Origin of the sequence: Neobacillus sp. 19 (assembly GCF_049463095.1) — a bacterium.
Classification (GTDB): Bacteria; Bacillota; Bacilli; order Bacillales; family Cytobacillaceae; genus Neobacillus.
The window spans coordinates 1-45,223 of record NZ_JBMPZU010000069.1 but is presented as its reverse complement, the minus strand read 5'-3'; the positions used below and the strand labels follow the sequence as shown (position 1 = coordinate 45,223).

General features: G+C 40.6%; 47 protein-coding genes. 14 read left to right on the top strand and 33 right to left on the bottom strand.

Annotated elements, in window-relative coordinates; translation table 11 throughout:
* Positions 1 to 118 precede the first annotated feature (118 nt).
* From ACO1D1_RS22095 to ACO1D1_RS22075, 5 genes are all read right to left on the bottom strand, one after another.
* Positions 119 to 268, bottom strand: a complete 150-nt coding sequence (locus tag ACO1D1_RS22095) for a hypothetical protein (RefSeq protein WP_423337126.1) — start codon at positions 266 to 268, stop codon at positions 119 to 121.
* 94 nt (positions 269 to 362) lie between these two features.
* Positions 363 to 1,520 carry a thiolase family protein gene (locus ACO1D1_RS22090; RefSeq protein ID WP_149868975.1) on the bottom strand — a complete coding sequence of 386 codons (1,158 nt, stop codon included), beginning with the start codon at positions 1,518 to 1,520 and terminating at the stop codon, positions 363 to 365.
* 14 nt (positions 1,521 to 1,534) lie between these two features.
* Positions 1,535 to 2,680, bottom strand: coding sequence for an acyl-CoA dehydrogenase family protein (locus ACO1D1_RS22085; protein WP_149868974.1), 1,146 nt, complete (start codon positions 2,678 to 2,680; stop codon positions 1,535 to 1,537).
* Positions 2,680 to 4,248 (bottom strand): acyl-CoA synthetase, encoded by a 1,569-nt coding sequence (locus tag ACO1D1_RS22080; protein ID WP_149868973.1) that lies wholly within the window; start codon positions 4,246 to 4,248, stop codon positions 2,680 to 2,682. The genes ACO1D1_RS22085 and ACO1D1_RS22080 overlap by 1 nt, the downstream gene beginning before the upstream one ends.
* 178 nt (positions 4,249 to 4,426) lie before the next feature.
* On the bottom strand, positions 4,427 to 6,172 hold the full coding sequence (locus ACO1D1_RS22075) for a sigma 54-interacting transcriptional regulator (RefSeq protein ID WP_149868972.1): 1,746 nt from the start codon (positions 6,170 to 6,172) through the stop codon (positions 4,427 to 4,429).
* 137 nt (positions 6,173 to 6,309) lie between these two features.
* Between ACO1D1_RS22075 and ACO1D1_RS22070 the strand changes: the two genes are divergently transcribed.
* Positions 6,310 to 6,516, top strand: a complete 207-nt coding sequence (locus ACO1D1_RS22070) for a zinc ribbon domain-containing protein (protein ID WP_149868971.1) — start codon at positions 6,310 to 6,312, stop codon at positions 6,514 to 6,516.
* Positions 6,517 to 6,602: 86 nt separating this feature from the next.
* Here the strand turns inward: ACO1D1_RS22070 and ACO1D1_RS22065 are convergent, their stop codons facing one another.
* A complete protein-coding gene (locus tag ACO1D1_RS22065; RefSeq protein WP_149868970.1) occupies positions 6,603 to 7,370 on the bottom strand; it encodes a 3-hydroxyacyl-CoA dehydrogenase in 768 nt (255 codons plus the stop codon).
* A gap of 268 nt (positions 7,371 to 7,638) precedes the next feature.
* Between ACO1D1_RS22065 and ACO1D1_RS22060 the strand changes: the two genes are divergently transcribed.
* Positions 7,639 to 8,601 (top strand): D-2-hydroxyacid dehydrogenase, encoded by a 963-nt coding sequence (locus ACO1D1_RS22060; protein ID WP_423337124.1) that lies wholly within the window; start codon positions 7,639 to 7,641, stop codon positions 8,599 to 8,601.
* A gap of 53 nt (positions 8,602 to 8,654) precedes the next feature.
* On the opposite strand, the gene ACO1D1_RS22055 is transcribed toward ACO1D1_RS22060, so the two are convergent.
* The 16 genes from ACO1D1_RS22055 to ACO1D1_RS21980 form a co-directional block, all read right to left on the bottom strand.
* Positions 8,655 to 8,873 (bottom strand): hypothetical protein, encoded by a 219-nt coding sequence (locus ACO1D1_RS22055; RefSeq protein ID WP_149868968.1) that lies wholly within the window; start codon positions 8,871 to 8,873, stop codon positions 8,655 to 8,657.
* A gap of 84 nt (positions 8,874 to 8,957) precedes the next feature.
* Positions 8,958 to 9,650, bottom strand: a complete 693-nt coding sequence (locus ACO1D1_RS22050) for an ABC transporter permease (RefSeq protein ID WP_423337123.1) — start codon at positions 9,648 to 9,650, stop codon at positions 8,958 to 8,960.
* Positions 9,643 to 10,566, bottom strand: coding sequence for an ABC transporter ATP-binding protein (locus ACO1D1_RS22045; RefSeq protein WP_423337122.1), 924 nt, complete (start codon positions 10,564 to 10,566; stop codon positions 9,643 to 9,645). The genes ACO1D1_RS22050 and ACO1D1_RS22045 overlap by 8 nt, the downstream gene beginning before the upstream one ends.
* A 133-nt stretch (positions 10,567 to 10,699) precedes the next feature.
* A complete protein-coding gene (locus ACO1D1_RS22040) occupies positions 10,700 to 11,635 on the bottom strand; it encodes a sensor histidine kinase (protein WP_423337121.1) in 936 nt (311 codons plus the stop codon).
* 2 nt (positions 11,636 to 11,637) lie between these two features.
* A complete protein-coding gene (locus ACO1D1_RS22035) occupies positions 11,638 to 12,336 on the bottom strand; it encodes a response regulator transcription factor (RefSeq protein WP_423337120.1) in 699 nt (232 codons plus the stop codon).
* Positions 12,337 to 12,492: 156 nt separating this feature from the next.
* A complete protein-coding gene (locus ACO1D1_RS22030) occupies positions 12,493 to 13,263 on the bottom strand; it encodes a class I SAM-dependent methyltransferase (RefSeq protein WP_423337119.1) in 771 nt (256 codons plus the stop codon).
* An 85-nt stretch (positions 13,264 to 13,348) separates the two neighbouring features.
* Positions 13,349 to 14,578, bottom strand: a complete 1,230-nt coding sequence (locus tag ACO1D1_RS22025) for an RtcB family protein (RefSeq protein WP_423337118.1) — start codon at positions 14,576 to 14,578, stop codon at positions 13,349 to 13,351.
* Between the two features lie 84 nt (positions 14,579 to 14,662).
* Entirely contained in the window at positions 14,663 to 14,950 is a 288-nt protein-coding gene (locus ACO1D1_RS22020; RefSeq protein ID WP_423337117.1) for a hypothetical protein, read from the bottom strand.
* Positions 14,951 to 14,983: 33 nt separating this feature from the next.
* Positions 14,984 to 15,544 carry a hypothetical protein gene (locus ACO1D1_RS22015; protein ID WP_423337116.1) on the bottom strand — a complete coding sequence of 187 codons (561 nt, stop codon included), beginning with the start codon at positions 15,542 to 15,544 and terminating at the stop codon, positions 14,984 to 14,986.
* 147 nt (positions 15,545 to 15,691) lie between these two features.
* Positions 15,692 to 15,988, bottom strand: a complete 297-nt coding sequence (locus ACO1D1_RS22010; protein WP_423337115.1) for an antibiotic biosynthesis monooxygenase family protein — start codon at positions 15,986 to 15,988, stop codon at positions 15,692 to 15,694.
* A 17-nt stretch (positions 15,989 to 16,005) separates the two neighbouring features.
* Positions 16,006 to 16,500, bottom strand: coding sequence for a DUF456 domain-containing protein (locus ACO1D1_RS22005; protein WP_423337114.1), 495 nt, complete (start codon positions 16,498 to 16,500; stop codon positions 16,006 to 16,008).
* Between the two features lie 232 nt (positions 16,501 to 16,732).
* Positions 16,733 to 17,191 carry an NUDIX hydrolase gene (locus ACO1D1_RS22000; protein WP_423337113.1) on the bottom strand — a complete coding sequence of 153 codons (459 nt, stop codon included), beginning with the start codon at positions 17,189 to 17,191 and terminating at the stop codon, positions 16,733 to 16,735.
* 39 nt (positions 17,192 to 17,230) lie between these two features.
* Entirely contained in the window at positions 17,231 to 17,668 is a 438-nt protein-coding gene (locus ACO1D1_RS21995; protein WP_423337112.1) for an SRPBCC family protein, read from the bottom strand.
* A gap of 23 nt (positions 17,669 to 17,691) precedes the next feature.
* Positions 17,692 to 18,057 (bottom strand): VOC family protein, encoded by a 366-nt coding sequence (locus ACO1D1_RS21990; protein ID WP_423337111.1) that lies wholly within the window; start codon positions 18,055 to 18,057, stop codon positions 17,692 to 17,694.
* Positions 18,058 to 18,214: 157 nt separating this feature from the next.
* Positions 18,215 to 18,910 (bottom strand): GNAT family N-acetyltransferase, encoded by a 696-nt coding sequence (locus ACO1D1_RS21985; protein WP_423337110.1) that lies wholly within the window; start codon positions 18,908 to 18,910, stop codon positions 18,215 to 18,217.
* Positions 18,911 to 18,922: 12 nt separating this feature from the next.
* On the bottom strand, positions 18,923 to 20,032 hold the full coding sequence (locus ACO1D1_RS21980; protein WP_423337109.1) for a mandelate racemase/muconate lactonizing enzyme family protein: 1,110 nt from the start codon (positions 20,030 to 20,032) through the stop codon (positions 18,923 to 18,925).
* 90 nt (positions 20,033 to 20,122) lie between these two features.
* Between ACO1D1_RS21980 and ACO1D1_RS21975 the strand changes: the two genes are divergently transcribed.
* A complete protein-coding gene (locus ACO1D1_RS21975; protein WP_423337125.1) occupies positions 20,123 to 21,379 on the top strand; it encodes a transcriptional regulator in 1,257 nt (418 codons plus the stop codon).
* Between the two features lie 44 nt (positions 21,380 to 21,423).
* Here ACO1D1_RS21975 and nhaC read toward each other — a convergent pair whose 3' ends face one another.
* The 6 genes from nhaC to ACO1D1_RS21945 all read right to left on the bottom strand — a co-directional run bounded on the left by nhaC (position 21,424) and on the right by ACO1D1_RS21945 (position 30,640).
* Positions 21,424 to 22,845, bottom strand: coding sequence for a Na+/H+ antiporter NhaC (gene nhaC / locus ACO1D1_RS21970; RefSeq protein WP_423337108.1), 1,422 nt, complete (start codon positions 22,843 to 22,845; stop codon positions 21,424 to 21,426).
* 168 nt (positions 22,846 to 23,013) lie between these two features.
* Positions 23,014 to 24,111, bottom strand: a complete 1,098-nt coding sequence (locus ACO1D1_RS21965) for an amidohydrolase (protein ID WP_423337107.1) — start codon at positions 24,109 to 24,111, stop codon at positions 23,014 to 23,016.
* 159 nt (positions 24,112 to 24,270) lie between these two features.
* Positions 24,271 to 24,789 (bottom strand): RNA polymerase sigma factor, encoded by a 519-nt coding sequence (locus ACO1D1_RS21960; protein ID WP_423337106.1) that lies wholly within the window; start codon positions 24,787 to 24,789, stop codon positions 24,271 to 24,273.
* 33 nt (positions 24,790 to 24,822) lie between these two features.
* The gene (locus tag ACO1D1_RS21955; protein ID WP_423337105.1) at positions 24,823 to 27,066 is read right to left on the bottom strand and encodes a histidine kinase dimerization/phospho-acceptor domain-containing protein; all 2,244 of its coding nucleotides are present in this window, start codon (positions 27,064 to 27,066) and stop codon (positions 24,823 to 24,825) included.
* Positions 27,044 to 27,736, bottom strand: a complete 693-nt coding sequence (locus ACO1D1_RS21950) for a response regulator transcription factor (protein WP_423337104.1) — start codon at positions 27,734 to 27,736, stop codon at positions 27,044 to 27,046. Before ACO1D1_RS21950 ends, ACO1D1_RS21955 begins: the two co-directional genes overlap by 23 nt.
* A gap of 147 nt (positions 27,737 to 27,883) precedes the next feature.
* On the bottom strand, positions 27,884 to 30,640 hold the full coding sequence (locus ACO1D1_RS21945; protein ID WP_423337103.1) for a dynamin family protein: 2,757 nt from the start codon (positions 30,638 to 30,640) through the stop codon (positions 27,884 to 27,886).
* A 284-nt stretch (positions 30,641 to 30,924) separates the two neighbouring features.
* On the opposite strand from ACO1D1_RS21945, the gene ACO1D1_RS21940 reads away from it, so the two are divergent.
* A complete protein-coding gene (locus ACO1D1_RS21940) occupies positions 30,925 to 31,437 on the top strand; it encodes a hypothetical protein (protein ID WP_423337102.1) in 513 nt (170 codons plus the stop codon).
* A gap of 75 nt (positions 31,438 to 31,512) precedes the next feature.
* Here ACO1D1_RS21940 and ACO1D1_RS21935 read toward each other — a convergent pair whose 3' ends face one another.
* From ACO1D1_RS21935 to ACO1D1_RS21920, 4 genes are all read right to left on the bottom strand, one after another.
* Positions 31,513 to 32,139, bottom strand: a complete 627-nt coding sequence (locus tag ACO1D1_RS21935; RefSeq protein ID WP_423337101.1) for a DUF3267 domain-containing protein — start codon at positions 32,137 to 32,139, stop codon at positions 31,513 to 31,515.
* 74 nt (positions 32,140 to 32,213) lie between these two features.
* Positions 32,214 to 32,936, bottom strand: coding sequence for an amino acid ABC transporter ATP-binding protein (locus ACO1D1_RS21930; protein WP_423337100.1), 723 nt, complete (start codon positions 32,934 to 32,936; stop codon positions 32,214 to 32,216).
* Complete coding sequence (locus ACO1D1_RS21925; protein WP_423337099.1) at positions 32,933 to 33,589, bottom strand: amino acid ABC transporter permease; 657 nt, start codon at positions 33,587 to 33,589, stop codon at positions 32,933 to 32,935. Before ACO1D1_RS21925 ends, ACO1D1_RS21930 begins: the two co-directional genes overlap by 4 nt.
* 96 nt (positions 33,590 to 33,685) lie before the next feature.
* Positions 33,686 to 34,483, bottom strand: coding sequence for a basic amino acid ABC transporter substrate-binding protein (locus ACO1D1_RS21920; RefSeq protein WP_149868945.1), 798 nt, complete (start codon positions 34,481 to 34,483; stop codon positions 33,686 to 33,688).
* A 91-nt stretch (positions 34,484 to 34,574) separates the two neighbouring features.
* Between ACO1D1_RS21920 and ACO1D1_RS21915 the strand changes: the two genes are divergently transcribed.
* The 4 genes from ACO1D1_RS21915 to ACO1D1_RS21900 all read left to right on the top strand — a co-directional run bounded on the left by ACO1D1_RS21915 (position 34,575) and on the right by ACO1D1_RS21900 (position 37,294).
* Positions 34,575 to 34,841 carry a hypothetical protein gene (locus ACO1D1_RS21915; protein WP_411675487.1) on the top strand — a complete coding sequence of 89 codons (267 nt, stop codon included), beginning with the start codon at positions 34,575 to 34,577 and terminating at the stop codon, positions 34,839 to 34,841.
* Between the two features lie 207 nt (positions 34,842 to 35,048).
* Positions 35,049 to 35,405, top strand: coding sequence for a hypothetical protein (locus ACO1D1_RS21910; RefSeq protein WP_149868944.1), 357 nt, complete (start codon positions 35,049 to 35,051; stop codon positions 35,403 to 35,405).
* A gap of 140 nt (positions 35,406 to 35,545) precedes the next feature.
* The gene (locus ACO1D1_RS21905) at positions 35,546 to 35,872 is read left to right on the top strand and encodes a MerR family transcriptional regulator (protein WP_190284829.1); all 327 of its coding nucleotides are present in this window, start codon (positions 35,546 to 35,548) and stop codon (positions 35,870 to 35,872) included.
* A 159-nt stretch (positions 35,873 to 36,031) separates the two neighbouring features.
* A complete protein-coding gene (locus tag ACO1D1_RS21900; protein ID WP_423337098.1) occupies positions 36,032 to 37,294 on the top strand; it encodes an ammonium transporter in 1,263 nt (420 codons plus the stop codon).
* A gap of 331 nt (positions 37,295 to 37,625) precedes the next feature.
* On the opposite strand, the gene ACO1D1_RS21895 is transcribed toward ACO1D1_RS21900, so the two are convergent.
* Complete coding sequence (locus ACO1D1_RS21895) at positions 37,626 to 37,757, bottom strand: hypothetical protein (protein WP_423337097.1); 132 nt, start codon at positions 37,755 to 37,757, stop codon at positions 37,626 to 37,628.
* Positions 37,758 to 37,775: 18 nt separating this feature from the next.
* Between ACO1D1_RS21895 and ilvE the strand changes: the two genes are divergently transcribed.
* From ilvE to ACO1D1_RS21865, 6 genes are all read left to right on the top strand, one after another.
* A complete protein-coding gene (gene ilvE, locus ACO1D1_RS21890; protein WP_423337096.1) occupies positions 37,776 to 38,684 on the top strand; it encodes a branched-chain-amino-acid transaminase in 909 nt (302 codons plus the stop codon).
* Positions 38,685 to 38,695: 11 nt separating this feature from the next.
* The gene (gene ilvD, locus ACO1D1_RS21885) at positions 38,696 to 40,363 is read left to right on the top strand and encodes a dihydroxy-acid dehydratase (RefSeq protein WP_423337095.1); all 1,668 of its coding nucleotides are present in this window, start codon (positions 38,696 to 38,698) and stop codon (positions 40,361 to 40,363) included.
* 634 nt (positions 40,364 to 40,997) lie between these two features.
* Positions 40,998 to 42,725, top strand: a complete 1,728-nt coding sequence (gene ilvB / locus ACO1D1_RS21880; protein ID WP_423337094.1) for a biosynthetic-type acetolactate synthase large subunit — start codon at positions 40,998 to 41,000, stop codon at positions 42,723 to 42,725.
* On the top strand, positions 42,722 to 43,243 hold the full coding sequence (ilvN, locus tag ACO1D1_RS21875) for an acetolactate synthase small subunit (protein ID WP_149868939.1): 522 nt from the start codon (positions 42,722 to 42,724) through the stop codon (positions 43,241 to 43,243). The genes ilvB and ilvN overlap by 4 nt, the downstream gene beginning before the upstream one ends.
* Before the next feature lie 26 nt (positions 43,244 to 43,269).
* Positions 43,270 to 44,301: a ketol-acid reductoisomerase gene (ilvC, locus tag ACO1D1_RS21870; protein WP_149868938.1), complete on the top strand. Its 1,032-nt coding sequence runs from the start codon at positions 43,270 to 43,272 to the stop codon at positions 44,299 to 44,301.
* On the top strand, positions 44,288 to 45,223 hold a 936-nt coding region (locus tag ACO1D1_RS21865), incomplete at its 3' end, for a 2-isopropylmalate synthase (RefSeq protein WP_423337093.1). The genes ilvC and ACO1D1_RS21865, both read left to right, overlap by 14 nt.

Genomic DNA, 45,223 nt, shown 5'->3' with positions numbered 1-45,223 from the left:
TTATGTCGTACCTTTCGACATTTTATCGAACCGATATTAACCCCAAAACCCAACAACCTAGATAGGCGTTTTCGCATTTATCGTGAAACGCTTTCGCGTTTTTCGTGCGCCGCTTCATTCATTGATCAGTGCGTATCGGCTCCCGGTTTACCTGTTCGTTCCATTCCTTGTAGGTGTAGCGGACATTTTTTCGAACATCATACAAAGCCTCTTTGTTTGGAAACCTTTTTACCGTTAAATTAAAGATTTTTCCAATTGTCGTGGTCATTTAAACGCCTCCATTAAGTATATTGGCAAGTTTCCCCATTTAATTTACGCATCCGGATGCATTATTTGCGAATCCAATTTATAACGACTAAGAGTTAATCTAACCGTTCAATAATTGTCGCGTTTGCCATACCGTGGCCTTCGCACATTGTTTGCAATCCGTATCGTCCTCTGGTGCGCTCGAGCTCATACATCATCGTTACCATTAAACGCGCACCGCTGCCGCCAAGAGGATGACCTAGAGCAATCGCACCGCCGTTGGGATTAAGTTTTGCCGGGTCAGCACCCGTATCTTTCAGCCAAGCAAGCGGTACCGGGGCAAAGGCTTCATTTACTTCAAATATATCAATAGCATCAATGGAGAGCCCTGACTTTTCGAGTGCTTTCCGCGTTGCGGGAATCGGTCCTGTCAGCATCAAGGTTGGATCGGAGCCAACGACTACACGTGTATGAACACGGAACCGCGGCTTTAGGCCAAGCTCTTCTGCTTTCTCGCGGGACATGAGTAATAAGGCGGCTGCTCCGTCACTAATTTGACTAGAGTTTCCGGCATGAATGACACCATCCTCTTTGAAGGATGTCTTCAAACCTGCCAATGCTTCAAGTGAAGTCCCCTTTCTTGGACCGGAATCATCTTTGACGGTAACTGTGGCTCCGTCCGGAAGCGTTACTTCAAGCGGAAAAATTTCTCTAGCAAAATACCCTTCATCCTGCGCCTTTAATGCCTTTTGGTGACTTTCGAGTGAAAATTGATCGAGTTGTTCCCGAGTAAAACCATAGTTTTCGGCAATCCGCTCAGCAGATAATCCCTGATGAATCATTTCGTACTTAGATCTTAAATTCGGACTAAAAGTGTCCTCGGCCCCCTTATAGTTAGAGCCCATCGGCACACGTGACATGCTTTCCACACCGCCGGCAATTACGACATCCATATCGCCGGCAAGAATTGCTTGTGCAGCAAAGTGAACAGCTTGCTGGCTTGAACCGCATTGGCGGTCAATCGTGGTGCCTGGCACCTCAATTGGGAATCCAGCGATTAAAGCAGCAACCCTGGCAATATCCCCAGCTTGTTCCCCTGATTGGGTCACACAGCCTAAAATGACATCATCGATTATTGCTGGATCGATACCTGCACGGTTTACCAGCTCTTTTAATGTTAAACCAGCCAAATCATCCGGTCGGATCTCCTTCAAAAGACCATTTCTTCTCCCTACAGGGGTCCGAACCCCTTCAACAATGACAACTTCCCGCATATACAACTTCCTTTTTATAAACCTAGATTTTTCGCAATGATCGTCTTCATGATCTCATTTGTTCCGGCATAAATGCTCGAGACAGGAATATCGCGGAATCGTCTCGCAATTTCGTATTCCTCCATATAGCCGTATCCGCCATGGAGCTGCATACATTCCGCCGCAATCTTCTTTGCAATATCTGTCAGCTTCCATTTTGCCATCGACACCTTCGTCACGACGTTTTTCCCTTCAATATGCTCGGCAATTAACTGATCCAAGAATACCCTGCCCATTTCAATCTCGGTTGCCATCTCAACAATTTTAAACTGAGTATTTTGGAATTGGCTTACGGGTTTTCCAAACGCTTCCCGGCTTTTCACGTAATCGATGGTCATTTTCAGCATCACTTCCGATGCCGTTTGTGCTCCAATTGCAACAAGAAGCCGCTCCTGTTGGAGTTTTTCCATTAAATAGAGGAAGCCCTTGCCTTCTTCGCCAAGCAGATTTTCCTTTGGAACCCGGCAGTCTTCAAAAATCAATTCCGCTGTATCCTGACAATGAAGCCCAACCTTGTTCAACTTTCTACCTCTAGAGAATCCAGGTGTATCCCGTTCAATTAAGATAAGACTAACCCCCTTATGCTTCGGTACTGCCTGGGGGTCGGTTTTAACCGCGACCAAAACAAGGTCAGATTGAATCCCATTCGTGATAAACGTCTTTTGTCCGTTGACGATATAATGGTCACCTTCAAGCTTGGCGGTTGTTTTAATATTTGCAAGATCAGAGCCTGTGCCTGGTTCCGTCATGGCAATTGCGGTAATAATTTCACCAGTGACACATTTCGGCAGCCAGCGCTGCTTCTGTTCCTCACTGCCGTATGTGGTGATGTATGGCACCACAATGTCGTTATGAAGCCCGATACCAATTAGTCCTGACCCGACGCGCTCTAGCTCCTCATTTATAACAACTGCAAAACCCCAATCTACTTCACTGCCGCCATATTTTTCATCGATATCAGGGCATAGAAAGCCCTGCTCCCCCATCTTCTGCCAAAAAGACCGAGGAATCATCCGGTCTTCTTCCCATTGCTCATAAAAGGGATATGCTTCTTTTTCTAAAAACTTTCTTAACGATTGGCGAAAAATTTCGTGGTCATCGTTTAAGTATGGGTGTTTCATTAGATAACCTCACTTTCAGTTGAGGAAGTGCTTCGGTTATTCTTCTCACCACTCATTTGATTCATTTTCTGCCGTAATTGGTATTTTAGTATTTTTCCAGAAGCGTTCCTTGGCAGCTGCTGTTCAATAAAAATCCGCCTTGGGACCTTGTAACCAGCCAGCTTCTCCCGGCAGAAGCTGCGCAATTCCTGTTCATCAATCACTGCACCCTCTTTTGGGACAATGATCGCACAAACAGCCTCGCCCCATACCTCATCCGGCAATCCGATAATCGCTGCCTCAAGAACAGCCGGATGTTCATACAGAACGCCTTCCACCTCAACGGAATATACATTTTCCCCGCCCGAGATGATCATGTCCTTTTTCCGGTCAACTAAGGTAATATAGCCTTCCTCGTCAATCGTTGCCAAATCACCTGTATAAAGCCAGCCATTTTTAAGGGTGCTCTTTGTTTCATCGGGCTTTTTATAATACTCCTTCATCACCATCGGACTGCGAAGAATAAATTCACCAATTACACCTGGTAACACGTCTTTCCCTTCTTCATTGACAACCCGCGTTTCAGTCATAAAGATTGGTTTGCCACCCTTGCCAAGATGTAGTTTATGCCCCTCCGGATCTAGGAGAATCCCGCCTGGTCCCGCTTCCGTTAGACCGCATAAATTGTAAAATTGATCTGTTTTAAATAACTGCATACTTTTTTTAACAAGCTCCGGTGCCATCGGGGCTGCCCCATATCCAACTCTCTTAATGGATGACAAATCATATTCGGCAGCATTCGGAACTTGGAGCAAGAACGTATACATCGCGGGTACAGCAAATAAATGGGTAATTTTATGTTCTTGAATGGCTTGCAGTGTTTTAACTGGATGGAAATCTCGATGGATAATATGCGTCGCACCAAGGGCAACGCCGGAAATTAAGAATAGATTTAATTGTGCTGAGTGGAACAACGGTGCTAAATGGAGAATACGTTCTTGCTGGCTAATCTCCATACTGATGACGACGGAAATTCCGACTTTGAAAATTTGACTATGATCAAAGAGGGCTCCCTTTGGACGTCCTGTCGTACCCGAAGTGTACAAAATTTCGACATCGTCCTTTTCTGAAACTTCAATAGCGGGTTCATCCCTGTTATCAGATAAAACTTTTTCATATGAATAGAAACCCGCCGTTTCGGGCTCTCCCACCGTGATGACCATCCGGATGGATGTTCCTTGTTCTGCTTCAGCAATAAGCTGTTCAAATTCTTTATCACATACCACTATGGCCGCATCTGATTGCTCTAATATGTACTGGACCTCTGTAGCGGTCAATCGAAAGTTTATTGGAACAGCGACAGCGCCAATTTTAGCAGCGGCAAAAAAGGTAAAGACAAAGTGGTCTGAATTCTTCATCATTAACGCAAGCCTGTCACCTTTGTTCACACCTTGGCCAAGCAGTCCGTGAGCAAATCTATTTACCTCTTCGTTAAATTGTCTGTAGGAATAGCATCTGCCTTCACATTGGATTGCTGGGAATTCAGGGAACTTGCGGGCACTTTGAGATAAGAGACTTCCGATATTCATTTTAGATCCTCCTTTTTTTAAAAAAGATTCATTTTGAAGTATGCAATTATTATGCCAATATTCCAATAAATAGGTTCGTAGCTCGCTAACGTCTTAAGGTCTAGGTCTGCAACATTAACGTGTTTCTCGTCTGTACATGAATAGTAATTTGGTGTCCAATTACTGGACACCCTTGGATTTACGTTGTTAGTTTGTATTTCTTTATTTTTTCATACAAACCAGAGCGGCTGATTCCTAGTAATCTAGCTGCTTGCACTTTATTTCCCTGCACCTGCACAAGCGCTTTTTTAATTGCCTCGAGTTCTGCATTTTTAACCATGGATACATGTAAAATTGGTTCATTGAGTTGAACTTGTTTCATTAAATAATCCGGGAGGTCCTCGTATTTCACTTTTCCAGTTTCAGAAAATGTCATCGCCCGTTCCATAACATTCCTTAATTCCCGAACATTTCCCGGCCAGTCATAATTCAGCAGTGCTTTATTGGCATCATCCTCCAAACCGGTAATACTCGTACCTAAAATTTGATTAAATTCAATCATAAACTGGCTGATTAAATGATTAACATCATATGGACGATTGCGGAGCGGCGGAATATGAAGCGAAATAACATTGAGACGATAATATAAATCCTCTCTAAAAAGACCGTCTTTGACCATCTCTTCTAAATTTCTATTCGTGGCAGCAATAATTCGGACATCTACTTTTATCTTTACGGTTCCGCCAACCCGGTAAAATTCCCGTTCTTGGAGGACGCGAAGTAGCTTCGCTTGCAAGGTCAGAGACATGTCGCCAATCTCATCAAGGAAAAGTGTCCCACCGTTTGCAAGATCAAACTTCCCAAGCTTTCCTTTTTGCTTTGCTCCGGTAAACGCTCCCTCTTCATAGCCAAAAAACTCGGATTCTAGTAAATCCTCAGGAATCGCAGCACAATTAACAACGACAAACTTACCTGTGCTTCTAGCACTGCTGTTATGAATCGCTTGAGCAAACAGCTCCTTTCCGGTTCCGCTCTCTCCGAGAATAAGCACCGTCGATCTTCCTTTTCCTGCCTTCGCACCGCTTTTCTTCAATTTTTCCATAAAGGGGTCCGTACTTAAAATATGTTCCCAGGTGAACTTGGCTGTTTCCGATTTTTGATATTGCTGATGATAAAAGTTCGCCTTATTTTCTGCCTTCTGAAGCTTTTTAAATAATTCGCTCACCTCGTTTAATTGGCGGAAGACAACCTTGCCGATTGCCCCGATTACTTTTCCATCCTCAATAATTGGAATCCGGTGAACGATATATTTAATCCCGTTGATTTCTAAAAATCCGCTAACCTCTGCTGTTGCCGATTCATAAACTTTTTCGAGATTCAGCTGCGGTAAAACAATAACTGCTTGTTTGTACAGCACCTCATCTTCTAGAAGATTAAACAATTCCAAGAGCGGAGGGCTAACCATGGTAATGACTTTCTTTTCATCCGTCATGATGATTCCATCAAAAGCATGGTCAATCGCCGTTTCCAATGTTCTCTTTAATTTTTTTATCATTTGTAATTCTTGAGAGGTTTGCAAGAGTGACATCACCATGTCCGTTTTCGTCAGGATTCCTACGACACGATTCTGTTCATCCACGACCACACCCGTGCCAACCTTGCTAGTTTTGACGAGTTCTTCAATTTTTTCATAAGGGGTATCAATACGAATCTTTTCAACCCGTTTTTTTATGTAATTTTTAATTGGAGTGGTAAGTGAGGTTTCTTCTGTCACCATTTGATGCAAACTGCTTCGGGTAAAAACCCCAACGGGATGACTGCATGAATCTGTAACAGGCAAAAGATTCCACTTCTTTTGGTGCATGAGGCTAATCGCTTCTTTTAGCGTCGTATCTTCAGTGGCAATAAAATCAACGGGTGTAATTATGTCTTTAAATTGGAGCATGTCATCACTCCCTCTTTTCACATACCTCTATTGTACCAAAAACACAGAATATTTCCGCAATAACAATTTGAAAATTATGAAACATTTAAACTTATTAATCGTAGATATTTAAAGACAATATATTGAGGAGTGACACGATGAGCGAAAAAGGCTGTATTAAATGCGGAAGCCGTGATACAGGTACAAAAGATGTGGCGATGACAGGAACAGGAATATCGAAAATGTTAGATATCCAGCACAATAGGTTTACGGTAGTTTTTTGCAAGAAGTGTGGTTATTCGGAGTTTTATAACAAGAAAACATCGACAGCTTCCAATATTATCGATCTATTCTTGGGAGGCTGATTGAAGAAGGGAATTCCTTTGAGGGATTCCCTATGAAAAAATATCTATGATTTTATTTTTAGCGAACTGAGCCATTTCATTTTATTTTATTTTGGCTGCATGCGGATGGCTCCATCAAGTCTGATGGTTTCCCCGTTAAGCATTGGGTTTTCGATAATACTTTGGACAAGGTGGGCATACTCATTTGGGTAGCCAAGTCTTGAAGGAAACGGCACCATTTTTCCAAGTGAGTCCCGGGCTTCTTGGGGCAACGTGTCAAACATTGGTGTGTGAAAGAGTCCTGGAGCAATGGTCATAACACGGATTCCGTAACGGGCAAATTCTCTCGCAATCGGCAAAGTCATCCCAACAATTCCGCCTTTTGATGCACTGTAGGCAGCTTGGCCAATTTGTCCATCGTAAGCTGCAACCGAAGCAGTATTGATGATCACACCTCTTTCATTTTGGTCGTTCACTTCATTACTCATCATTTTTTCCGCTGCCAAACGAATCACATTAAAAGATCCTATTAAATTCACATTAATCACTTTTGAAAAGAGCGCTAGATTATGGGCACCCTTTCGTCCAAGCACCTTTTCTGCTATTCCAATCCCGGCACAGTTCACAACCGAATTGACCTCGCCCATGAATTCTGCCGCTTTATTAACCGCTTCTTGAATATCCTCTTCTTTTGTTACATCCACTCTTAGAAATAAAACTTCTTCCCCTAACTCACTTTGAAGGCGCACACCTTTTTCTTCTGATTGGTCAAAAATAACAGCCTTTCCACCATTTTGAACAATGGTACGAACTGTTGCCTCACCAAGTCCAGACGCGCCGCCTGTAACAATTGCGCGACAATCTTGTATTTTCATATACTTTGTCCTCCTTCATGACATTCCTAACCTCCTATTTTGCAAGAATTATGCCAGATGAGACTTTTTCATAAAGATTAGTCGGATCAAACAGCTATCCTTTTTCAAATGTCTATGGTTCGGACAGTTTTTTTAAAAGTGCCCAAAAATTGTACAGGTTGGAGTACGAAGAAAAGGGGAAATGAAATGGTTATTCAAAAAATGTTAATATTTTTCCTTACTTGCGTTATCATTGATTTATATTGGCATCTTTTGACGGAGGGATTGTATGGGAAAAAGGAAAATGGTCATTACACACAAACTGGAACAGAATCACATGGAGCAAATAAAAAACGCTATTCCTGATTGGGAATTAATTGTATCCAAAGACAAAGAAATCTATCAGGAGCATACCAAGGATGCTGAAATTATTGCCGGCTGGAAAAAGGGGTTGGAGGAATATTGCCTTACTTCTGAATCAAAGCTTAAATGGCTGCAAACCTGGAGTGCCGGAATTGACTCCCTGCCGCTTGAAACATTGCGAGCGAATCAAATTACCCTGACAAGTGCTAATGGCGTTCACGCCTATCCCATTTCTGAAACCATTTTCGCCTTCATGCTTGGCTTAACTCGAAAAATTCATACATACGTTAAAAATCAACAAGCAAAGACCTGGCACCATGCACACATGGGGCTGGAAATGCACGAGAAAACAATTGGAATCATTGGCGTAGGAGAGATTGGCAAAGAAACAGCGAAGATTGCCAAGGCATTTGGGATGACAGTACTTGGTGTACGAAACTCAGGAAGGCCGGTTGACTATGTGGACGAAATGTACACTCCAGATCAATTAGATCTGTTGCTGCCTAAGTGTGACTATATTGTGGTGACTCTCCCACATACAAAAGAAACCCATCAGTTATTTGGTGTAGAACAGTTTAACCAAATGAAGAACTCTGCCTTCTTTATTAATATTGGACGCGGGGAAATCGTAGTAGAGGAGGAGCTTATTACGGCCCTCCAAGAAGGAACTATCGCCGGTGCAGGTTTAGATGTTTTTGAAACAGAACCATTAACGGCGCAAAGTCCATTATGGGAAATGCAAAACGTCATTATTACGCCGCACACTTCCGGTTCAACGGAGCACTATAACAAGCGCGTAATCGAAAATATCTTAATCCCTAATCTTAAAGACTATCTTGCGGGAAAAACACCAACCATTAATCTTGTTGATTTTTCAAAAGGATATTAACTATTAAAAGCAGTACAATTTCAATCAAATTGAAATTACACTGCTTTTTTTATTTACCTTTTTTTCTTTTTTGCGTTATCTACCACAAATTTACTTTTCTTAACTGTTTCTACAACCACTTGGACATGAAAAACATTTTCATCCACACTACTAACACTTGAAACTTTTGCTTTCTTGCCTTTAATTTTTAGATCCTCCCCTTCAGTCGGAACACGTTGAAGCAGCTGACTTAATAACAGATTTTTCTTTTCAAAAAAATGAACAGCAAACATATGGGTCTCACCTATTTCATATGGAATATGTGTATCCTTCCATATAAAATATAGGTTTACCGTTAGATTTAGACCAATTTACTTTTAGTTAATATCCACTTTTTCTATATTCCTAATGGAGAAATAGGCAATCAAACAACCAACAACCGCGAGGGAAATTGGGATAGCAATCAATGAAAAAACGGTAACACCGTTATTCGTCGAGCTTGTTAGTGACACCATGATAATAGCAGATATGATGGTAGCAGGAACTGATTTTTTCCACATTCCAAAATAAAGTGGAATTAAGGCCATTCCTGCAGACGCAATCGCTCCAAGTGTCATGCTGATGAAACCATCTATTAATAACTGAGTGGTTAAAGCCCTCGGAACAAAGTGCAAATAAGCGTCGGCTAAATAAAAGGCGGTGCCAATAAAAATATTCGATAAGAAAATGGTTAGGAATGTAAAGCATGCAACAATTAATAGCTTCGCAACCATGATTTTCTTCCGGTTAATTGGGTACATGAACATCAATGAAATAGAATTACTTTTATACTCTTCGATAAAAAGCCTTGCAATCAGCACGGAAGCAAAAATAGTAAATGCTGCCCGGATTAAGCTGCCGAAATCAGTAAAGGCAGTTTCATAGCTTACGAAGGCAATGTTACCATCACTTTTTTCGCCGAAATATATCAAACATAAGAAGCCCATAATCACAAAATTGGTAATCACTACCCCTTTTAAGTAGGAAAATAATTTGAATTTCTTAATTTCAAGACTGATTAATTTACGCACTGATTCCGCCCCCATTAATTAATGTTAAGAAATAATCTTCTAATGAATGATTCTTTTTAGTGATTTCCTCAATCAACACTCCGTTTAAAATTAATGATTTGGATATTTCGGGCTGAGATAATCCAGTATCATAGATTCTAAAGCGCCCTTCATCAACGACTTTAAAGTTTGTCAAATGCAGAATTTCACCAAGGACATAAAATGCCTTTTTCACATCGTTTACTACAAGTTCGATATACTCGGTATTTTGTTCATGAATTTCGTTCATCGAAACCTCTTTAATTAATTTGCCGTCACGGATAACCCCAATCGTATCGGCGATTTGTTCGATTTCTCCAAGGATATGAGACGAGATCAGCATGGTTATCCCATATTCACGGCAGAGCATATGAAAGAGATCGCGCAGTTCCTTAATCCCTACTGGATCCAGACCGTTAATCGGTTCATCTAGAATTAACAGCTCAGGCTTGGTGATAATCGCTCGTGCGATTCCGAGACGCTGCTTCATTCCAAGTGAAAAGTCCTTTACCGACTTATCCTCAATATTTTTCAGTTTTACTAACTCCAGCGCTGCATCAATTGCTTTTTTATCGTAATAACCCATATATTCACAATGCAGCTCGAGATTTTCCCGTGCCGTCAACCGGTCATAGAAAACAGGATATTCGATAATGCTGCCCATCCGCTTTAACACTTCATAGGACGTGTTCGTTAGTTTTTCCCCAAAAATTTCAATTTCACCGCTCGTTGGCTTCACTAAATTTGTCAACATCTTCATAATTGTCGTTTTGCCCGCACCGTTTGGTCCGAGAAACCCGTAGATTTCTCCCTTTTTGACCTTCATATTGACATTAGAAACAACTTCCTTGCCTTTGTAGGCCTTGGTTAGTTGGTTAGTTTGAATAATGTAGCTCATAAATTTTCAGCTCCCCTTCGTCTTTAACTACTTTTATTCTAGTCATTAGTGTTATCTTTTTTATTAATCAAATCTTACAAAAATCTTAAGTTGAAAAAGGGTAGCTCGTTATCACGAGGTACCCTTAGCTGTTTTAATATGTAATTCGTTTTAATTGCACGGTAAAAGTCGTTTTTTCATATGGTTTGCTGTTGAGAAAAATTTGTCCTTCCATTTTCTCCACCAATCGTTTGGTAATGGTAAGTCCCAGCCCGCTGCCTTGATAGGATTTGTTTCGCGAATCCTCGAGTGTGTACATTCTTTCAAATACTAAATCCCTGTGGAGCTCACTTATCCCCTTACCTTTATCCCATATGTCTATGTAAACAGATTGTTCATCACTCCTAAGTGTCAAACCCAGCGCTTTTCCTTCCCCACCATATTGAATCGCATTGGAAAGCAAATTATTAATGACCCGGTCGAGTTCCTCTTCATTTCCAAGCGCATAAAAAATCGTCTCCGGCAACTCAATTGCAACATCAAAGCCTTTGGTGGTCAATACCTCATAAAATTGTAATATATTTTTCTGGCATACTTCATTCATATTCACCCTAGTCAGCGGCAGGTCTTTATCGCCAGATTCCAGCTTTGCTAAATCAAAGAACTTTTTAATTAAATCTAAAACTTCAACCGTTTTCCCGTGCACTTTTTGCAGGAGTTCCTTGGTTTCATCGGTTGTTCTGTTTGGATCGTTCAACATAATCTCGATGTATCCGAGCACAACGGTCAGCGGCGTTTTTAAATCATGTGAAATGTTGGAAAGCATTTTTCGCATCGACATTTCCGTTTTATTGTAGCTGGACAGTATTTTTTGATTATGTTCAAAGAGACGATTGATTTCGATTAATATCTGTTTCAAATCCTCTTCATCCGTGTGCACTAGCAGTTTTTCATCCGTTTTCCCATCGATAATCTGCTTTAGCTTTTTATGTATGTAAGTTAAGTTCTCTTTTTGGTACTTTCGTGATCTATATTGAAAAAAATTAAATGCAATTAGGGCGATTATAATAATAGATAAAAAAATAACCAATGTTAAAACTCCCCAAGTTTATAGCCAATACCCCATAATGTTTTGATGTACTGTGGTTTGGATGGGTCGTCCTCAATTTTCTCCCGAAGCCTTCTCATATGAACGTTAATCACATTTTCATCACCGTAATACTCATCTTCCCAGATTAAGCTATAAATTTGCGCTTTTGTGTAGACACGGCTTGGATGTGAGATAAATAATTTTAGAATCTGGAATTCTTTTGCGGTCAGCTTGATTTCTTTTCCGTTTTTTTGTGCTGAAAAATTATCTAAATCTAAGGTCAAGTCTCCCGCTGTGAGATGTTTGGTCTCTTGCTTCTGCTCTGTTCGGGAATAATGAGTCGCTCTTCTAATGGCCGCTTTCACCCTAGCCGTTAGTTCGATCATCGAAAATGGTTTGGCGATATAATCGTCCGCTCCAAAACCTAATCCTAACGCTTTATCTAAGTCACCATCCTTTGCAGACATGATCAGTACCGGTATCATACTTTTTTCTCGGATTATTTTTAAAAATTCCATTCCATCCAGTTTGGGCAGCATTAAGTCAAGGAGGATCAAATCAAACGTGTTGCTTCTAAATACTTCAAGTGCCTCTTCCCCGTCGAATGCCTGCGTGACTTCAAAACCTTCTTTCATAAATTGGCCTTTGACCATCTCGCTGATGGCCGTATCATCTTCTACTAATAATATTTTATGTTGCATAGTCTCTTCCCCCGTTCAATTCTATATGGTTATTTTCCATATTCTCATTGGAAAATCCTTTTTTTGTTGAAAGGTAGTTTAATTTAACCATTTTCAGGGTAAACGTAAAAGCTGCAGCGCAATATGCGCTGCAGCTTTCATGGGATAAAAACTTTTTTATCCCTCCTTAATAGCCACAATCCTAATTCGTTCATAATCCGCTACCCAAATGCCATTTTTAAATAAATTGTACTGAATCTTATTTTTTATTTTTTCATAAATAACTACTCTTTCCTCTTCCGAGAATTCAGGAAAAAAGTCATCTGCAAAACCATTTAACCAATGATTTAACCCTTTTGGCCCATCTGGTAACGGTGTAGGCCGAGAAAAATGATGGGCATACGATACCTTAAATCCGTACTGCTCTAGTAATGTACTATATTCCCCAATACTTGGAAAGTACCAAGGGTTTCTATTTTCTACATTGATTCCGTAATCTTGATTAAGTACCTCTGTTATTCCCTGGATAACGGTTTGGACATTTCCTTTGCCGCCGAATTCAGCAACAAGGCGGCCGCCATCACGTAATGCCATCCCAATTGACTCAACTACATTCTCAGCATTTTTCATCCAATGAAGGGTTGCGTTTGAAAAAACAGCATCATATTTTTCATTGGTTCTAAATGTTTCTCCATTATCAATGATGAACGGGATTTGTTGATATTTATCACGTGCTTTTATAATCATTTCCTCTGATGAATCCATCCCCGTCACAAACGCCCCAGACTTAGAAATCTCACAGGAAAGATCTCCAGTGCCACAGCCCAAATCAAGTATCCTCTCGCCCTTTTGCGGATGAAGAAGTTCAACAATTCCCTTACCAAAGTTAGCCACAAAACCTAATTTATTATCATACAAATCTGCATTCCACACATTTACAGAACTCATGTACTAACACCCCGCTTTAATCGAAATCTATAAAAACCACAGATAAAAAAAGAGAGGCTGCTGATATCAGTATCTCCCGATCTAACTAAGATTTTTTATATCTATCCGGTTTGAATTTTTCACTTGCTTTAAAATTATAAACCGGTTTAATAAAGCTTTTAATTTCAACTGTTTCTTCTACTTTTTCTAAGATTTCATTCATCGGCTTGTAGGCCATAGGCGCTTCATCAAGGGTTTCTTCTGAAACAGACGTTGTCCAGATGCCTTTCATTGTGTTATGAAAGTCATCCATACGTAAGCTTTTCATCGCTTTTGTCCGGCTAAGGACGCGGCCAGCGCCATGCGGTGCCGAAAAATTCCAATCCTCGTTGCCTTTACCGACTGCTAAAATCGAACCGTCCCTCATGTTGATTGGGATAATGAGGCGTTCGCCTTTTTGCGCCGAGACCGCACCCTTTCGTAAAATCAGGTTATCTGTATCAATGTAATTGTGCACCGTATCAAAGCGGTCCACCTCTTTAAAGCCCATGTTATCAGTAATCGCCCTGGCAATTTCTTCGCGATTTGCTTTTGCAAAGCTTTGAGCTAATTTCATATCATGAATATAGTTGGCGAAATCCTCGCCTTCCAAGTAAGCTAAATCGTTAGGAATGACAGGATTTTTCTCCTTGTATCCTTGGATGACTGCCTGGATTTCTTTTTGTCTGCCTTCCGCCTTTAATTTTTCAATCATCTCCGTTAAATCATGTTGGCGCAGCTTCGAAATCGCTACCTTTTGATAATAAGTGGCGATTTTTGCCCCGACATAGCGGCTGCCGGTATGGATTGTTAAATAGTGGTGCCCTTCGGAATCAATAGAAACCTCGATAAAATGATTGCCGCCGCCAAGGGTCCCTAAGCTATATCGGCTTCTGTTTTCACTTAAAATATGCTCTGTTTTAAATTCGTGAATGGCGGGAAAATTTGTGTTAATAAAGCCGACGGTCTCATCTGAATGAATCTCTTGGCCGCTCGGGACATAGGTACGGATAACCTGATCAAGCTTATTAAAATCAACTTTTTTGTTCTGCAGCTTGACGGTTAACACGCCACAGCCAACATCAACGCCAACCAGGTTGGGGACAACTTTATCCTTTAACTGAATAGTGGTTCCAATCACACAGCCTTTTCCAGCATGATAATCTGGCATAATACTAATCTTTGTTTCCTTTAAAAATGCCTGATTGCACAATTCTTGAATTTGCTCAAGCGCGGTTTCCTGTGGATAATTTGAAAATACCTTTGCTTCTGTTTGTGATCCCTTTACATTAATCACTCATTTTCCCTCCTTTGAACGCAGATTACCAATAGGCTACCAAATAATAAGAATTTGGGCAACGAGCTTTATGTGACAAGTTTCCTACTGAGTTAAAACAACAAACCCCAGCCATCCGACTATTATAAAATTAGGAATGACAAGCAAAACCGCTGCCCCGTTCCGTTTCTTTCTGACGAATATTGCCGCTACAAGATACAGAAACGGGAATATTAATCCCCAAACGAGGAAAAGCGGTGTTGCTGCCAGGTAAAGGGACATGGGTAAAATAAGAATTGCAGACCCTATAAGGAGTTTTGACTTTCTAGTATTTAAAGCAATGATGCTGACAATAAGTGAGGCAATTGTACATGGCCAGAATAATAATTGCATAAAAACGCCTCCAAATTTTCGTGAAAATGCTTTTTAATACTCAATCCAAAATCCACAAATATTTATCCCCTTGAATTCTTCAATATTCCCTTTATCGTCAGCAAGCTGCATCGAACCCTTTGCGAACAGGAAATACCAATCAAATCTATAGCCCTCTATTGAAAGAATTTCTGCTTTTGCTCTTAATGAGCTATCTTCTTTGGCTTCGGCTGTGATTTTTACACATTCCCATCTCGTTACACATTGGTACATTTCTTTACTATTAATGTAGTTCTCAAATGACGCGGGATGGGTTGGCACTCGGTACCCGCAGAAAAATAGGAATACAAGGAAAGCAACTAGCAGCTTTTTGAAAAAATCATTTTCTTCCTTATTAAATTTTATACAAAAAATAATTCCGATAACCGAATAAAAGGCAATCCAAATTAACCAGTTTATTTCAAAAAGCCAACCTGCAAAAAATGAATTTATTGTCCCAAATAGCAGGTAGCGAAGTAAATTTGTAAATGTTTTAGGATGGACATCTTCCAAATCATCTTTATTAAAACCTTTAATAAACGATAAATACATTGAATAAATAAAAATAAGTCCCATAAATATATAATTCAAAATGAACACTTCCCATTACCAATTATTTTACTTATATATTCGGTAATGGGGAAAAATACCCTTCTATAGTTAGTTTGTTTAAGAAAAAAAGGCTCTCATAATAGAAGAGCCTCATCTGTTGTTACAAACTACTTATGATAGTTGAACTTTCTCAAAGTGTTCAACTAATGGAAATGGGTCATAAAAATCATGCAATAGTTTTTTCCATTCTTGATACTCATTTGATTGCCTGAATCCAACTGTATGGTCTTCTAATGTTTCCCACCTAACCAGCAGTAAATATTTACCCTTAACTTCCATACAATGCTGTAATTCGTGAGAGATGTAGCCTTTCATGGAAGAAATGATTTTTGATGCCTGACGAAAGGCTTCCTCATACTCCTCTTCCATTCCTTGCTTAACCTGAAGCATTGCAGCCTCCAATATCATATAATCTCCTCCAATTTTTAAAAAATCACCCCAAATACCAAGACACCAATCATAATAAGCTGAATGATTGCTTTTGCCAAGGTTCCGCTAAAAAAGGCTATAAGTGTAGCAAACGCTACTTTAATGGATTCTTGGAATGTCTTCTTTTGTATCATTTCAGCAATTAATACGAATGCAAATGGGACAATCAGGACGCCAAAAGGCGGTATGACAAAACTTCCCACAATTAATCCAATCGTTGCAGCCCTCGTCCCCCACTTAGACCCGCCAGCTTTATCGACAAAGTGAAGATTTGCTAAATAATCTGCTAAAAATAATAAAATCGTCAATAACACGAGCATGGTCCACGTGATCCAAGTAAGCTCATTTGGATTAATTCCAAAATGATATAACACCACACCAACCCAAATCGGCAAAACAGAGGGGATAATCGGATAAACAAGTCCTACGAAACTAAAGATAAAACACGCTATTATAATAATCCAAAATATAATTTCCAGGATAGTAAGCACCTCTCTTATCAATTATATAAGATATATTGACAATATTAAGGATATCAAAACATCGCCCTATCCCTCCAATGCTTTTTACACTTTGTTTAAAACCCTACTTTACTTCAACAAAATGCACTTCTCCTAGTCCTTCAGCAATTTAATAAAACATCTTTCTGTTTCAAACAAATCATTAATCCTCCTATAGTTCCTGCAGAAACACTGTTTATTTAGTTAATCACTATTTTCCCCTTTATAGTCCAATTTTCTCGTTAAAAACCGTGATTGAATGAATTTGTTTGCTTACTAATCTATCTACTATTTTCCTTATTACACTTGCCTCACGCAATTCAGAATAATTAAAATCGATAAGTTCAGGCACCTTTATCCATCTGCTAGCTATAATTTCGTCCTCTTCAAGCTTCAATGAACCTCCTATAATTTCACCAGTAAAATGAAATAAAATTACCTGGTCATTTGAGCTGCTAATAAAATTATATACACCTGTAGTTCCAGTAAGTTTCACATCAAAACCTGTTTCTTCTTTTACTTCCCTGCGTGCTGCATCGAGTATGTCCTCATTATGCTCAATACATCCGGATGGAAAGTTCCACTTATTAATTGCAGATGGTTTATTTTCTTTAATAATTAATACTTCATCGCCTTTGATAATTGATACACTAACAACTAAAACAAATCCATTTTGAGTCATTTTCTTATCCCCAATATATTTTTAAAATTTCTTTTCAGGTCAATCCTTCACTAATCCGCCTCTTAATTCATTCACGCCAAATTCTATATATCCCTTTAAACAAGTCAGCATGAAAACCCAGCCTTCTTTATTATCAATCATTTGCGCTATTAGCTCTTCATCATTTTCATTAAATCCTTCCTCGTTTACTTCAATGATAGTACTTGAATGATCCAACTTCTTCAGTGTGATGGTTACAATATGCCCTTCTCCATTAGCTCCCCAACCGAAGACAATTTTTTTATTTTCTTCTATTTTCATTACTTCAATATCGCCTTGAGCGTTGTATTCATCATATTGCAAAGTAATAGTTTTACCTTCTTCCCATCTTTCCGAACTGGAGGAGAACCAAAAGTTCCCTATTTTTGAAGGATCAACGAAAGCTTCAAATACTTCATTCGCAGGTTTATTTATTTTCATTTTTGTAAGGTTGTTCATTTACTTCATCATCCCACTTTGAATTATTTTTGATAATTAAGCAGCCAGCCAATGCCAAACTGATCCACTAGGTTTGCATGGATCGCTCCCCAAAACGTATCCTGCAGCGGGTAAGTAATTTTTCCGGTTTGGCTAAGCGAATCATACACTCTTCTAATTTCTTCTTCACTATCACATTCTAAGCTAATTCGTACGTTATCCCCTTCTCTTGTCTTACCGAAGGTATCTGAAAAGTGAATGATACTGTTGCCCAGATGAAGTTCGGCATGCAAACACTTGCCATCATCGCTTTTTTGAACATTAGTGATTTCCCCGCCAAATAGCTTTTGGTAAAACTCCATTACTTCCTGACAATTATCCACAAAAATGTAGGGACTGGCACTTTTCATCTTATTCCTCCTAATGCTATTTTTTATACACCTAGTTCCATTTTATCCTATATCTTTATTTATCAATATTTCTATCACTTATAAATCGGAATTTTCTTAAATAAAGTTGCAGCTTCATTTTATAACCAAACTAAAAAAAGAGAGTCGCCCCTCTTTTCTATCGACAATATTCAATTACGATAGTCTGATTGCTATCCATCTTCATTCGTACCCCGCGCCAGCCTTGTGCAAGTTTTTCTTGTTGGTCTGATATATCGTTCATGGAAACCTCAATTGTTTCCTTGTAATCTGTCCTCTGTGGTTCGTTTAAATCCTTGACGAAAATGTAGCGCAGCATGCCGCCATATTTTTCTTTCAGACCAGCAATTTGCATTCCTTGTGCAAATTTATCCTTTAAACTTGGGATGTTGAATGGAGCAACAGTCGTACAAACATAACGAAAATCATGAGTTTCTTGCTCTAACTCCTCCATAATCACCTTTGCCAATGTTTTCTGCAAGCCATTCCCGCGATATTCTGGAAGGACATTCGAGATTTCTTGATAAATAACCGATGGCAGCTCTGCTTCTGATAAACCAATATCCAGTCCCAGGTGTTCAGGATCTCCTACAACCGGAACCAGTAACGCCCGAAAAGCGATCAATTCTTGGCTGACAAACGCCCCAATCATCAAGCCGTTTCCTTCTAGAATATACTGAAACTCTTCTGAAGTGAGCGGCTGAAGGATGGATTTTTTCTCTAAATTTGCGACAACCTGCCCCTGAATTGATAAAACTTCTGGCAAATTAGCTATTGATAATCTTTGGACGATGTATGGCTGGACTCCCAGATTTCCTTGAAAAATATAACTCATCTTTTTCTCTCCTTAGCGAATAGCGTCTTGATATATTGTTAACTCATGTAAAATTTTCTCATTAACTTCAACACCTAATCCAGGCTTATCGGTTAAGCGAATAAATGGTACCTCGTATGCTAGGTCACCGATATCTTTAGTGAACTTCAATGGACCTGTTAACTCAACACTGGTAATGATTTTTTTCGAAAATGCAACATGGAAGCCTGCTGCCGATCCTACTGAGGATTCAACCATTGACCCGATCTGACACTCCATTCCCGCAAGTTCTGCCTGATGGGCTAATTTTACCGCAGGATAGATACCGCCGCATTTCATCAATTTTATATTTACTTTGTCTGCGGCTCTTTTTTGGATGATTTCCCGCATTTCACGGGGTCCTTTTAATCCTTCATCGATCATTAAAGGGATCGTTGTTTTCGACTTCACCTCAACCATTGCATCAATATCGTCAGCAATAACCGGCTGCTCTATCCAATCAATTTGATAATCTTCCAATTGTTTTAGCGCTGATAAAGTGACTGCGCTATTTTTCCAACCTTGATTGACATCAACCCGAATGGCGATATCGGGACCTACCTCAGCACGGACGGCTTTGATTCGTTCGACATCATCTTTCACATTCGTTCCAACCTTCATTTTAAAAGAACCATAACCCTTCTCCACCATTAAAGCTGCTTCTGAAGCCATTTTTTCAGGATCAGCAATACTTAATACATGGGTAATCGGAAATTCATCATGGTAGCGCCCGCCAATCAACTGGTACACAGGCTGCCGTAATTTTTTTCCGATAATATCAAAGCAAGCGATATCGATTGCTGCCTTCGCTGCCGGGGCAGTATAGATCGTATTGTTCATTAGATCATGTATTTTTTCAATTTCCATTGGGTTTTGCCCTAACATGACAGGACCAATCGTGTTTTTAAGGATATGAAATACACCTTCCCATGTTTCCCCTGTCACATGTTCATCCGGCACTGCTTCACCGTAGCCGATGATTCCTTCATCAGTCTCTATTTTCACCATAACGGCCGGCATATATTGGTACGTATGATAACTAATTACGAAGGGATCCTTCAACGGTAAGTGGATAGCATAAAGGTGAATTGCAGTAATTTTCATTGTCATTCTTCCTTTCAGTTTACAGATATTTCATCATTTGATATAGTTGTCGTTAAATAGACGTTTATTGATTGAAGGAGGTGCTTGGAACTGACTACCAAGATTGCTGTCATCGGTTCAAATGAATTTATTAATAACATTCTCGCCATCGCAGCCGATTTACCGGATATCGAGATTGACCCGTATATTTATCAAGAGCCTGCTGAAGCTGAAGCGCTAGTAACACAATTAAAACCATGCGATGTTGTTTTTTTCTCTGGGGCATTGCCCTACTATTTTTCTAAAAAAAATCGTGAGCTGCTGCCCATTCCTTCCCATTGCTTAGCAACGGATGAGATGGCAGTCGCCTCCACGTTCCTATCCATATTATATACTAAAAAAATTGCGCTTGGACGAATTTCCATTGATTTAATTGACTCTTCTGTAGTCACAAATGTCCTGGCAGAGCTTGAATCTGACTTGCCCGAGATACAGATATTGGCCTATCGACAAATGGTAGAAGGCCATTTTGATTTAAGTAAAATTGTCGCTTTTCATCAGGCGCTTTGGGACCAAGGGGAAATTGACCTAGCCATAACAAGTGTTCATGCCATTTATCATCGTTTAAATGCCCTAGGAATCCCTGTTAAAAGGATAATCGACCCCAAAATATCATTGCGCCGCGGACTTGAAAACGCACGAGCAATGGCAGAACTGTATAAAAGAAAAGCATCTCAAGTGGCTGTTGGCTATATTTCTGCGAAGGCTTTATTCGAACATATATCTGTTTTTACCGCAAAATTTCACGCATCAGCCCAGCAGCTGGATGAAAACTTATTTGTTTTTTACAGTACAAGAGGTGAAATTGAGAGTTTAATAGACCAAAATATCCTTACAGACTTCCTAGACAATTGGCAAGACCCCTGCAAAATTGGCTTTGGCTACGGAAAAACCTTAACGGATGCTGAACAAAATGCCATGGTTGCACTTCAGTTTGCCGAAAAAGACGAGACTGGCAAATGTGGTTACATATTAACTGAAGAAAAACAATTGCTTGGTCCCTTTCCCCATGATGCAAAACAGCATCATTTGAAGCATGATGATCCTAAAATTGTTCAGGTCGCTAAACAAACGAAATTAAGTCCGGCCAACCTTTCCAAGATTATCGAATTCAGTAAGTCGCGGACATCTGTTCATTTTACTGCAGCAGATCTTAGTGAATATTTACATGTGACACGACGATCCACGGAACGTATCATAAAAAAGCTTGCCGACCATGGTTATGTGAAGAATGTTGGCGAAGAAATGACGTACCAACAAGGTCGACCAAGAGCAATCTATGAGCTCAACCTTCCCGTATATTATTAAAGGTAAAGGATAGTCCGAGATAGAACGGACTTTCCTTTTTCTACCTAAACGATTGCCGTTTCCTCTTCGACTTTCCCTATTTGAAGCATTTCGGATTCCGGTAATTTTTCAATCGTAATTCCTGTCATCGCATAGAAAATCGAAATCATCGGGACAAGATAATTCAAGATTGCGTATGGTGCATATTCAAAGGCATGGACACCAAGGGTCCCTAAAATAAACACGCCGCACGTATTCCATGGAATAAAAACGGAGGTCAATGTACCGCCATCCTCGAGTGCACGGGAGAGATTTTTTGAATGAAGTCCTTTTTCCTTATAGGCTTTCGCATACATACGAGATGGGATCACAATCGAAATGTATTGCTCTGAACAGGTAGCATTTGTTGCGAAACAGGAAACAACTGTTGAAGCAACCACCCCTTTTGCTGATTTTGCCAATTTTAATATTTGCTTTACAATTGCCTCAAGCATTCCTGAATTCTCAAGAATCCCACCGAACGTCATCGCCACAATTGTCATCGATACCGTGTACATCATCGAGTCTAAACCACCGCGGTTAAATAGATTGTCGACCATTTCGTTTCCAGTATCTATCACAAAACCGCTTTGTAACGCAGTAAACGCAGATGAAACAGAGCCGCCCTGTATGAAAATTTGTGATAAGAAACCCATGATAATTCCGATAATGAGTGCTGGAATAGCCGGTACCTTTTTGGCTACTAAAATAATAACGAGAACTGGAATAATTAATAGAAACGGTGAAATGACAAAACTATCCTGAAGGACACCTATTGTTTGATCAATACTTGCTTTATCCATTCCAGCATTACCAAATTTGAAGCCCATAATTCCGTATACAATTAAGGTAATAACGATACCAGGAACTGTTGTGAATAGCATATGACGAATATGAACAAACAAATCAGTGCCTGTTAAACCAGATGCTAGATTGGTCGTGTCTGAAAGCGGTGACATTTTATCACCAAAGTAAGAGCCCGAAATAATCGCACCAGCAATCATCGGTGCAGGAATCCCCATACTTAATCCAATCCCCATTCCTGCTACACCAATCGTTCCCATAGTCGACCAGGAGCTGCCGATTGCCAACGATACAATCATACAAATAACGGTAATGGAAACAAGAAAAAGTGATGGAGTAATAATCTTCAAACCATAATAAATCATCGTTGCCACAACTCCGCCGCCAATCCATGCACCAATCGTTATTCCAACAAGCATGATGATGACAACAGCTGGCAGGGCGAGACGAATCCCCTTATACATCATTTTTTCAACTTCATCCCATTTAAACCCCATGCGCCACGCAACAATGGCCGCAACAACAGTTCCAAAAATAAGCGGCATGTGCGGTCCCTGCTCAAGGACGATAACCGTTAACCCCATAACGACTATCATTGCCACAAGCGGGATGATCGCTACCTTAAATGGTATTTCCTTTTTCATACAGTTTCCCCCATTTTTAATCGGATTGTCAAAACCTTCTCCTATCATCGATGTCGTTTAATAGACGTTAAACCTATAGTAAAACAATCTTTAGTTATTCGTCAATAGTACTTTTAGACTTTTCAGAAAAATAAAAAGACACGATGTCACCTGCATCGTGTCTTTTTATTACGCTCTTCGCAATGTTTCAGCAAGAATGCGTGCCCCTAGGTCGAGAGCCGAGCGATTGAATGTCATTTTCGGATGGTGCAATCCCGGTCTAAGGTCTGCCCCAACTCCTATCATAGTTGCTTTAACTTCAGGATGCTTCACGGTATAAAAATGAAAATCATCGCTGCCGGATGTAATAACCGGAGGTGCAGCTACTTCATTGCCGGCAACGAGACGAATTGCTTCGTTTGCAATTGCTTCTGCTTCAGCTGAAACTTCTGCTCCCGGTGTATAATCGACCCAGTTCCATTGTATTTCAACTTCATAAAGCTTGCTAATCCCGGTCATTCCTTCTTCAATTTTGGATTGCAGCTTGTTCAAGATATCATTTTTTTGTGCACGTATATCAAGGGCGAATTCAGCTGTTCCGGGAATAATGTTCATATTCTCTCCACCAGCAATAATTCTTGTCAGTTTCACTGAATAGGATTCGAATGGTGATAGATAAATAGATTTAATAAATTGATGCAATGCCACTACCACATCAATCGCATTTTTCCCTTGATGAGGCCGTGCACCATGAGCGTCAGTGCCGATTATTTTCCCCTCTAGGAAGATGCCTGCTCCATGATGGATGGAAGGAGCCACTTTTCCTAACGGCAGTTCCTCTGCTGGGCGAAGATGAATACCGAAAAGATGGGAGACATTTTCCAATGCACCGCGTTCAATCATGGCGATGGAACCACTACCTTTTTCTTCTGCCGGCTGGAAAATAAAGCGGATTTTTTTGTTAATTTGTTTATTTTTCACATACAAAAGGGCGCCAAGAACCATCGAAATGTTCGCATCGTGGCCACAGGAATGGTTCCCTTGCCAGACTCCGTCCACCTCTTGCCATAATGCATCAATATCGGCCCGAACAGCGATCACTTCCTCCCCTTCACCGATTTCTGCGATTAAACCAGTCACATCAGAAAAACGTTTGTATGAAACACCAAGCTCATCTAAAATACCTGCGATTGTTTCCGTTGTCTTAAATTCTTTCCAGCTGACTTCCGGATGTGCATGAAAATGATCAAACCAGGTTAAAATCTGTCCTTCAAAATTTTCCTCCAAAGAAAACACTCCAATTCTATCAAAAAGGTATTACACAAATAGTACACCATTTTAGGTGTAAGGCAACATATTTTAAATCGAATCGTCTATTCCGGAAAAGTTCAAAAAGGGCATACTGATTGCCTCAGTTGCCCTTTTTTGTTACGGCAGCATTTTAGATTAAGCACAAATTTGTTTAAGAAACAGTAGTTTCAGTTTTTTCCTTGCTCTATAGATCCTTATTTTTACGGTGCTGGGCTTTAAATTAAGGACAGAGGCTATTTCATGTTCTTTTAAGCCAAGTCCAATCTTCAGCTTGAGGACATTCTGATACTCAAGTGTGAGTTTCCCGATAGCATGATTCACCTGCTCGGTTAAAATTTCGAATTCCACTTCTTCTTCTACGTTCTGCTTCATTTCTTTTCCTAAGCATTCAAGCATTTCCTGCTCCATTAGAACCGCCTTTTTTTTCCGTTCGCTGCGGACATAATCGATGGCCGTTCTGGTGGCAATAACCGACAACCATGCACCCAGTTTATTTTCATCTTCGATTGTATCGACTTTTTTCATCGCTTTAATAAATGATTCTTGAACGACATCTTCTGCCAGGTGCAAATCTCTTGTGATGGAATAGCTTATATGGAACAACCGTTTATAATACAATCGATATACCTCTGAAAAATCTATCTTGTTCACCATTTATCTCCCCAAATATCCTTTCCATTCGATTTGCTATTCTACTAACATTAGAGAAATCTGTACTTTAAACAAATCGCCATCCGTTGAAATCTCAAGTCTTCCTTCATGAAGGTCCACGATGGATTGGGCAATGGCTAATCCCAAACCCGAACCTTCAGTATGTCGGGATGTATCTCCGCGCTTAAACCGTTCAAATAATTCCTCACTATTTTCATTAAGTTCATATTTTGAAACATTTTTAAAAGTAATCAAGGCCTTGCCGTCCACTGTTGATACCGTAATATAAACGCGTGAGTGAGCGAGCGAATATTTAAGGATATTACCAATTAGATTGTCAAAAACACGCCATAGCTTTTGTCCGTCTACGAAAGAGTAAACTGGCTTCTCAGGCTTTATTACGCGAAATTGGAGGCTCGATGCGTTGATCGTATCATCATGTTCTGCCAGTGCCTGCTGTAATAGCTGGACGAGGTCAACCTTTTCCTTTTTCAATTCAATATTTCCGCTTGCCATTTTAGATACTTCAAATAAGTCATCAATCAAAACCTTTAAACGCTTGGATTTTCGATCAATAATTTCAAGGTATGCAGCCCTTTCATCACCTGATACATCTGCTGTTTTTAACAACTCCGTATAGGTAATGATAGAGGTTAACGGTGTCCTAAGGTCATGACTGACATTTGTAATTAACTCTGTCTTCAGCCGTTCACTTTTTGCCTGCTCGTTTTGTGAGGTTCTTACTCCTTGCTTTAGTTGATTAATATTATCAGCAAGGGTAGTCAAGACCGATTTTCCAGTCACCGGCAAATTATCCCCAAGCTTTCCTGCAGCCAGTTCATTCGTTTTTTCAACAATCCGGTTAAAATAACCTATTCTATTAACCAGCATAATCACTATTGGTATGCCAATAACCGCCAAAAGGAGCAGGTAAAAAAGAATGAAAACAGGATGGATTGCAATGATAATCGCCGCTAACCCAAGACCAAAGACGATGGTTAACAATATAAACAATTGCATACCGGTGCTTTGTTTTAAGAAGGCATCTGTTAAGCTCACTTTGGATTTCTGCAGTAATGTTCTCATTTTCCTGAATACTTTATTAATGAATGCTTTTTCCCCTTGTTTTTTAAGATTTGGGAAATCATTAATTTCTGTCAAAAAGTAATTCCACTGGACAAATAAAAGAGCGGAGATTAATGAAGCGATAAGTAAAGCTATACCTATCTCTACACGAAAGTAAGGATTATCTAATACATAAATGATTTGATCGCTTACAACGTATATGGCGGTAAATGCTCCAATAACAGCTATGATTAAAAAAACCATCCTAACGTCAATGGGAATCTTACTATAATAAGGCCGCCATTTTTCGACTGCTAATGGAATAGCATGCGATTTTTTTATTATTATCAAACTCACAATAAGCGCTAGTAGGCCCGCCAAAGAATAAATGAATAAAAACATCTGAGTCCGTTTGTAATTACTATAGTTTTCCGTGATATAATTACTTGTGGAAGGTGTTGCCATGACAGCTATTTTCCCTTTATACGCACCTATAGTTTTAGGAATAATAGATTCCACAAGTTCCTCATATCCTGGAACCCCAAGATTCATTGCTTCATTTCTTGATATGGATATATTCGTCACATAAAGTGCATTTTTCGTATTAAATTCCTTATTTATTATATCTTCATCTGTATCTTTTAGATTTGTATAGAGTTTACCTGTAGCGTTATTCTTAACATAATATCGAAAGGCTTCTTTGTACTCTAGATACATTGACCGATAGTCTTCTCTTTTTTTATAGTATTCTTCTATTCGTTTCTCTTTTTCTTTTACAACCTTAGGCTCAACATACTCATCACTTTCAAAATTCTTTGTGATATCTTCGATTTTTGCATCCCTTTCGGCAGTATAAGCATCGGCCGCCTCTTTGTTCCCATCATCCAAAGAGCGCTGAATCCGTTCTTTATATTGCATATTTAAATTGCTGATTTGATCCTGTAGATTTCCATAGCGATAACGATGCTCCGTAATATCAGCCTTTGTCACCTTTATCTCATTCTTCGCTTCCTCAATAGGTATATCATACAGTTCAAATGTACCTAAATAACTTGAGAATTCATCTAGCTGCATTTGGAAATCGGGGGTATGGAAATAATCACGATGAAAAAAATTGCTTCCATGGATGAAAAAGGCCAGGATTCCGCTTAAGCCAAAAGCAAACAGAAATGCGGTGAATGCGATGGTGATTCTATTTTTCCATTTTGTAGCCAATCCCCCACACCACCTTCAAATATCTTGGATTTTTCGCATCAATTTCAATTTTTTCACGAATCTTTCGGATGTGAACGGCGACGGTATTTTCGGCGTTGTAGCAAGGTTCATTCCAGACCCGTTCATAGATTTCATTAATAGAAAACACCCGGCCCGCATTTGTCATTAACAGTTCGACAATTTTATATTCAATCGGTGTAAGCTTCACCGGCTCACCATGTACAGTCACTTCTTTTGCTTCTTGATCAAGTGTAAGTCCATTTAAGTTTATTACCTTTTTCACACCTTCAAAGGTACCAAACGTTACATACCTTCTTAGCTGCGATTTCACGCGAGCTACAAGCTCCATTGGGTTGAACGGTTTTGTGACATAATCATCCGCGCCCACCTGCAATCCAAGGATTTTGTCTGTATCTTCACTTTTTGCACTCAAAATAATAATCGGTATGTTTTTCTTATCACGAATTTTATATGTAGCAGAAATCCCGTCCAGTCTAGGCATCATAATATCTAAGATAATTAAATGAACCTGATGCTCATTTAATATTTCTAATGCTTCAATTCCATCCTTAGCCTTTAACACGGTGATTCCTTCATGTTTTAAATAAATCTCAATCGCATCGCGGATTTCTTTTTCATCATCTACGACCAGCACAAAATATTGATCCATTTCCACCCAACTTTCTACCAGTTCTATCATTAATCATAATAGTAAACGGAAAATCTTAACATTCATTTATGATAAATCTTAAAAATTTCTTAAGTTTTTATACAAAAACCCACAAAAAAGAAGATGCCCGATGGACATCTTCCGTTATTAATAGATTGTTTGCATCCCTTTACCAGCCACTGTCATCCATTCGAACTGACGCAGTCTCACATCAAACAGTGTGAGTGGATCGCGGAACATTTCCGGATTCGCGTTCATTTTGTTCAGCATTTCTTGGTTTGACTGGATCCCGGAGCGTGCTTCTTCAACAGAACGGTTTAACACAGTTAATGGGTCCCTGAAAAACAAGGTAATATCCCGTTCGAGTGATTTTTCAAACAGCTCAAACGGCTGGAAAAATTGCTTGCTGACCGCTGCAATGGCTTCAGAATAATCCTCATTCTCCACAAAGGCTTTGTATTTATTATATAGCAGTGCCTTATTTTGCGATATTGCCCCAAACAGCTTCCCAGCGCTTTTTAGTAAAAACTGTGATGGTGTCCGGCGGAGCAGGATATTGATAGTTTCAAGCTGAAAACGGCTTGTCATCCGGTCAGTATCACGGCGCCAATCATCGAGGATTTTAAAATCACAATCAAACTTGAGACGTTCTTCCCCGTACATCTGATTAAAACCTTCAGCCATCTCATTTAAAAATTCCTGGCCTTGGTCAAATTCCGCTTTGCAAGCTTCTATCCAATCCTGCAGCGAGCGGTAAAACTTCGGCATGACTGTTTGTTCTAAGTAATCTTGAATCCTGCGATTCATTTCCTCATTAAGCTCTAAATGAATCTTACTAAAATTGCTGTCTTCCTTGATTAAAGAAGAACACTCTTGAAGCATTTTCGGAAGATGATCAGAAAGGTCCTTTTCAATCTTTTCCTTAATACCACGATAGGACTTCGTAATTGCCTTAGCCTTTTGGTTTTCCGTATCCTTCAGCTGGTTAACCGCTCCATTTAATTTCATCAACATTTCTTCATTCCAGCGTACCGATTCAACCAGTTGATTCTCGACATCAATTCGTTTTTGCAGCAGACCGGCAATCGTTGTCCGAATAAAGTAAAGCAGCTTCGCCAGCCGTTTATCCTCAATATTTCTTGTATTCTTAATCGATTGAATAAACTCTGTTAATTCCTGCAATTGCTGACCGCCTTCATATTGGGAAGAAAAAGCAAACACTTTTGAATCAGGCAAATAAGAATGAATCTTTGCCCTCGTTTCATCAAAAATGCGAAGGGCCACCTGCTCACCCGCAATGGTATCCATTTTACTCAACAGAAAATGGATCGGTATATCTGGTGCTAACTCCTGAATCTGCTTAAGAGCTCCCTGTTCTTTTTCAGTAAAAGGGACATTCGCATCAATGACAAAAAGAATGGAATCAGCAATTTGCAGATGCTTCAACACCTCATACCGATCATAATGAAGGGCACCTTTTAACCCGGGGGTATCGATGAATGCCACTCTATTATCCTGTAAAAAGGCGTTTGGGTGCTTAAACTCGATGATTGATTCTAGTGCATTGCGCCGGCGGTCCATTCGATCCTGGAAATCAGAAAACTCAGGCAAACTAATAATCTCTCTATCTGTTATTTCCGTGATTTCACTTTCAGAGGCATATGCAAACATCACCATAGACGAGGTCGGGCTATCCTGTAAATCCTCGCCAAGAACAGTATTCACAAATGTGGATTTTCCTGTTCCGCTTAGCCCGGTTATAAAAAGATGCTGGGTGTCAAAATCAACTAATTGGTCAACAAGCCATTTGATCCGATTGTTCTCACCCATATCATGTGCTTCTGCCCAGCTCATAATAGAATCAAAAAGTGTCAAACACTCATCAAGTTCATCCATGTCTGTTTCCGTCAGGCTGATTAATTTTTCCGCTTCACTAACAATCGACGTACTAATGGTAGCCGGAAATAACTCATTCCATGAGAGTACAGCAGCCGAAGACAGGACTACATTTGCCCGATCTGCCAGCCTGAACCAGTTTGTTAGTAAGTCAGGGATAAAATCCTGCAGCACTTTAATAAAATATTTTCCTTCAATTAAGCTAAAATAGTGTTCCTTATGAAGGTTTGATAGCACTGTCCAGTTTTCATCTCGATTGAGTTCAAGGTTTAATAATAGATGGTTGATTTCACTTAGCCATGTAAAATATGATTCCTCGTTCTTGTAGCTGTTCCACAATGAAGAAACGAGCTGTTCAAACTTTCTTTTATCCAAACTAAATAGAAGGATCAAACCTTGAGTAAAATAATTTGGCGCATGGCTTTTCGTAACACCGTTTTTTATATACGTGTTTAGAATGTCAAACCATTCGAGTGATTCCGTACGCTTAGCTTCGGTTATTGCCAGTTCGACAGCATTATCCCAATCCTGCTGTTCTTCAAAAAAGGTGCGGGCAATTTCGGTAACATTCGGATAATCAGGGTTAGTGGCAATTGTCTTTTTAATTGTTGAAACGGCTGCCCCTAACTTTCCCCGCTCGATGTACAGCGAAAATAACTGTAGGGCTACCTCTGCCATTAATGTAGGATCATCGGTTTCAATTGCTGTGTAAATATCCTCAGCCGTTGAAAGCAATCCCAGCTCTAGGTAAGCATCCGCTGTATTTTTCTTTGCCCATGGCGCAAGCTCATTGGAAATGTTTTCCCATTTAAAAATGGCCGTTTCGTAATCTTTATGATGAAAATATACTTCTCCCTGCGCATAGCGGATGGAGGATAAATCAGGCAGATCCTGCTTTGCCTCCTCGTGAAGTACCTCGCCGAGGACACGAACCGGATGTATATCTTCTTGCTCATTTATGAACATATTATAATAGGTCTTTTGTATTAATTGCTTCTCTAATGCCATTCTATTTCCCTCCAATTGCAAACACTCTATGTCATTCATATGGAAAAGAGTCATAATTATTCCATAAACTATTCGACGTATATATGGATTTTAAGTCTCAATTATATCGATTCTAACAAACGAACTTTTTAAAATGATGTCAGATATGTTTCAATTTGAAGACAAACCATAGGTAAAAAAACCTTCTTTGTTTTTTCAGAATAGTCTACAAATATAGTATACCACGCTTCTTCCCTTTCACCCTAGTCACAACGTATAATGAAACAAAACCCATAAGGAGATACATGTCGTTGGAAAAAAAACATGCTATTTACATAGCCAATCATATTGAAAAATCAAAACCTGTCACTTATGAAATTAAGAAACTTGAGACAATCGGAGACTGCTTACCAAAGTTCCATCAATGGACGAACGGCAAGAAAACATTAGCGGCATATGAAGTCACCCGTCCGGAAAGTGACACGGGATATTACTTCCTCTTCATTGATTGGCACCGTAATGACAATTATTATTTGGTCCTCTATGCACATGATCGGTCGACAACCTGTGCGGAGATACGGCAAGTTCAAGAGCTTGAAGATGGGTCGTATCTTATCTGGTCATACAAGCCCTTTAAAAGGGACGGGAAAAACGACCAGCGAAAGGCCTATTTTAAGCAAATGTTTGGGTCCACAACGGTTCAAATCAAACTCCCCTCATCGCCGGAAAATGTGGAAGAATTTTTTACGCACTTGTTTGAGCTTTGTCAAAATCGGAAAAGGGCGGACAAAATTGTCGATGTATTTGATTTTGAATAACACTTTTACAGATGGAATTATTAAACAGTTTCCGAATTGATTCTAAAAAACGGATGAAAATCATTCATCCGTTTTTTACTGTTTTCTCATTTTCCAATACGTTCTTGTACCGTTATTTCTTACTGCTGCATTTCTTGGAATTTGGACTAGTACTAAGAAAAAGCCGAGAATATCAAGGGATGCACCCAGTGAATTAAGGATAATAAAAACAAGCATTTTTCCTGTTAATATTCCTAAGATTGATAGAAATAGAGGAAAAAAAACAGACAAAAAAAGAAAAGGTGCGATCGTTATTAGGAGGAACCTATCTTTCGTTACTGTTTGTTCCGTATGCACAAACGCCCCATAAAATGTCAGCCCGATAACTGTATCCCCCGACTTCAAAAAGTTAGGAATAAAAATCAAATGGAAAAATTCATGGGTGACTATAACTAATACCATCGCAACGAAAACACCTAAATCAATCGTTATGACGAATGAATCTCCAGAAATAAATGAAAATTTCTTCAGCGAAAAAGTGGAAAAGAAATAAATGATCCCCATCGAGATAAGGGCATTGATCACCATAAAAGGCATGGAGAGTAGCATCGCGTTCGTCAGACTTTTCGGCTCTTTCAGCTGCTTCCAGTCATCGTTCAATAACTCAATATGGGTTTGTTCATTAAATTTGGGTATTTTCGTAGTAAATTTAATAGTATCCACTCCCTCCCAAATGGAAAATCCACCCATACATCATAACAAAAATAGGGAGCCGCTGTCAGCCCCCCAATACATACTTAAAGCACCTTACTCAAAAACGCTTTTGTCCGTTCTTCCTGCGGATGATCGAACAACTCGCTTGGGATGTTTTCTTCGACAATGAGGCCGCCATCCATGAAAATAACCCTGTCGCCTACTTCTTTGGCAAAGCCCATTTCGTGCGTCACCACTACCATTGTCATTCCCTCCTTGGCCAGTTGTTTCATAACCTCGAGAACCTCACCAACCATTTCCGGGTCAAGCGCGGAGGTTGGTTCATCAAAAAGCATGATTTTTGGCTCCATCGCTAAGGCTCTGGCAATGGCCACCCGCTGCTTTTGGCCGCCAGATAATGAATCAGGATAGGCATCCGCCTTGTCAGCCAGCCCGACCTTTTTCAAAAGTTCCAACCCTTTCGCTCTCGCCTTTTCTGCCGGTATATTCCTTACTTTCATCGGGGCGAGCATAATATTATCGATGACCTTTTTATGCGGAAAAAGGTTAAACTGCTGGAACACCATTCCTACTTCCGTCCGGATCTTATTGATGTCTGTTTTTTTGTCCGTTAGATCAATCCCTTCAACGAGGACGTGCCCGCCGGTAATCGTTTCGAGCATATTTATGCAGCGAAGGAACGTTGATTTTCCCGAGCCCGAAGGCCCAATTACGACAACGACTTCTTGCGGCTTAACGGTGACATTGATATCCTTGAGAACCTCGTTGATGCCAAACGACTTTTTTAAATTTCTTACTTCAATCATTCGGTTGCCAGCCTCCTTTCAACACGGTTTAACAGGAAGTTTAGTGTGAGGGTTAAAACAAGATAAATAACGGCAGCAGTCAAATAGGGCTCCCATGGGCGCATATATTGACCTTGCATCGCACGGCCCCAGTACATTAGCTCCGGGGCGGCAATTAACGCAGCGAGCGAAGAATCTTTAATTAAGACAATAAATTCATTGCCCAGCGGTGGAATCATTCTTTTGATTGCTTGCGGCAAAATAACAAACCTCATGGCTTGTCCATGTGTCATGCCAAGCGAACGTGCCGCCTCCATCTGCCCCTTGTCAATCGATTGAATTCCGGCGCGGAATATTTCCGCTACATACGCGGCAGAGTTTAACGAAAGCGCCAAAATGGCTGCAACGACCGCATTGGTCGTACCTAAAAAGGCCGGTACGACAGCAAAATGAATTAATAAGATTTGCACCATTAACGGTGTGCCTCTGAAAAAGTTGATATACCAGTGAAACGGAAGTGCCCACAGCTTTTTTCGCATCATTTTCCCCAAACCGATAAATAAACCAAGTACCGAACCGATAATAATACTTGCGACCGAAAGGCCAATGGTTAACAAAGTTCCCTTTAGAAAAAAGGGAGCGTATTCTGCGATCAGATCCCACCTAAAATTCATGATCGATCCCCCTGACAAATTTGCTATGTAGTAAAGTTTAGAAATCTAACCAAAAATTGCGTAACTGCCTATGAATAGAAGTTACGCAATTCTTCCCTATTGCTGATCTTTTAAAATTTGTATGTCAGGTTCGACATCAAACCATTGTTTATAAAGCTTGGCATAGGTACCATTATCAATGACCTTCTTGACAGCCTTGTCTAAATCTCCCTTAAGCTTGCTTCCTTTTGGCAGCAATAAGCCATAGAATTCTTTTTCAAACGCATCATCATCTTCAATGAACTCAAAATTATCCTTTGGGTTATTTTTTACATAGGTTTCAACAACGGTGTTGTCGGCAACTACTGCATCTACACCATTATTTTTCAGCTCTAAGATTGATAGATTATTATTTTCAAACTTTTTTAGTTTATCGTAGTTTTTACCGAAAAGATTTTCTACGATTGTTTGGGCGGTGGTTCCATTTTGAACCGCAATCTTCTTACCTTCTAAATCTTTGGCACTTTTAATCGTACTGCCTTTTGGTACTAGAATTTCATTTTTTGATAAGAAGTAAGGAACGGTGAAGTCATAGGATTCTAATCGCTCAGGAGTTATCGTGATGGAAGAGACGGCGAGGTCAGCAGTTTTTCCTTCAATTTCCACAAAGAGTGGGTCCCAGCCAACATTCTCAAACTTAACCTCATAGCCTGCTTCCTTTGCCACTGCCTTGACGAAATCGATATCAAATCCGACGATTTCTCCTTTATCCTGATACTCGAAGGGTGCGTAGGCAGCATCGGTAACGACTCTTAACGTCTTCTTTTCTCCTCCTCCGGTTTTACTAGTTCCACAGGCTGATAGAAGCAAGAGAAATACTGCCATAAAAATGGTTACAAGTTTAATTTTCTTCATGTTTAGCCTCCTATTATTTCTTTAATTTATTTAAAAATTTATAATTTTTCGAATAAATTGATTATACCTTCTTTCATTTCATTATTCAAACATTTATTTTTTTACTATATTAACACGTTACCAAACTTACTCTGCGTTATTCACTGACGATTCAAGGCTCGATAAGTTGCGTGAAGCCTATGCCATGCCTAAGAATGTGATAAAGGACGATGTCCGTCTTAGTGCCTTCATCAGTTACATATGGTGGACAACATGGGCGACAGAAACCAATCGCCCCGGAGACAAGGTAACCTATACAAACAATTTGCCTAACGAAGATCTTATTGATAATAAACCAACAGGTGAAATGCTTGTTTAGTCTGTTGTCAGCTTAGTCTTGCACCGGCTGGTCAGTCTCCGAGGACCGTCTCGATTACGCTGAATCGGAACATAAAGTATAGATAAAACACCCCATTCGTTTCATTTTAGATTGGGGTGTTTTCATCGTGACATAGGCATTTGCCGTTACCTGCTCATTACGGCCACATAATGTATAGGGTATTATCACATAAGGAGAGATGCCCATATGAATCCCTATGGTCTTTATCAAATGCCACAATTGCCGGTTGAATACCATTCCTATGTTCCAGCTGAACCGTTTTATTCGCAGCCAGAGCAATACCATTCCTATGCTCCAATTGAACAAAATCATTCCTATATTCCAACTGAACACTATCATACCTATGTTCCGCTAGATCAATACAATCCCAACAGGCAGCCACAGCAACTTGAACGCCGAGTCAATCAGCTTGAAAGGCAAAATGAGCGGCAGGAAAAAGAAATTAACCAACTGCAGCGCCGGCTCCAACGTGTCAACCAGCGGCTGCGCGCAGTAGAAAACCGTTTCCACCTCCCCTTTACACCATTTGATGGGGAATATTAAGCAACCAATTCAGAACCGGACACCTTGTCCGGTTCTTCTTCATTAACTTAAAATCCATGTAAGAAAATCTCACATAATCAGTTGAAAAAATACAATTTTTTTATAAACTATACTAATAAACATGAATGTGGTGATCTTAGATGGGAAACGAATTGTCTTATAAAGATAAGAAGGTTATAACAATCGGGGTTGTCAGGGAACTCACTGGTCTATCTGAAAGACAAATCCGTTATTATGAAGAAAGGAAATTAATTTTCCCTGAAAGATCAGCTGGCGGCAGCCGGAAATATTCCTTTACCGATGTCGAATTACTTATGGAGATCGCCAACAAAATAGAAGATGGCATTCAAACATATGAAATTAGAAAGCAAATGCTGAAAGAACAAAAGAAACAAAGTCAGGATGATATCCGCCGTAAAATGATCCAAGGACAGCTCAATGCCCAATTCGGATTAAGGAAACAATAAGAAAAGCCTTGTTCCTTTTTTAAAGGTCGGGGCTTTTTTTTGTCCCCAGAAAAATACGTTAGATAACCTTACATGATTGTGGATGCCCCATTCAGATTCATGTAAAAATACAATTACACAAATGTTATGAAATGCACAACATAAAAAGGGGGAGAAACATTGGATACGTTATATTTAATGAACAGTCTTTGGGTTATTATCGGGGCCGTACTTGTTATTATAATGATTGGCGGCTTTATTCTTCTTGAAACAGGCTCAACTAGAATGAAAAATGCTGGGCATATTGCCGGGAAGACAATCCTTACTTTTGGAATTAGCTCAATTATGTTTTGGGCAGCAGGGTTTGGTTTAATTTTCGGCAAAGGAAATCCTTTGATTGGGCTCTCTGATTTCTTTTATTCTGGCTATGACATTGATGGTTTATCATTGTCCGGAGCCGTTTTCTTCTTATTCCAACTAGCATTTGCAGGCATTTCCTTAACGATTGCCTTCGGCGGGTTTGCTGAACGGGCGAAACTTAGTGCCTACCTTGTATTCGCAGTACTTTTCTCTGTTATCGTGTATCCTCCAATCGCGCACTGGATCTGGGGCGGCGGCTGGTTGTCGGAGCATGGGAAACAAGACTTCGCTGGTTCAACGGTTGTTCATTTAACTGGTGCTACGGCGGCGCTCTCAGCTACTATTCTCCTAAAGCCCCGAATGGGCAAATTTAATAAAGACGGTTCTGCCAATAATCTTGCCGGTCATAATCAAGTTTTCACTGCCTTGAGTGTATTGCTGTTATGGGTGGGCTGGCTTGGTTTCAATGCCGGCAGTACTTTATCTGTCGAGAAAGCCTTCTTTGGATTTGTAGCTATTAATACGAACCTCGCTGCCGCAGCCGGAACTGTCGCTGCAATGATGATTACTTGGATAAAAGTTGGCAAAGCCGATATGCCGATGATGTTAAATGGGGCCATTGCAGGTTTAGTTGCCATTACTGCTTCCTGTGCCTTCGTTGAAACATGGGCTGCTGTCCTGATTGGTTTTATCGCTGGTATTCTTGTTTTTTACAGTATCCGCTTCTTTGAGAAAATAAAAATTGATGATCCCATTGCAGCTCTTTCCGTACACGGTACAGCGGGGATATGGGGCACGTTATCAACCGGCTTCTTTGCCACAAAAGATTTGGCGACGGTCGGAAAGCCTGGTTTATTTTATGGCGGGGGCCTACACCAATTAGGCGTTCAAGCGATGGGTGTCATCACTTGTGCAGCCTTTGCTTTTATTGTCTCCTTCATCCTACTGGCAATAATGAAAAAAGCAATGAATGGTTTACGTGTGACGGAAGAGGAGGAAATGATCGGTCTTGATATGAGTGAACATGGCAGCTATGGATATCCTGAATTGGTGAAAAGTGAGCAAAAGCTGAAGGCTCAATAAAATTAGTAGTAGTCAATCCCATCAATTTGGGATTGGACTACTTAAATTTTTAGGGAGTGGGGAAATACTTCTGAAAATCTCTCTTAAAAAAAGGATAAAAAACTATATTACCCTATTAAATTTTTCAAAATGTGTATATATCAATAATAAAACTTTCCGGCACTTCCATCCTACTTACTACTGAATTCCCCTCTTTTTTTGAAACATAATACTCCCAATAGAAAAAATTTTTAAAAAATTTTTTTCTTCCAATTTCCTTATCATAACAAGAATGAAAACGCTACCAGGTTTTCCGACTTATTTGAATTGTCAGATTTCTATATTGACCATGTTATCGATTGGTTGTATGATTATCGAAAATAATCATCAATATTGAACATTGCCTTTGTTCATTTCCAAGTGGAATGGGGTGCGGCAATTCTTTATTAAAGTTATGTTTATTCCATTTAAAGCGTTCTAACATGAAAGAGGAGTGGTTAGGTTGGGAAGTCAATGGATTTTCCTTGGCGGCGAGTTCGTCAAGAAGGAGGATGCTGTTGTATCAGTTTTTGATCATGGTTTTTTATATGGTGATGGAGTATTTGAAGGGATTCGCGTTTACAGCGGAAATATCTTCAGAGTCGATGCCCACCTGAAAAGACTATTTGAATCAGCACAATCCATTATGCTGAAGATTCCATATACACAGGAGGAAATGACGCAATTAATCGTCGAAACGATTAGAAAAAATCAGCTAGAAAGTGCCTATATTCGTGTCGTTGTTTCACGTGGCAAAGGGAATCTTGGACTGGACCCTACTTCCTGCTCGAATCCAAGCGTAATTATAATCGCCGAGCCATTATCCATGTATCCGAAAGAATTTTACGATAATGGAATTAAAATTGCATCGGTGGCAAGCAGAAGGAATCGCCCAGATGTACTTAGTCCACAGATTAAATCACTCAACTATTTAAATAATATTCTAGTCAAACTGGAAGCCAATCAAGTTGGCGTTCAGGAAGCATTAATGATGAATGACCAAGGCTATGTTACTGAAGGTTCCGCTGACAATATCTTCATTGTAAAAAATGGCATTCTATACACACCGCCTGTTTACTTGGGAGCATTGGAAGGGATTACCCGCAACGCCATCCTGGATGTAGCAATAGCTAAAGGCTACGATGTCCGGGAATCACCTTTTACAAGACATGATGTATATGTCGCTGATGAGGTGTTCTTAACCGGAACAGCTATTGAGGTCATTGCTGTCATAGAAGTAGATGGCCGAGTCATTAAGGATGGTAAACCAGGTGCAGTAACAAACGATCTTTTAGCAGAATTCAGAAAGATTGTAACAACAGACGGAGTGGCTTGTTACCCTAAAACAACAAACCATGCAGTAGTCAGTTAGGAGATAGAAAAATGCGAAGCGATATGATTAAAAAGGGAATTGATCGAGCCCCCCACCGAAGCCTGCTATATGCAACAGGGGTAAAAACGAGTGATTTGGAAAAACCATTTATCGGTGTCTGTAACTCGTTTATTGAAATTATTCCAGGACATAAACACCTTAATCATTTCGGTGAGATTGTAAAGGAAGCCATCCGCGAAGCCGGAGGCATCCCTTTCGAATTTAATACCATTGGAGTAGATGACGGAATTGCCATGGGACATATCGGGATGCGTTATTCCCTGCCAAGCCGCGAAATAATCGCGGATAGTGCCGAAACAGTCATCAACGCCCACTGGTTCGACGGTGTCTTTTATATTCCAAACTGTGACAAAATCACACCGGGAATGCTAATGGCAGCAGCAAGAACCAATGTTCCATCCGTGTTTGTTTCAGGCGGTCCAATGGAGGCAGGCGTTTCCTCAACAGGGAAAAACCTTTCCTTAACATCTGTTTTTGAAGGTGTTGGTGCTTACCATAATGGATCGATGACCGAACAGCAATTGCTTGAGATTGAAACAAGTGCCTGCCCTACCTGCGGTTCCTGTTCAGGGATGTTTACCGCAAATTCGATGAACTGTCTCATGGAGGTATTAGGGATGACGGTTCCAGGAAACGGAACAATCGTCGCTACATCTGAAGAAAGACATGAACTCATCCGTCAAGCAGCAAGACACTTAATCGAACTTGTGAAAAAAGATATTCGTCCGCGTGACATGATCACTCGAGAAGCAATCGATAATGCTTTTGCACTGGATATGGCGATGGGCGGTTCAACCAATACCGTTCTCCATACACTGGCAATTGCCCATGAAGCCGGGATTGAATATGACTTGCGTGATATTAATAAAATCGCTGAAAGAGTCCCATATTTAGCAAAAATCATGCCTGCCTCTGATGTTTCCATGGATGATGTCCACCAGGCTGGCGGCGTAAGCGCCATTTTAAATGAGCTTTGTAAAGTTGACGGGGCCCTACATCAGGATTGCCTGTCAATTACCGGAAAGACATTAGCTGAAAATGTGAAGGATGCAACAATCCTTAATGAAAAAGTAATTCGTCCGAAAGATAACCCGTACAGTCATGTTGGCGGCCTTTCCATCCTTTTTGGAAATCTTGCCCCAGATGGCGGGGTAATCAAGGTTGGCGCAGTAGATCCTTCGATTAAGACCTTCCTTGGGGAAGCAATTGTGTTTGAATCACAGGATGAAGCACAGGAAAACATCAATAACGGTACTGTTAAGTCAGGCCACGTCGTTGTCATTCGCTATGAAGGTCCTAAAGGCGGACCAGGGATGCCAGAAATGCTCGCTCCAACATCCGCGATTGCAGGACGTGGTTTAGATAAAGAAGTGGCATTAATTACCGATGGCCGTTTCTCAGGGGCAAGTCGGGGAATCTCCGTCGGACATATTTCACCAGAAGCCGCTGAAGGCGGACCAATCGCCTTTGTTCAAAATGGTGACAAAATCTTAATTGACCTTGCGGGTCGTTCGATTGAACTACTTGTTGATGAAGAAGTGTTAGCTGAAAGACGCCGTTCCTGGGTGCAGCCGGAACCAAAAATCAAATCTGGCTATCTCGCAAAATATGCAAAGCTAGTTACTTCCGCTAACACTGGCGGAGTTATGAAAATTTAGGGATTCACTAGTACCCCTCCCCTTCTACAGAAGTAAAGGTACTACGAAAAGCGCAAGCGCCCTGGTCAGCGGCGTATGGCCTGGAGTGCTTCAACTGAGATAAAGGAAACACGAAGAGCCGGAGGCGATTCGATGTTGACTTATCGTAGGGCGGAGCGCGAAGGACACTAGCCGCTAGGGCGCTGGAGCTGGACATTTCTCATTGACATTTTTATATAACAAAATCGATGACGGGAATAAAGGAATAAGAACATGTATTTTCAGAGAGCTGGGGTTGCTGGAAGCCCAGTAATACAACTTATTCCGACATCATCCCTGAGTGTTGAGCTGAAAGGTCATTTCCTAGTAGGCCCGATCGGGTGTCTCTTGAACACCTGTTACAAAAAGAAGCGTTTTTAAATTAGTTGTCGCTTCATAAGGCAGTATTCGCAAGGATACTGTAAAAACCGGGTGGTACCGAGAAAAAGAAGGCCTTTTCTCCCCGATTATTCTGCTTTTAGTACGTAGACTGCAGTTTATTCGGAGACGAAATGGCCTTTTTTACTTTGTTTTAAAGTATCATTTCTATTTTTTAAAACTCAGTCTTACGAATAATTTTTCAAATATTCAATTATCCACAGGGAGGGATTATGACGTGAAAGTAGAAGCAAAAGAACTGGAATTCCAAACCAGTACCGCACCAAAAACAGGTGCAGACCTTCTCATTGATTTATTAAAAACGGAAGGTGTTGATACGATATTTGGGTATCCGGGTGGTGCTGTCCTGCCAATTTACGATGCAATTTATCGAGCCCAAGGGACGATTAAGCACATTCTATTCCGTCACGAGCAAGGAATGATTCATGCCGCCGAAGGCTATGCCCGAATTACTGGTAATCCTGGTGTAGTAATCGCTACTTCAGGACCGGGTGCGACAAACCTGGTTACTGGAATTACAGATGCGATGATGGATTCCTTACCGCTTGTGGTATTCACCGGGCAGGTTGCGCGGAGTGTGATCGGAACAGATGCCTTCCAGGAAGCTGACGTGATGGCGATTACCACACCAATCACCAAACATAATTACCAGGTGCAATCCATTTCAGACTTACCAAGAATCGTAAAGGAAGCCTTTCATATTGCATCTACAGGACGGCCGGGACCGGTTCTTGTAGATATTCCGAAAGATATTTCGGCAGGTATATTAATGGAAGAACCTAACGCAGCAAGTATTGATTTACCTGGCTACCAGCCAACAACAAAGCCAAATCCATTGCAAATAAAAAAATTAGCAGATTCAATCGCAAAAGCGAAAAAGCCAGTAGTGCTAGCAGGAGCCGGTGTCCTTCATGGAAAGGCCTCTGCGGAATTAACTGCATTTGCTGAAAAACACAAGCTTCCGGTCGTGACGACATTACTGGGACTAGGTGCTTTTCCAGCAGACAGCCCTCTCTCATTAGGAATGGGCGGTATGCATGGTACTTATGCAGCAAACATGGCAATTTACGAAGCTGATTTACTAATTAATTTTGGTGCCCGCTTTGATGACAGGTTAACCGGTAATTTGAAACACTTCGCGCCACATGCGAAGGTCGCCCACATCGATATCGATCCGGCGGAAATTGGTAAAAACGTACCCACTCAGATTCCAATTGTATCTGATGCAAAAGAGGCATTGATTGAGCTAATCGATCAAACAGCGGAGTCACCCGTACATGAATCATGGTGGGATACGCTCAATCAATATAAAGTGGAATATCCACTTTGGTATAAAAACGCCCCAAGCGGAATGTGTCCACAGTGGGTAATCGAGGCCGTTCATAAAGTAACAAATGGCGAGGCGATTGTCGCAACAGACGTAGGGCAGCATCAAATGTGGGCAGCCCAGTATTATACCTTTAATGCACCGCACCGCTGGATTACCTCAGGCGGTCTCGGGACCATGGGCTTCGGCTTCCCTGCTGCCATCGGAGCACAAATAGCTTCACCTGAAAGTACTGTTGTTGCAATTGTCGGCGATGGCGGTTTCCAAATGACACTGCAGGAGCTTTCAGTCATTTATGAACGGAACCTTCCAGTCAAGATCATCATTGTGAACAATGGTGCACTTGGAATGGTTCGTCAATGGCAGGAACTATTGCACGGAAACCGGATTTCAGAATCCATTCTTCATACACAGCCTGATTTTGTGAAGCTTGCTGAAAGCTACTCAATTCGCGGCTACAAGGTTGAAAGCCAGGAAGAACTTGTCACAGTTTTACCAGAAGTATTTGCCCATAATGGCCCTGTTCTTGTTGATTGCCGCGTACTGCAGCAGGAAAAAGTTTTTCCAATGATTGCTCCTGGCAAAGGAATTCATGAAATGATTGGGGTGAAACCATGAAACGTATCATCACATTGACTGTTCAAGACCGCAGCGGTGTCCTCAACCGGGTGACCGGCCTCCTGCAAAGGCGGCAGTTCAATATTGAAAGTATATCTGTCGGCCCAACAGAAACCGAAGGCATTTCCAAGATGACCTTAGTCGTCCAAGTAGAGGATGACCAGCGTCTTGAGCAGGTAACGAAACAATTAAACAAGCAAATTGACGTATTAAAAGTTTCCGATATTACGGATAAAGCAGTTGTTGCCAGGGAACTTGCCTTAATTAAGGTAGCCAGTTCAAGTCAGCTGCGAAGCGAAATTAATGGAATCATTGACCCGTTTCGCGCCTTAATCATTGACGTAAGTAAAGATAGTTTAGCGGTTCAAATAACAGGCCGTCCTGATAAAATTGACGCGTTGATTGAACTGCTGCGCCCTTACGGTATTAAAGAAATTGCCAGAACCGGACTGACAGCCCTGCAGCGCGGGCATCAGCCACAAGTAAACGAACTAGCAACATACTCACTATTAAAATAATAATATTCCTGAAAGGATGATTCATAATGGTAAAAGTATTATATAACGGAGATATTCAAGAGGCAGTTTTACAAGGAAAGAAAATCGCAGTAATCGGATATGGCTCACAAGGTCATGCTCACGCTCTTAACTTAAAGGAAAGCGGCTTTGATGTAGTTGTTGGTCTTCGCGGCGGAAAATCATGGGATAAAGCTGTCGAAGATGGTCTAGATGTTCGTTCCGTGGCTGAAGCAACTGCTGCTGCTGACGTAGTAATGGTTCTTCTTCCAGATGAAATGCAGCCAAAAGTATATGAAGAAAGCATTAAAGAAAACCTTGAAGCTGGCAATTCCTTAGTTTTCGCACACGGCTTCAACATCCATTTCAGCCAAATCGTTCCTCCTGCCGATGTTGACGTATTCTTAGTTGCGCCAAAAGGCCCGGGACATTTAGTTCGCCGTACTTATACAGAAGGCGCTGGAGTTCCTGCTCTATATGCGGTTTACCAAGATTATACTGGTCAAGCACGTGATGTTGCTCTTGCTTATGCAAAAGGAATCGGTGCTGCTCGTGCCGGAGTATTAGAAACAACTTTCCAAGAAGAAACAGAAACGGATCTATTTGGAGAGCAAGCAGTTCTTTGCGGCGGTACTACTGCCCTAATCAAAGCTGGATTCGAAACTTTAGTAGAAGCCGGTTATCAGCCTGAAGTTGCTTATTTCGAGTGTTTACATGAGTTGAAATTAATCGTTGACCTTTTATATGAAGGTGGATTAGAAAACATGCGTTATTCTATCTCTGACACTGCACAATGGGGTGATTTCGTATCCGGACCACGTGTAGTTAACGAAGATACAAAAGCGCGCATGAAAGAAGTATTAAAAGATATCCAAACTGGTAAGTTTGCTCAAAGCTGGATCTTAGAGAATCAAACAAACCGTCCGCAATTCAACGCCATTAACCGCGCTGAAAACAATCACCAAATCGAGACTGTTGGACGCGAGCTTCGTGCATTAATGCCGTTTATTAAGAAGCCAGTAAATGCGAAGAAAGAAGTGGTGGTAAATGGTTCACGTTAACATCTTTGATACAACCTTACGCGATGGCGAGCAATCCCCTGGTGTGAATTTAAACCAGCTTGAGAAATTAGAAATTGCCAGACAGCTTGAACGGTTTGGCGTTGACATAATGGAGGCCGGCTTTCCGGCTTCCTCCCAAGGGGATTTTGAAGCGGTTAGAGCTATTGCCCGGACGATTAAACATTCATCCGTCACAGGCTTGGCACGCGCAACAAAATCGGACATTGACATTGCGTGGGATGCTTTAAAAGATGCGGCAGAACCAAGGTTGCATTGTTTCATTGCAACCTCCCCTATTCATATGCAATATAAGCTGATGAAAACTCCTGAGCAAGTCATGCAGACAGCCGTGGATATGGTTAGGTATGCGAAGACACGATTCCCGCATATTGAGTGGTCCGCTGAAGATGCTTCTCGCTCAGACTTAGATTTTTTAGTGCAAATCATTACGAAGGTGATTGATGCCGGAGCTACTGTCATCAACCTTCCTGATACTGTGGGGTATACAACGCCGCAAGAATATGGACGGATGTTCCGCTATATAAGAGAAAATGTGCCGAATATTCATAGAGCAGCACTGTCCTGCCACTGTCATGATGACTTAGGTATGGCAGTGGCCAACTCGCTTGCAGCGGTGGAAAATGGCGCTACTCAAGTGGAAGGTACAATTAACGGCATTGGGGAACGCGCAGGCAATGCAGCATTAGAAGAAATCGCCGTTGCTTTAAATATTCGCAATGACCGCTATCCATTCACAACGAATCTAGTGTTAAAAGAAATCAAGCGCACAAGTGACTTGGTGAGCCGCTTTACTGGGATGAAGGTCCCTGGCAATAAAGCCGTTGTTGGAAAAAATGCCTTCGCTCATGAATCAGGAATTCATCAGGATGGCGTGTTAAAAAATGCCTTGACCTACGAAATT

Bases quoted from the DNA above. Each gene is read 5' to 3' on its own strand.
- ACO1D1_RS22030 (WP_423337119.1), bottom strand. From the start codon at position 13,263: ATGAGTTCTGTAAATGTGTGGAATGCAGATTTGTATGATAATAAATTA.
- ACO1D1_RS21985 (WP_423337110.1), bottom strand. From the start codon at position 18,910: ATGAGTTATATTTTTCAAGGAAATCTGGGAGTCCAGCCATACATCGTC.
- nhaC (WP_423337108.1), bottom strand. From the start codon at position 22,845: ATGAAAAAGGAAATACCATTTAAGGTAGCGATCATCCCGCTTGTGGCA.
- ACO1D1_RS22035 (WP_423337120.1), bottom strand. From the start codon at position 12,336: ATGCAACATAAAATATTATTAGTAGAAGATGATACGGCCATCAGCGAG.
- ilvN (WP_149868939.1), top strand. From the start codon at position 42,722: ATGAAACGTATCATCACATTGACTGTTCAAGACCGCAGCGGTGTCCTC.
- ACO1D1_RS22000 (WP_423337113.1), bottom strand. From the start codon at position 17,191: ATGACTCAAAATGGATTTGTTTTAGTTGTTAGTGTATCAATTATCAAA.
- ACO1D1_RS22045 (WP_423337122.1), bottom strand. From the start codon at position 10,566: ATGAGCTACATTATTCAAACTAACCAACTAACCAAGGCCTACAAAGGC.
- ACO1D1_RS22020 (WP_423337117.1), bottom strand. From the start codon at position 14,950: ATGCAATTATTATTCTGGCCATGTACAATTGCCTCACTTATTGTCAGC.
- ACO1D1_RS22075 (WP_149868972.1), bottom strand. From the start codon at position 6,172: ATGCTCCAATTTAAAGACATAATTACACCCGTTGATTTTATTGCCACT.
- ACO1D1_RS22070 (WP_149868971.1), top strand. From the start codon at position 6,310: ATGAGCGAAAAAGGCTGTATTAAATGCGGAAGCCGTGATACAGGTACA.
- ACO1D1_RS22085 (WP_149868974.1), bottom strand. From the start codon at position 2,680: ATGAAACACCCATACTTAAACGATGACCACGAAATTTTTCGCCAATCG.
- ACO1D1_RS21945 (WP_423337103.1), bottom strand. From the start codon at position 30,640: ATGGCATTAGAGAAGCAATTAATACAAAAGACCTATTATAATATGTTC.
- ACO1D1_RS22065 (WP_149868970.1), bottom strand. From the start codon at position 7,370: ATGAAAATACAAGATTGTCGCGCAATTGTTACAGGCGGCGCGTCTGGA.
- ACO1D1_RS21950 (WP_423337104.1), bottom strand. From the start codon at position 27,736: ATGGATCAATATTTTGTGCTGGTCGTAGATGATGAAAAAGAAATCCGC.
- ACO1D1_RS21940 (WP_423337102.1), top strand. From the start codon at position 30,925: ATGTCGTTGGAAAAAAAACATGCTATTTACATAGCCAATCATATTGAA.
- ACO1D1_RS21910 (WP_149868944.1), top strand. From the start codon at position 35,049: ATGAATCCCTATGGTCTTTATCAAATGCCACAATTGCCGGTTGAATAC.
- ACO1D1_RS21925 (WP_423337099.1), bottom strand. From the start codon at position 33,589: ATGAATTTTAGGTGGGATCTGATCGCAGAATACGCTCCCTTTTTTCTA.
- ACO1D1_RS21905 (WP_190284829.1), top strand. From the start codon at position 35,546: ATGGGAAACGAATTGTCTTATAAAGATAAGAAGGTTATAACAATCGGG.
- ilvC (WP_149868938.1), top strand. From the start codon at position 43,270: ATGGTAAAAGTATTATATAACGGAGATATTCAAGAGGCAGTTTTACAA.
- ilvD (WP_423337095.1), top strand. From the start codon at position 38,696: ATGCGAAGCGATATGATTAAAAAGGGAATTGATCGAGCCCCCCACCGA.
- ACO1D1_RS21895 (WP_423337097.1), bottom strand. From the start codon at position 37,757: ATGTTAGAACGCTTTAAATGGAATAAACATAACTTTAATAAAGAATTG.
- ACO1D1_RS21980 (WP_423337109.1), bottom strand. From the start codon at position 20,032: ATGAAAATTACTGCAATTCACCTTTATGCTATCCACTTACCGTTGAAG.
- ACO1D1_RS22010 (WP_423337115.1), bottom strand. From the start codon at position 15,988: ATGATATTGGAGGCTGCAATGCTTCAGGTTAAGCAAGGAATGGAAGAG.
- ACO1D1_RS21930 (WP_423337100.1), bottom strand. From the start codon at position 32,936: ATGATTGAAGTAAGAAATTTAAAAAAGTCGTTTGGCATCAACGAGGTT.
- ACO1D1_RS22055 (WP_149868968.1), bottom strand. From the start codon at position 8,873: ATGTTTGCTGTTCATTTTTTTGAAAAGAAAAATCTGTTATTAAGTCAG.
- ACO1D1_RS21920 (WP_149868945.1), bottom strand. From the start codon at position 34,483: ATGAAGAAAATTAAACTTGTAACCATTTTTATGGCAGTATTTCTCTTG.
- ACO1D1_RS22060 (WP_423337124.1), top strand. From the start codon at position 7,639: ATGGGAAAAAGGAAAATGGTCATTACACACAAACTGGAACAGAATCAC.
- ACO1D1_RS21995 (WP_423337112.1), bottom strand. From the start codon at position 17,668: ATGAACAACCTTACAAAAATGAAAATAAATAAACCTGCGAATGAAGTA.
- ACO1D1_RS21960 (WP_423337106.1), bottom strand. From the start codon at position 24,789: ATGGTGAACAAGATAGATTTTTCAGAGGTATATCGATTGTATTATAAA.
- ACO1D1_RS22015 (WP_423337116.1), bottom strand. From the start codon at position 15,544: ATGGGACTTATTTTTATTTATTCAATGTATTTATCGTTTATTAAAGGT.
- ACO1D1_RS22095 (WP_423337126.1), bottom strand. From the start codon at position 268: ATGACCACGACAATTGGAAAAATCTTTAATTTAACGGTAAAAAGGTTT.
- ACO1D1_RS22080 (WP_149868973.1), bottom strand. From the start codon at position 4,248: ATGAATATCGGAAGTCTCTTATCTCAAAGTGCCCGCAAGTTCCCTGAA.
- ACO1D1_RS21990 (WP_423337111.1), bottom strand. From the start codon at position 18,057: ATGAAAAGTGCCAGTCCCTACATTTTTGTGGATAATTGTCAGGAAGTA.
- ACO1D1_RS22090 (WP_149868975.1), bottom strand. From the start codon at position 1,520: ATGCGGGAAGTTGTCATTGTTGAAGGGGTTCGGACCCCTGTAGGGAGA.